The sequence below is a fragment of the Halobellus ordinarius genome, from assembly GCF_031823395.1.
Lineage (GTDB): Archaea > Halobacteriota > Halobacteria > Halobacteriales > Haloferacaceae > Haloquadratum > Haloquadratum ordinarius.
In genome coordinates, this window is sequence record NZ_JAVQKJ010000002.1 from 111883 (window position 1) to 166270 (window position 54388).

At 64.8% G+C, this 54388-nt stretch carries 61 protein-coding genes (1 of these 61 cut by a window edge); 29 read left to right on the forward strand and 32 right to left on the reverse strand.

Going from position 1 to position 54388, the window contains the following annotated elements; all coding sequences use genetic code 11:
- A protein-coding gene (locus RJT48_RS00835; protein WP_311170335.1) for an adenosylhomocysteinase crosses the window boundary here: on the reverse strand, positions 1 to 397 show its 5' portion. 887 nt of this gene lie to the left of the window's left edge; only the first 397 of its 1284 coding nucleotides appear in the window; the start codon lies at positions 395 to 397; the stop codon falls past the left edge of the window.
- A 486-nt stretch (positions 398 to 883) separates the two neighbouring features.
- Between RJT48_RS00835 and RJT48_RS00840 the strand changes: the two genes are divergently transcribed.
- Both RJT48_RS00840 and RJT48_RS00845 read left to right on the forward strand, forming a co-directional pair.
- Positions 884 to 2353 carry a PAS domain S-box protein gene (locus RJT48_RS00840; protein ID WP_311170336.1) on the forward strand — a complete coding sequence of 490 codons (1470 nt, stop codon included), beginning with the start codon at positions 884 to 886 and terminating at the stop codon, positions 2351 to 2353.
- A 364-nt stretch (positions 2354 to 2717) separates the two neighbouring features.
- A complete protein-coding gene (locus tag RJT48_RS00845; RefSeq protein WP_311170337.1) occupies positions 2718 to 3047 on the forward strand; it encodes a winged helix-turn-helix domain-containing protein in 330 nt (109 codons plus the stop codon).
- Positions 3048 to 3054: 7 nt separating this feature from the next.
- On the opposite strand, the gene RJT48_RS00850 is transcribed toward RJT48_RS00845, so the two are convergent.
- Positions 3055 to 4362 carry an amidohydrolase gene (locus tag RJT48_RS00850; RefSeq protein ID WP_311170338.1) on the reverse strand — a complete coding sequence of 436 codons (1308 nt, stop codon included), beginning with the start codon at positions 4360 to 4362 and terminating at the stop codon, positions 3055 to 3057.
- Positions 4363 to 4616: 254 nt separating this feature from the next.
- Here RJT48_RS00850 and eif1A point away from each other — a divergent pair, with 254 nt between their 5' ends.
- The 3 genes from eif1A (at position 4617) to RJT48_RS00865 (ending at position 6545) form a co-directional block, all read left to right on the forward strand.
- Complete coding sequence (gene eif1A, locus RJT48_RS00855; RefSeq protein WP_311170339.1) at positions 4617 to 4907, forward strand: translation initiation factor eIF-1A; 291 nt, start codon at positions 4617 to 4619, stop codon at positions 4905 to 4907.
- Between the two features lie 79 nt (positions 4908 to 4986).
- Positions 4987 to 5886 carry a serine/threonine-protein kinase Rio1 gene (rio1, locus tag RJT48_RS00860; protein WP_311170340.1) on the forward strand — a complete coding sequence of 300 codons (900 nt, stop codon included), beginning with the start codon at positions 4987 to 4989 and terminating at the stop codon, positions 5884 to 5886.
- Positions 5887 to 6002: 116 nt separating this feature from the next.
- Positions 6003 to 6545: a KH domain-containing protein gene (locus RJT48_RS00865; RefSeq protein ID WP_311170341.1), complete on the forward strand. Its 543-nt coding sequence runs from the start codon at positions 6003 to 6005 to the stop codon at positions 6543 to 6545.
- A 29-nt stretch (positions 6546 to 6574) separates the two neighbouring features.
- Here RJT48_RS00865 and RJT48_RS00870 read toward each other — a convergent pair whose 3' ends face one another.
- Positions 6575 to 7345, reverse strand: coding sequence for a DICT sensory domain-containing protein (locus RJT48_RS00870; RefSeq protein WP_311170342.1), 771 nt, complete (start codon positions 7343 to 7345; stop codon positions 6575 to 6577).
- A gap of 269 nt (positions 7346 to 7614) precedes the next feature.
- On the opposite strand from RJT48_RS00870, the gene thsA reads away from it, so the two are divergent.
- Positions 7615 to 9267 (forward strand): thermosome subunit alpha, encoded by a 1653-nt coding sequence (gene thsA, locus RJT48_RS00875; RefSeq protein WP_311170831.1) that lies wholly within the window; start codon positions 7615 to 7617, stop codon positions 9265 to 9267.
- Positions 9268 to 10646: 1379 nt separating this feature from the next.
- On the opposite strand, the gene RJT48_RS00880 is transcribed toward thsA, so the two are convergent.
- A complete protein-coding gene (locus RJT48_RS00880; protein ID WP_311170343.1) occupies positions 10647 to 10811 on the reverse strand; it encodes a DUF6757 family protein in 165 nt (54 codons plus the stop codon).
- A 67-nt stretch (positions 10812 to 10878) separates the two neighbouring features.
- Positions 10879 to 11706: a PHP domain-containing protein gene (locus RJT48_RS00885; protein ID WP_311170344.1), complete on the reverse strand. Its 828-nt coding sequence runs from the start codon at positions 11704 to 11706 to the stop codon at positions 10879 to 10881.
- Between the two features lie 155 nt (positions 11707 to 11861).
- Between RJT48_RS00885 and RJT48_RS00890 the strand changes: the two genes are divergently transcribed.
- Positions 11862 to 12146 carry a DUF5789 family protein gene (locus tag RJT48_RS00890; RefSeq protein ID WP_311170345.1) on the forward strand — a complete coding sequence of 95 codons (285 nt, stop codon included), beginning with the start codon at positions 11862 to 11864 and terminating at the stop codon, positions 12144 to 12146.
- A 171-nt stretch (positions 12147 to 12317) separates the two neighbouring features.
- On the opposite strand, the gene RJT48_RS00895 is transcribed toward RJT48_RS00890, so the two are convergent.
- Positions 12318 to 13307, reverse strand: coding sequence for a DUF5784 family protein (locus RJT48_RS00895; RefSeq protein WP_311170346.1), 990 nt, complete (start codon positions 13305 to 13307; stop codon positions 12318 to 12320).
- A gap of 282 nt (positions 13308 to 13589) precedes the next feature.
- Here RJT48_RS00895 and RJT48_RS00900 point away from each other — a divergent pair, with 282 nt between their 5' ends.
- Positions 13590 to 13760 (forward strand): DUF5786 family protein, encoded by a 171-nt coding sequence (locus RJT48_RS00900; RefSeq protein WP_311170832.1) that lies wholly within the window; start codon positions 13590 to 13592, stop codon positions 13758 to 13760.
- A 29-nt stretch (positions 13761 to 13789) separates the two neighbouring features.
- Here the strand turns inward: RJT48_RS00900 and RJT48_RS00905 are convergent, their stop codons facing one another.
- The 5 genes from RJT48_RS00905 to RJT48_RS00925 all read right to left on the reverse strand — a co-directional run bounded on the left by RJT48_RS00905 (position 13790) and on the right by RJT48_RS00925 (position 18834).
- On the reverse strand, positions 13790 to 14542 hold the full coding sequence (locus RJT48_RS00905; RefSeq protein ID WP_311170347.1) for a DUF7530 family protein: 753 nt from the start codon (positions 14540 to 14542) through the stop codon (positions 13790 to 13792).
- The gene (locus RJT48_RS00910; protein WP_311170348.1) at positions 14542 to 15435 is read right to left on the reverse strand and encodes an NAD(P)H-binding protein; all 894 of its coding nucleotides are present in this window, start codon (positions 15433 to 15435) and stop codon (positions 14542 to 14544) included. Before RJT48_RS00910 ends, RJT48_RS00905 begins: the two co-directional genes overlap by 1 nt.
- 93 nt (positions 15436 to 15528) lie before the next feature.
- Positions 15529 to 16410, reverse strand: coding sequence for a YkgJ family cysteine cluster protein (locus RJT48_RS00915; RefSeq protein ID WP_311170349.1), 882 nt, complete (start codon positions 16408 to 16410; stop codon positions 15529 to 15531).
- 30 nt (positions 16411 to 16440) lie between these two features.
- Entirely contained in the window at positions 16441 to 17394 is a 954-nt protein-coding gene (locus tag RJT48_RS00920) for a universal stress protein (RefSeq protein ID WP_311170350.1), read from the reverse strand.
- Positions 17395 to 18834 carry an APC family permease gene (locus RJT48_RS00925; protein ID WP_311170351.1) on the reverse strand — a complete coding sequence of 480 codons (1440 nt, stop codon included), beginning with the start codon at positions 18832 to 18834 and terminating at the stop codon, positions 17395 to 17397.
- 125 nt (positions 18835 to 18959) lie between these two features.
- Between RJT48_RS00925 and RJT48_RS00930 the strand changes: the two genes are divergently transcribed.
- On the forward strand, positions 18960 to 19163 hold the full coding sequence (locus tag RJT48_RS00930) for a DUF7561 family protein (protein WP_311170352.1): 204 nt from the start codon (positions 18960 to 18962) through the stop codon (positions 19161 to 19163).
- 83 nt (positions 19164 to 19246) lie between these two features.
- Here RJT48_RS00930 and RJT48_RS00935 read toward each other — a convergent pair whose 3' ends face one another.
- The gene (locus RJT48_RS00935) at positions 19247 to 19978 is read right to left on the reverse strand and encodes an SDR family oxidoreductase (protein ID WP_311170353.1); all 732 of its coding nucleotides are present in this window, start codon (positions 19976 to 19978) and stop codon (positions 19247 to 19249) included.
- A gap of 262 nt (positions 19979 to 20240) precedes the next feature.
- Between RJT48_RS00935 and RJT48_RS00940 the strand changes: the two genes are divergently transcribed.
- Both RJT48_RS00940 and RJT48_RS00945 read left to right on the forward strand, forming a co-directional pair.
- Entirely contained in the window at positions 20241 to 20549 is a 309-nt protein-coding gene (locus RJT48_RS00940) for a DUF433 domain-containing protein (RefSeq protein WP_311170354.1), read from the forward strand.
- Entirely contained in the window at positions 20549 to 20893 is a 345-nt protein-coding gene (locus RJT48_RS00945; RefSeq protein WP_311170355.1) for a DUF5615 family PIN-like protein, read from the forward strand. Before RJT48_RS00940 ends, RJT48_RS00945 begins: the two co-directional genes overlap by 1 nt.
- Positions 20894 to 21098: 205 nt before the next feature.
- On the opposite strand, the gene RJT48_RS00950 is transcribed toward RJT48_RS00945, so the two are convergent.
- Complete coding sequence (locus RJT48_RS00950; RefSeq protein WP_311170356.1) at positions 21099 to 21644, reverse strand: hypothetical protein; 546 nt, start codon at positions 21642 to 21644, stop codon at positions 21099 to 21101.
- 262 nt (positions 21645 to 21906) lie between these two features.
- Here RJT48_RS00950 and RJT48_RS00955 point away from each other — a divergent pair, with 262 nt between their 5' ends.
- Together RJT48_RS00955 and RJT48_RS00960 are read left to right on the forward strand one after the other, a co-directional pair.
- On the forward strand, positions 21907 to 22149 hold the full coding sequence (locus RJT48_RS00955; RefSeq protein ID WP_311170357.1) for a YgaP family membrane protein: 243 nt from the start codon (positions 21907 to 21909) through the stop codon (positions 22147 to 22149).
- A 110-nt stretch (positions 22150 to 22259) separates the two neighbouring features.
- Positions 22260 to 24128, forward strand: coding sequence for a helicase C-terminal domain-containing protein (locus tag RJT48_RS00960; RefSeq protein WP_311170358.1), 1869 nt, complete (start codon positions 22260 to 22262; stop codon positions 24126 to 24128).
- 190 nt (positions 24129 to 24318) lie between these two features.
- Here the strand turns inward: RJT48_RS00960 and RJT48_RS00965 are convergent, their stop codons facing one another.
- Entirely contained in the window at positions 24319 to 24642 is a 324-nt protein-coding gene (locus tag RJT48_RS00965; protein ID WP_311170359.1) for a PLDc N-terminal domain-containing protein, read from the reverse strand.
- Between the two features lie 65 nt (positions 24643 to 24707).
- Between RJT48_RS00965 and RJT48_RS00970 the strand changes: the two genes are divergently transcribed.
- Both RJT48_RS00970 and RJT48_RS00975 read left to right on the forward strand, forming a co-directional pair.
- Positions 24708 to 25541, forward strand: a complete 834-nt coding sequence (locus RJT48_RS00970; RefSeq protein WP_311170360.1) for an aldo/keto reductase — start codon at positions 24708 to 24710, stop codon at positions 25539 to 25541.
- A 213-nt stretch (positions 25542 to 25754) separates the two neighbouring features.
- Positions 25755 to 26750 (forward strand): tyrosine--tRNA ligase, encoded by a 996-nt coding sequence (locus RJT48_RS00975; RefSeq protein WP_311170361.1) that lies wholly within the window; start codon positions 25755 to 25757, stop codon positions 26748 to 26750.
- Positions 26751 to 27033: 283 nt separating this feature from the next.
- Here RJT48_RS00975 and RJT48_RS00980 read toward each other — a convergent pair whose 3' ends face one another.
- On the reverse strand, positions 27034 to 27669 hold the full coding sequence (locus tag RJT48_RS00980) for an OsmC family protein (RefSeq protein ID WP_311170362.1): 636 nt from the start codon (positions 27667 to 27669) through the stop codon (positions 27034 to 27036).
- Between the two features lie 366 nt (positions 27670 to 28035).
- On the opposite strand from RJT48_RS00980, the gene RJT48_RS00985 reads away from it, so the two are divergent.
- The gene (locus RJT48_RS00985) at positions 28036 to 28209 is read left to right on the forward strand and encodes a hypothetical protein (protein ID WP_311170363.1); all 174 of its coding nucleotides are present in this window, start codon (positions 28036 to 28038) and stop codon (positions 28207 to 28209) included.
- Positions 28210 to 28247: 38 nt separating this feature from the next.
- Here the strand turns inward: RJT48_RS00985 and hisA are convergent, their stop codons facing one another.
- Both hisA and RJT48_RS00995 read right to left on the reverse strand, forming a co-directional pair.
- Complete coding sequence (gene hisA, locus RJT48_RS00990) at positions 28248 to 28973, reverse strand: 1-(5-phosphoribosyl)-5-[(5-phosphoribosylamino)methylideneamino]imidazole-4-carboxamide isomerase (RefSeq protein WP_311170364.1); 726 nt, start codon at positions 28971 to 28973, stop codon at positions 28248 to 28250.
- A gap of 46 nt (positions 28974 to 29019) precedes the next feature.
- Positions 29020 to 29250: a DUF7860 family protein gene (locus RJT48_RS00995; protein WP_311170365.1), complete on the reverse strand. Its 231-nt coding sequence runs from the start codon at positions 29248 to 29250 to the stop codon at positions 29020 to 29022.
- A gap of 98 nt (positions 29251 to 29348) precedes the next feature.
- Between RJT48_RS00995 and RJT48_RS01000 the strand changes: the two genes are divergently transcribed.
- From RJT48_RS01000 to RJT48_RS01015, 4 genes are all read left to right on the forward strand, one after another.
- Entirely contained in the window at positions 29349 to 29606 is a 258-nt protein-coding gene (locus tag RJT48_RS01000; RefSeq protein ID WP_311170366.1) for a DUF8151 family protein, read from the forward strand.
- Positions 29607 to 29688: 82 nt separating this feature from the next.
- A complete protein-coding gene (gene glmM, locus RJT48_RS01005) occupies positions 29689 to 31056 on the forward strand; it encodes a phosphoglucosamine mutase (RefSeq protein ID WP_311170367.1) in 1368 nt (455 codons plus the stop codon).
- Between the two features lie 271 nt (positions 31057 to 31327).
- A complete protein-coding gene (locus RJT48_RS01010; protein ID WP_311170368.1) occupies positions 31328 to 31540 on the forward strand; it encodes a DUF1328 domain-containing protein in 213 nt (70 codons plus the stop codon).
- A 198-nt stretch (positions 31541 to 31738) separates the two neighbouring features.
- Positions 31739 to 32569, forward strand: coding sequence for a YihY/virulence factor BrkB family protein (locus RJT48_RS01015; protein WP_311170369.1), 831 nt, complete (start codon positions 31739 to 31741; stop codon positions 32567 to 32569).
- 107 nt (positions 32570 to 32676) lie between these two features.
- Here the strand turns inward: RJT48_RS01015 and RJT48_RS01020 are convergent, their stop codons facing one another.
- From RJT48_RS01020 to hisI, 3 genes are read right to left on the reverse strand one after another with little or no spacing between them, the layout of a single operon-like run.
- The gene (locus RJT48_RS01020; protein ID WP_311170370.1) at positions 32677 to 32937 is read right to left on the reverse strand and encodes a hypothetical protein; all 261 of its coding nucleotides are present in this window, start codon (positions 32935 to 32937) and stop codon (positions 32677 to 32679) included.
- Positions 32937 to 34115 (reverse strand): DUF7118 family protein, encoded by a 1179-nt coding sequence (locus RJT48_RS01025; protein ID WP_311170371.1) that lies wholly within the window; start codon positions 34113 to 34115, stop codon positions 32937 to 32939. Before RJT48_RS01025 ends, RJT48_RS01020 begins: the two co-directional genes overlap by 1 nt.
- Before the next feature lie 6 nt (positions 34116 to 34121).
- On the reverse strand, positions 34122 to 34490 hold the full coding sequence (gene hisI / locus RJT48_RS01030; protein WP_311170372.1) for a phosphoribosyl-AMP cyclohydrolase: 369 nt from the start codon (positions 34488 to 34490) through the stop codon (positions 34122 to 34124).
- Between the two features lie 213 nt (positions 34491 to 34703).
- Here hisI and RJT48_RS01035 point away from each other — a divergent pair, with 213 nt between their 5' ends.
- Positions 34704 to 35363, forward strand: coding sequence for a GAF domain-containing protein (locus RJT48_RS01035; protein ID WP_311170373.1), 660 nt, complete (start codon positions 34704 to 34706; stop codon positions 35361 to 35363).
- 93 nt (positions 35364 to 35456) lie between these two features.
- Here RJT48_RS01035 and RJT48_RS01040 read toward each other — a convergent pair whose 3' ends face one another.
- The 6 genes from RJT48_RS01040 to RJT48_RS01065 form a co-directional block, all read right to left on the reverse strand.
- A complete protein-coding gene (locus RJT48_RS01040) occupies positions 35457 to 36440 on the reverse strand; it encodes an A24 family peptidase (RefSeq protein ID WP_311170374.1) in 984 nt (327 codons plus the stop codon).
- Between the two features lie 107 nt (positions 36441 to 36547).
- Entirely contained in the window at positions 36548 to 36679 is a 132-nt protein-coding gene (locus RJT48_RS01045; protein WP_311170375.1) for a hypothetical protein, read from the reverse strand.
- 48 nt (positions 36680 to 36727) lie between these two features.
- Positions 36728 to 37603: a class I SAM-dependent methyltransferase gene (locus tag RJT48_RS01050; RefSeq protein WP_311170376.1), complete on the reverse strand. Its 876-nt coding sequence runs from the start codon at positions 37601 to 37603 to the stop codon at positions 36728 to 36730.
- Between the two features lie 5 nt (positions 37604 to 37608).
- Positions 37609 to 37980: a hypothetical protein gene (locus RJT48_RS01055; RefSeq protein ID WP_425604685.1), complete on the reverse strand. Its 372-nt coding sequence runs from the start codon at positions 37978 to 37980 to the stop codon at positions 37609 to 37611.
- A gap of 395 nt (positions 37981 to 38375) precedes the next feature.
- Positions 38376 to 40268 carry a PAS domain S-box protein gene (locus RJT48_RS01060; protein ID WP_311170377.1) on the reverse strand — a complete coding sequence of 631 codons (1893 nt, stop codon included), beginning with the start codon at positions 40266 to 40268 and terminating at the stop codon, positions 38376 to 38378.
- Complete coding sequence (locus RJT48_RS01065) at positions 40255 to 41727, reverse strand: ATPase domain-containing protein (RefSeq protein WP_311170378.1); 1473 nt, start codon at positions 41725 to 41727, stop codon at positions 40255 to 40257. Before RJT48_RS01065 ends, RJT48_RS01060 begins: the two co-directional genes overlap by 14 nt.
- Before the next feature lie 235 nt (positions 41728 to 41962).
- On the opposite strand from RJT48_RS01065, the gene RJT48_RS01070 reads away from it, so the two are divergent.
- The 3 genes from RJT48_RS01070 (at position 41963) to RJT48_RS01080 (ending at position 43589) form a co-directional block, all read left to right on the forward strand.
- Positions 41963 to 42580: a helix-turn-helix transcriptional regulator gene (locus tag RJT48_RS01070; protein ID WP_311170379.1), complete on the forward strand. Its 618-nt coding sequence runs from the start codon at positions 41963 to 41965 to the stop codon at positions 42578 to 42580.
- A gap of 171 nt (positions 42581 to 42751) precedes the next feature.
- Positions 42752 to 43186: a hypothetical protein gene (locus tag RJT48_RS01075; protein ID WP_311170380.1), complete on the forward strand. Its 435-nt coding sequence runs from the start codon at positions 42752 to 42754 to the stop codon at positions 43184 to 43186.
- A gap of 58 nt (positions 43187 to 43244) precedes the next feature.
- Positions 43245 to 43589, forward strand: a complete 345-nt coding sequence (locus RJT48_RS01080; protein ID WP_311170381.1) for an SHOCT domain-containing protein — start codon at positions 43245 to 43247, stop codon at positions 43587 to 43589.
- Between the two features lie 268 nt (positions 43590 to 43857).
- Here the strand turns inward: RJT48_RS01080 and RJT48_RS01085 are convergent, their stop codons facing one another.
- The 3 genes from RJT48_RS01085 to merA all read right to left on the reverse strand — a co-directional run bounded on the left by RJT48_RS01085 (position 43858) and on the right by merA (position 46497).
- Entirely contained in the window at positions 43858 to 44739 is an 882-nt protein-coding gene (locus RJT48_RS01085) for an alpha/beta fold hydrolase (RefSeq protein WP_311170382.1), read from the reverse strand.
- 4 nt (positions 44740 to 44743) lie between these two features.
- Positions 44744 to 44929 (reverse strand): hypothetical protein, encoded by a 186-nt coding sequence (locus tag RJT48_RS01090; protein ID WP_311170383.1) that lies wholly within the window; start codon positions 44927 to 44929, stop codon positions 44744 to 44746.
- Between the two features lie 110 nt (positions 44930 to 45039).
- The gene (merA, locus tag RJT48_RS01095) at positions 45040 to 46497 is read right to left on the reverse strand and encodes a mercury(II) reductase (protein WP_311170384.1); all 1458 of its coding nucleotides are present in this window, start codon (positions 46495 to 46497) and stop codon (positions 45040 to 45042) included.
- 77 nt (positions 46498 to 46574) lie between these two features.
- On the opposite strand from merA, the gene RJT48_RS01100 reads away from it, so the two are divergent.
- From RJT48_RS01100 to RJT48_RS01115, 4 genes are all read left to right on the forward strand, one after another.
- A complete protein-coding gene (locus RJT48_RS01100; protein ID WP_311170385.1) occupies positions 46575 to 46919 on the forward strand; it encodes a winged helix-turn-helix transcriptional regulator in 345 nt (114 codons plus the stop codon).
- Positions 46920 to 47534: 615 nt separating this feature from the next.
- A complete protein-coding gene (locus RJT48_RS01105) occupies positions 47535 to 48200 on the forward strand; it encodes a helix-turn-helix domain-containing protein (RefSeq protein WP_345784727.1) in 666 nt (221 codons plus the stop codon).
- Positions 48201 to 48211: 11 nt separating this feature from the next.
- Positions 48212 to 48898 carry a hypothetical protein gene (locus tag RJT48_RS01110; RefSeq protein WP_425604686.1) on the forward strand — a complete coding sequence of 229 codons (687 nt, stop codon included), beginning with the start codon at positions 48212 to 48214 and terminating at the stop codon, positions 48896 to 48898.
- A 377-nt stretch (positions 48899 to 49275) separates the two neighbouring features.
- Positions 49276 to 50049 (forward strand): SAM-dependent methyltransferase, encoded by a 774-nt coding sequence (locus tag RJT48_RS01115; RefSeq protein WP_311170388.1) that lies wholly within the window; start codon positions 49276 to 49278, stop codon positions 50047 to 50049.
- A gap of 55 nt (positions 50050 to 50104) precedes the next feature.
- Here RJT48_RS01115 and RJT48_RS01120 read toward each other — a convergent pair whose 3' ends face one another.
- Positions 50105 to 50818, reverse strand: coding sequence for a queuosine precursor transporter (locus RJT48_RS01120; RefSeq protein WP_311170389.1), 714 nt, complete (start codon positions 50816 to 50818; stop codon positions 50105 to 50107).
- Positions 50811 to 50984, reverse strand: a complete 174-nt coding sequence (locus RJT48_RS01125) for a ribbon-helix-helix domain-containing protein (RefSeq protein ID WP_311170390.1) — start codon at positions 50982 to 50984, stop codon at positions 50811 to 50813. The genes RJT48_RS01120 and RJT48_RS01125 overlap by 8 nt, the downstream gene beginning before the upstream one ends.
- Before the next feature lie 107 nt (positions 50985 to 51091).
- Between RJT48_RS01125 and RJT48_RS01130 the strand changes: the two genes are divergently transcribed.
- The gene (locus RJT48_RS01130) at positions 51092 to 51541 is read left to right on the forward strand and encodes a sulfite oxidase-like oxidoreductase (protein WP_311170391.1); all 450 of its coding nucleotides are present in this window, start codon (positions 51092 to 51094) and stop codon (positions 51539 to 51541) included.
- 27 nt (positions 51542 to 51568) lie between these two features.
- On the opposite strand, the gene tatC is transcribed toward RJT48_RS01130, so the two are convergent.
- Complete coding sequence (gene tatC, locus RJT48_RS01135) at positions 51569 to 53812, reverse strand: twin-arginine translocase subunit TatC (protein ID WP_311170392.1); 2244 nt, start codon at positions 53810 to 53812, stop codon at positions 51569 to 51571.
- Positions 53813 to 54388: the final 576 nt, after the last annotated feature.

The window sequence follows — 54388 nt, forward strand, 5'->3', positions numbered from 1 at the left end:
CGTCGTCGACGGTGATCGTCGGCTCGTGGGCGACGACCGCCTGGATCGCGGCGTAGTAGTCGTCCTCCCCCACGCCGCGTTTCGCGTAGGAGGTGATGTTCTCGTTGTCGTCGAGGGCGGCGCTCACGTCGTCGTGGGTCGACAGCGGGTTACAGCCGGTGATCGCGACCTCCGCGCCGCCGAGGGCGAGCAACTCGACGAGGTTCGCGGTCTTCGCTTCGACGTGCATCGCCATTCCGAGGGTGTGGCCTTCGAGCGGCCGTTCCTCGCTGAACTGCTCGCGGAGTTCCCGGAGGATCGGCATATGCTGCAGCGCCCAGTCCATCTTCCGCCGGCCCTCCGTGCGAGCGGACTCGATGTCGTCGAGTTGCTCGCCGATCGGTGGATACGCACTCATACCGTTCGGTAACGGGAGGCGGGGCAAAACGCTACCGAACCACCTTTTTGCTGCGTCGGGTGCGCCGCAGGCGCACCGCTCTCCACGGGCGACCCGCAGGTCGCCCGTGGGGAAGCGAGACGGCTCCGCTGTCTCGCCCTCCTTGCAAAAAGCTGTCTCGCTGAGCGGAGCGAAGCGAGGCTCGTGAGACCCTTGCGTCTCACGGTGGACCAAAAAATACCCGCTCGCTCGGCCTTCGGCCTCGCTCGCGGTGCGATTGCTGGAACGTATATCCTCTCCTTTTCACCCAATTCGTTGTTATTTGATCGACATTCTATCGAGTTCTTCGTTCGGTATCCTTCTGAATGCCTGCGGACGAATTGATCGAAATTCACCACGGAATACGTTCTCTGGCCTTTGAACTCTCCGAAAAATGGAAGTTCAAGCGTTTCAGTTTTGAATTCTCTCGGCCCCTACTATAAAATAATCTGTGGCCCACGAATGGGTATGGACGACCAGAACGGGGAGGATCGGACGTCGACCCTGAGCCCTGCTGGCGTTGTCAACGCTCTGCAGGCGGTCGACGAGCTATTCTATGTCTTTACGGCCGACGGGGAGTTTCAGTACTGGAACGACGCATTGTCAAGAGAGACGGGATATGCTGATGCAACGATTGCGGCGATGGATCCGGTCGATTTTTTCGTCGCCGAGGATCGAGAACTCATCACCGACGCCATCGACCGTGCCCTCGACGAAGCGTATGCTCGTGTCGAGGCAACGCTACAGACGAAGGACGGGGACCGTCTCTCCTATGAATTTTCGGCCGTTTCGTTCACCGACGATTCGACGGAGTTACTCGCCGGTGTCGGCCGAGACATCACCGAGCGCAAACAGCGTGAAGAGGAGTTGCTGATCAACGAATACACGATCGAGTCCGCGCTCAGTGGAATCGCCATCGCCAATCTCGATGGTGAGTTGATCTCGGTCAACCCGTCGTTTCTCGAACTGTGGGGCTACGAAACCGAAGACGAAGTTCTCGGGAAGTCTGTCACAGAATTCTGGAAGCGACCTGAAGAGGCAGCAAAGGTAGCAAGCAGTGTCGAAGAAACCGGCCAGTGGAACGGGGAACTACTGGCCGTCCGAAAGGACAACACCACTTTCCACGCACAGTGCTCTGCAAGCACCGTCACCGACAACGAGGGGGAACCACTCGCGTTGATGTCCTCGTTCGTGGATATCACGGCTCGCAAGAAACGCGAGCGCGAGCTTCAAAAACAGACCGAACAACTCGAAGAGTTCGCGAGCGTGGTCTCACACGACTTGCGCAACCCGCTCAACGTCGCGATGGGAAGACTCCGCTTGGCTCAGGACGAATACGATGGTGACCACCTGACACACGTCGAAACCGCATTAGAGCGAATGGAGGCCATCATCGAAGATACGCTCGTCCTGGCTCAGCAGGGTCAGAAGGTCGGTGAATCGGAACTCGTCCAGATTCAGCAAATCGCACATCGAAGCTGGGAGATGGTCGATACCAGTACAGCAACACTCGAAGTCAGTGATGGGTTCGGGATTTATGCTGATCAGGGCCGACTGATGCATCTGTTCGAGAATCTGTATCGGAACTCTATCGAACACGGCTCTTCGAATCCGCGTTCGGATACTCACGCGGACGATGTCGAACACGCTACTGATGGGGTAACGGTTCAGGTTGGACGGCTCGACGACGCTGGATTCTATGTCGAAGACGATGGGCCCGGGATCCCCGAGGAGGAACGCACGAAGGTGCTCGAAGCCGGCCACAGCCAATCCTCGGAGGGCACCGGATTCGGGCTTGCGATTGTCAATCGAATCGCCGATGCTCACGGCTGGACGTTGTCGATTACTGACTCGAAGGAAGGGGGCGCCCGATTCGAATTTGTAAATGTGGATCTCTGCGATCCGAATCGAACGGTAGACGAACCCTCTCAAAATTAACGAAAAATGCAGTGTCGGGACACGGATTACTTGCTGACCCGCTCCAGCTTCGAGTGCACACCGACGTAGATTTATGTACGATAGCGGGGCCAGGCGTCGTGTGACGTAGACACGGCCCCACGTCGGGCTGCGGGTGCTCGGCACGTCGGCGTGGGGAGCGGCTGTGCCGACTGTTCGCTACGATCCATACTGATTACTTCCGTCTCTTCCCCCCGAGCGCCACTCCCGTTGACAGCGCTCGGCGGTAGAAAGTGAGAGTAATCACTATCGGACGATAAGATCGCTGAGAGCGGAAACCTGTCGAATGCGTCCCACTCTCTGGCAAATGCTTTCACGGTTCGCTCCGATAGTACGGATGGCACAGATGTCCTCCTATGAGGGAGAACGCCGTAGCGAGGAGGCCGAGCAGGCGCTACCGCGGTCGGTAGCTCTGAAGCTTTTGGCCAGCGACACCGGGGTCGCGCTCCTCCGAGCGGCGGGGTCTCCGGCGACGGCCTGCGAACTCCGGGATCGCTCCGGTGTCCCGCTGTCGACGGTCTACCGGGAGACGAGCAAACTCGTCGAAGCCGGGTTGCTCGAAGAGACCGTCCGCGTCGACGTCGAGGACGGCCGCCACGCCAGCGTCTACGAGCGGGCCGTCGAGTCGCTACGGGTGTCGGTGACGGACGACGGCGTCGACGTCATCCCCGAGTAAACCTCTGTCATTCCGTACGAGAAGCGAGATCCGCGGCCCGCTCTCTTGCGGTCTCGACCACGCGCTCCTCGTCGAGCGTCAGGACCTCCCGGTCCCGCATCAGGACCTCGCCGTCGCAGACCGTATGGCGGACGTCTGAACCGCGGGCGGCGTACGCCAGGTGGCTCACGAGGTCGTGGGCCGGCGCGAGATGGGGCGCGTCGAGATCGACGACGGCGAGATCGGCGGCGGCGCCGACCTCTACGCGACCGCCCGGCAGCGACAGCGCCGCCGCACCGCCTTCGGTCGCCATCCGGACCGCCGCCGCGGCGGGGACGGCGGCGGCGTCGTCGGCACCGAGTTTGCCGAGCATCGCGGCGTCCCGGAGTTCGTCGAAGAGGTCGAGATCGTTGTTCGAGGCCGCGCCGTCGGTGCCGAGCGCGACCGTTACGCCCGCATCCAGGAGATCCTGCACGGGCGCGATTCCGGAGGCGAGCTTCATATTCGACGCCGGACAGTGGACGACCGCCGTCCCGCGATCCGCGAGCAGGTCGATCTCCACGTCGTCCACGTGGACACCGTGTGCCAGGAACTCCGCGTCGGAGAGCAGTCCGAGGTCGTCTGCGTACGCCAGCGGCCGCTCCCCGCGATCCTCGACGATCGGCTCGACTTCGTCGCGCGTCTCGTTGGCGTGGTAGTGCACCGGGATGCTCGCTTCGTGCGCCTCGGCGGCGATCTCCCGCAGCAGCGACTCCTCGACGGTCGTCAGCGAGTGGGGCATCACCGCCGTTCGAACCCGGCCGTCGGCGGCGCCGTCGTACTCGCGAGCGACGCTGAGGCTCTCTTCGACGTCCGCGCGGGCTGCCGCCTCGTCCTTGCCGACGGTGACGATTCCGTGGCCGACGCGGGCGCGCATCCCCGCTTCGTCGATTGCGGCGACGATCTCGGGGACGTGGAAGTACATATCCGCGAACGTCGTCGTTCCCGAACGGATCATCTCGACCATCCCGAGTTCCGCGCCCGCTCGAACGTCCGCGGGGGTGAGTTCCGCCTCCGCGGGCCAGATATCCTCGCGCAGCCACGTGTCGAGCGGCTTGTCGTCTGCGTATCCCCGGAGCAGTGTCATTGCCACGTGCGTGTGCGCGTTAACGAGTCCAGGTATCACGAGTCCGCCCGAGGCGTCGAGCCTCTCGTCGGCGTCGTGGTCGGCCGACAGCTCCGGACCGACCTCCGCGATCCGCCCGCTATCACGATCAACGAGGACGTCCGCGTTCGTGACGCTGGCGTCGGGCCGGAGCACCCGACCGCCCGCGAGAAGGAGTGTCTCGGAAGTCATAGGCCACGCTTCCGCCGGCGCCCGTATGAGCGTGTCGTCTGTCGGTTGGGCGGGGAAGGTCCGATTATCGATCGAGGGTCGGTTGGACGGGGAACGGTTCGATATCGATCGAGGGGTCAGCCGTCCGACTGTCGCCCGAGGGGTCTCCCTCCGTCAACTGCTCGGAAACCCGCCCTGGAGGACGGAATCGATCCGGAGCGTCTGTCACGGCGGGTCTCGCAGAACTTTTACCGGACCATACCGAACGCTCGCGTATGAGCGACGACGAGAACAGGGGGCGACGCGACCTCCGGATGCCGGACGACGACGAGGTGTTCGCCGTCGTCACGAATATGCTCGGAGCGAACCGCGTGAAGGTCCGCTGTGCCGACGGCGTCGAACGCACCGCACGGATCCCTGGCCGGATGCAGAAGCGCATCTGGATCCGCGAGGACGACGTGGTCCTCGTCGAACCGTGGGACTGGCAGGACGAGAAGGCCGACGTCGTCTGGCGGTACGAAAAGTCCGAGGCGGACCAACTCAGGGAAGAAGGACACATCCAGTGATAATGATTGTTGTCGTCTCTTACCGGTGCTCGCCCGTACCGGGGGTGGCGAGCACCGGTAAAACGGAACAACAATCAGTATGACTGACTCCGAGGAGTACGGCTTTTTGTCTCCCGACGAGGTCGATGCCCCCGGCGACGAGTGGGAGGAAATCGACGTCACAGACACCGAGGCCGACCGGATCGCCCGCCGTCGCGACCGGAAGTTCGACCAGTTCCGCAAGCGGCTGAAGGACGCCGACCAGTTCAAAGTCGAGCAGTCGGTGTTCGACGACGCCACGTTCGCCGCCATCTACAAACTCGTTCAGGACGGCCACGTCGACGCCTTCGGCGGCCCCATCTCGACCGGAAAGGAGGCCAACGTCTACGAGGCGCTCGGGAGCCTCGACGGTGCGGAGCGCGACGTCGCCGTAAAGGTCTACCGCATCAACGCCTCGAACTTCCAGCAGATGCGGGAGTACCTGGAGGGCGACCCGCGCTTCGAGGGGATCGGCAGCGACAAGAAAAAAGTCGTCCTCGCGTGGACACAAAAGGAGTACGCGAACCTCACCCGGGCCAGACAGGCGGGCGTCCGCGTCCCCGAACCGATCGCCGTCGAGCGGAACGTCCTCGTGATGGAACTGGTGGGGCTCGTCGAGGACCGCGCCCGACGACTGGCGGAGGTCGACGTCGAGAACCCCGAAACGGCCTACGAGGTCGTCCGTGAGTATATGCAGCGACTCCACGCCGCGGGACTCGTCCACGGCGACCTCTCGGAGTACAATATGATCATCCACGACGGCGAACTCGTTATCATCGATCTCGGACAGGCGGTGACGGTGCATCACCCCAACGCCGAGGATTTCCTCCGCCGGGACTGCCGCAACGTAGCCAGTTTCTTCCGGCGGCAGGGGCTCGACGTCACAGCCGACGACCTCTTTGCGTTCGTCACCGACGTCGACCCCGAACCCGGCGGGACGCCGGACGGGCCGGACGCCTGATTTCGGGCTCCCTTGCGGCTACGATGTCGAGTCCCGTGCGGTCCCGTAATGGGAGGGCGCATCCGCCGGAAACACCCAACAAAGTGCTTAAATCGCTCCGTCGGGTAGTCGACAGTATGAAACACGTGAAGGTTCCGCAGGACCGCATCGGCGTCCTCATCGGCGAGGGCGGTGAGACGATGCGCGAGATCGAACGCCGGGCGGAGGTTAGACTCGACATCGACTCCGAGACCGGTGCCGTCGCGATCGACGACGTCGGCGACCCGGTCTCCGGGATGCTCGCGCCGGACATCGTCAAGGCCATCGGCCGCGGATTCACCCCCGAGTCGGCGCTGTCGCTCCTCGATAACGACCTCCGGACGTTCGAGCTGGTCGACCTCGAAGCGCACACCAGGAACAAGAACGACCTCAAGCGGCAGAAAGGGCGGCTCATCGGCGAAGACGGGCGCACCCGCGAACTGATGGAGGAACTGACCGGCGCGGAGGTCGTCATCAAGGGGACCACGCTCGGCGTCATCGGCCAGCCCGAGGAGGTCGACGCCGTCCGCCGGGCGGTCGGGATGATTCTCGACGGCGCGCCGCACGGTGCGGTTTACTCCTTTCTCGAACGGAAGCACAACGAACTCACCCAGGGCTTCGACGTCCGGCAGTCCGGCTGAGCCGGCGCGTTTCGTGTTCGCGTGCTGGGTCACCCGCCGTAGGTGCCGTCGAGATAGGCCGCGACACGTCGTGCCGCGTCCGTATCGACAGTCCAGACACCCTCCCATTCGGTGTCGTCGTCGGTGACGGCGACCAGCACCGCGCCCGAGACGTCCTCGCCGGCAGGCGGGGCGAAGACGACGAACCAGCCGTTCCGGATCTCCGCGGCGTCGTCGGTGTGGACCGTCACCGACTGCGAGTCCAGCGGGCTGGCGTCGCCGACGCCGTAGACGTGGACGTCGAGGTCGGTGGCCGCCAGTTCTTCGTACGCGTGTCTGGTCCCCCGTTCGTCGGCGATCCGGGAGAGCCGCTGGAAGCCGGTGTGGAGTTCGCCGCGCTCGTGGCGGAGCGCCATCGCCTCGATGTAGCGGGAGATCTCGATGAGCAGGAGTTTCCCCTTCGAGCCCTCGGGATAGCCGCGGACGCGGAACCGCAGCCCCTGAAGGCTGCTGACGACGTCCGGCGTCTCGACGTCGGCGAGCGAGCGACTGCCGGTGACGTAGATGTCCGAGTTGACTGCGAGGATCGCATCACGGACGTCCTCGAAGTTGGATTCGGCGACAACGTCGCCGTTCCGTCGCAGTCGCACGACGTCTGCCTCCGAGAGTGCGCGGGAAACTTCTGAGACCCCGATCGACTGCCCGGTGAAGAGGCGATCGAGCATCCGGAAGACCGTCGGCGGCTGGCTGCTGTTGACCACCGACAGCGACGTCTCGTGGCCAGCCTCGGAGAACTCGTCGACGAACTCCCGCAACTTCATTACGAACTACAACACAACTCCTCCTAATAGGGTTTACCCGGCAGTAACGGAATAGAAACGTGATCCTGACCTACACCCCGGCGAATATCCGTCCGCTGGACGTCGAGACGGCTGCTCCGTTCGAGGCACATAAAAGCATCTATTGATAGTAGTTAACACGGATTTGGCCGGCCCTACTGTGCTTTCGGCGTTCCGTAGCGTTATATTTATATAGAATCACAAACAATCAAAGGTTGATTATGTCTCAGCGAATGCAGCAAGGGCAGCCGATGATCATTCTGGGCGAAGACTCCCAGCGCACACAGGGCAAAGACGCACAGTCGATGAACATTTCGGCGGGCAAAGCGGTCGCCGAGTCCGTTCGGACCACGCTCGGTCCGAAAGGGATGGACAAGATGCTCGTCGACTCCGGCGGATCGGTCGTCGTGACCAACGACGGCGTAACGATCCTCAAGGAGATGGACATCGACCACCCCGCGGCGAATATGATCGTCGAGGTCTCCGAGACCCAGGAGGACGAGGTCGCAGACGGGACCACGACGGCTGTCGTCGTCGCCGGTGAACTCCTCGACCAGGCCGAGGAGCTCATCGAGCAGGACGTCCACGCAACCACCATCGCCCAGGGCTACCGCCAGGCTGCAGAGAAGGCCAAGGAGATCCTCGAGGACAACGCGATCGAGGTCTCCGAGGACGACCACGACACGCTCGTCAAGATCGCCGAGACGGCGATGACGGGCAAGGGCGCCGAATCCTCGAAGGACCTGCTCGCGGAACTCGTCGTCGACGCCGTGCTCGCCGTCTCCGACGACGAGGGCATCGACACGGACAACGTCTCCGTCGAGAAGGTCGTCGGCGGCTCGATCGACAACTCCGAGCTCGTCGAAGGCGTCATCGTCGACAAGGAGCGCGTCAACGAGAATATGCCGTACGGTGTCGAGGACGCCAACGTCGCGCTGTTCGACGGCGCGCTGGAAGTCCGCGAGACCGAGATCGACGCGGAAGTCAACGTCACCGACCCAGACCAGCTCCAGCAGTTCCTCGACCAGGAAGAAAAGCAGCTCAAGGAGATGGTCGACCAGCTCGTCGACGTCGGCGCTGACGTGGTCTTCGTCGGCGACGGCATCGACGACATGGCCCAGCACTACCTCGCGAAGGAAGGTATCCTCGCGGTCCGTCGCGCGAAATCCTCCGATCTGGCCAGCCTCGCCCGCGCGACCGGCGGCAACGTCGTCGGTTCGCTCGACGACATCGAGGCCGACGACCTCGGCTTCGCCGGCTCCGTCGCCCAGAAGGACATCGGCGGCGACGAGCGCATCTTCGTCGAGGACGTCGAGGACGCAAAGTCCGTCACGCTCATCCTCCGCGGCGGCACCGAGCACGTCGTCGACGAGCTCGAACGCGCCATCGACGACTCCCTCGGCGTCGTGAAGACGACGCTGGAGGACGGTCGCGTCCTGCCCGGCGGCGGCGCAAGCGAGACCGAACTCTCGATGCGGCTCGGCGAGTTCGCCAGCTCCGTCGGCGGCCGCGAGCAGCTCGCCATCGAGGCGTTCACCGAGGCGCTGGACGTCATCCCGCGCACTCTCGCGGAGAACGCCGGCCTCGACCCCATCGAGTCGCTCGTCAACCTCCGCAAGGAGCACTCCGACGGCGACTTCGCCGCGGGTCTGGACGCCTACACGGGCGACATCGTCAATATGGAGGACGACGGCGTCGTCGAACCCCTCCGCGTCAAGACGCAGGCCATCGAGTCCGCCACCGAGGCGGCCGTGATGATTCTCCGCATCGACGACGTCATCGCCGCCGGCGACCTCAAGGGCGGCGGCAGCGACGACGGCGGCGACGAGGGCGGCGCGCCCGGCGGCGCCGGCGGAATGGGCGGCGGAATGGGCGGAATGGGCGGAATGGGCGGCGCAATGTAAACGTCGGCCGACACGCCACTACCCACTCCCGACAGTCCGCCAGCACCGTCCGCCGAACGCGAACCCGGATTTTCTTTCGAGACGCCATATCGAACAGTGGTGACGCCGACGAAGCGGGTTGGTGAACCAATCCCGAAACCCCGTCGTATTGGACGGTCCAGCCTTTTACCGCAGGATCCTGCCATAGTTCAAAAGAGGCCTCGGCAGAACAGGGTGGGGAGACGGCTCCTCTTCCTCAAAGTAAACAGGGTATGACCTCGGTTAAACGGTCTATTCTATAGTAGCGTTTGCAAGTCTTCGCTCACACGATCGCACGACAGCGTGCGATCAGTTGAGCAATCAGTTGCAAACGCTACTATAGTATCCATACACACGCTCTCACGGTGTGTATGCCAGGTGCATGCTACTTCTGTGGAGGTAAAGTGCGCAACGGACAGAACGGTGTCAAATGTGTTGGATGCCCCTCGTGGCTCCATACTGAATGCCTACACCAAAATGGTCTGTTGGAAGAGCGGGGTGGTGGATTGCTAATAGGGATTATCGTAACTGTTCATAGATTCTCGCCGCCCCGTCCGGCCAGAATTCTATGAGGACTTACGATAATCCCTATAAGTAGTAGTGAACTCTACGGCAAGTGTCCTAACTGTGGAAAAGAGGGAAGCCTGGAAGTAAACGTAAGGATGGGTGAACTCGGCTAGACTATGTCTTGAGTACCTATCCCGTTCTGTTGGGAAACCAACTGAACGTTGTCGAGAGGCCGTGAAAGAACTCCTACGACAGCGGTTTATCCTGCGAGTATCTCGGTGAATCGGTCGTAAGAACAAGTCTGCGAACGTATCGACAGCGGTTCTGTCGGGTTGTGTTGAGGTTCAATGCTTCGTGATGAACACAGAGCGCATATCTGAGTGAGTATAAATGGATTATAAGATTAAGCCACACATCCATGCAGCTACCCGCCCTTCATTGATATATGGCACAGAGAAACCACGTGGGCGATCAAGCAAGAGACACTGAATCAAAATTCTACCTTCCCGGTGTGCCCCGTCCTCAGGCGGTACCTGGCCGGGTTGAGCGGTACGTCCGGCGTCTGCTCCGCCGTCGGGGCACGTACCGGATCCGCATCAGCCGCAAAGGTCAGTAGCCGTTCTCGCTTTGGTGCTGACTACACGCTCTCTATTCAGCACCTCGTTCCTGACAGCTCTTGAGTAGTTGATTGCCCGATGTGATACACCGTTCGTCTGAACTGAGCGATTCCTGTTTAGGTGTGGAAAGACTTCTATAGCACCCCTAGAGCGCAGCGATTGATTGCACGTCGGATCGCACGACAGCCAGCGATCCCGTGAACGCTAACTACTGCCGGAAAATTGCGGTACTTCCCGTTACTCGGTTCGATCGATATCGATCTGCTCGCGGATCGCGGACAACTCCTCGGAGTCGGCCAGCGCTTCGACCTGCGTCCGGAAGTGCCGCTCACAGAGGCCGACCTTGATTCCATCCTTCTCGGCGGCGTAGGCGGCGTCCCGGTCGCAGTAGTGGCACTTCATACTACCACTAGAGGCTCCTCGGGATTTAAGCCTGTGCCACCGGCTATCTCCTCCGAGAACTGCGTAATCAGTCTGCGACGTCCGGCAGACGGGCGGCGAACGCCTCGAACGCCGACTGTGGTGGGCCGGTGAGGCCGAGCCGTCGGCCGTGGGCATCCGAGCCGCCGATCCGGAGCAACCCCGCTTCCTCCGCGACCGCGTCGACACGGGCGCGATCTTCCCTGTCAGCGTCGGCACCGTCGTACGGGTAGTACCGTTCGACAGCGTCGAGGCCGCGGGCGCGTTCGAGCGCTGCGCTCGGATCGGGGTAGCGGAACGGGTGGGCGAGTCCGACGACCGCGCAGGCGTCCCGCAGCGCGTCGACACCGGTCCCGAAGGTGGGGACGTCGCGTTGGACGTAACAGGGGCCGTCGTTCCCGATCAGATGGGCGAACGCATCGCCGTAGTCGTATGGGGCGTCGCTCTCCTCGATCGCGCGGGCGATATGCGGGCGGCCGAGTCCCTCACGGGGCTCGATATCGAGGTCGACGCCGAGTCGGTCCTCGACGCGGGCGACGATCTCCGCGCCGCGTTCTTTCCGATTCCGCTGAATTCGGCTCGTGACTCCCTCGATCGCGTCGGTCCGCTTGACGCCGTAGCCGAGGAGGTCGAGCCGCTGCGCCCCGGATTCGACGCGGAGTTCGATGCCGCGGATCACCGTCACGCCGTCGTGGACCGTCACCGGGGCGGCCAGTTCGGGATGGATCCGGTCGTGGTCCGTCACGGCGACTACGTCGACACTACCCCGGCGGGCGGCGTCCGCGAGTTCGGGTACCGTCAGCGTTCCGTCGGACGCGGTCGTGTGGACGTGGAGATCCGCCGCGATCTCGTCTCTCCTCTCTCCCTCGGCGGTCACAGCTGGCAGTCGGATCTCGGCTCCTAAATTCCTTGTGTTGATACGTAACAATACGAATGTCATATTATGTTGATTAAGGTTATATGATGGATTTAGCCTCTATAAAGATCATAACAGAAAACCATTAAGGTCTCCGGTGGTGAGGGTTGGGTGTAATGCGCTTGAAGCAAACCGGCGATCTCATTGACGCCCACGAGTTCCCGGCGACAACCGAGGAACTCATCGAGGCGTACGGCGATCAGACTATCGAACTCCCCAACGGGACCGCACGCCTCGGAACGGTACTCTCTCGGGCTGGCGCGGAGACCTACACCGACGCCGAAGACGCCCGCTCGGCTCTCCTCTGTGGACTCGGCCACGAGGCCATCGGCCGGCGGTACTACAGCGACCGCGACGCCTACGCGACGGGCGAAGAAGGTCCGCAGCAGGTGTCCTTCTGATACTGATTACTCTCACCTGTTACCGCCGAGCACTACCCCGGTGACGGCGCTCGGCGGGATGAGACGAGAGTAATCAGTACGAACGGTCGCTCAGGGTAGCGGTATCGGTTCTGTTTTCGGAGACGTTCGGGCTATCGACTCGGAGACGGCTATCTCGGCGTCGATCGCCCGCTAAATCGGCAGATCGAGCGGTACGTACCCCTTCGTGTACCCCTCGACGCGACCGGACGGTCTGAGCCGAAAGACCACGGCCGGCCGGTGGTGGACCTCGGGTTCTTCCGCCCGGATCGCCTGCCACTCGTCGTCGGGGAACGACGAGCAGTCGACGAAGAGCACGACGCCGCCGCCGTGTTCCTCGAGCTGCCCGTCCGATTTCGTCGCCGCCGTGTCCCGGACGGCCGCCACGGGCGTCCCGGCGCGGCGCTCCTCCGTCGGCGTCGGGCGGGTCACCTCCACGAGGACGGCGTCGCCGTCGGTCTCGGCACGGTAGTCGATTGCGTGTCCCGTCGACACCTCGATTTCGGGTTCGATCGTATACCCCGCTTCGACCAGCAGGTGGCCAGCGTTGAACTCGCCCATCGCGGCGGTCATCCGCGTGAGATCCATGTACTCGGAGGTCCCGAGTTTGCCAGCCATCACCTCCCGCCAGTCGTCGAGCGTCCGAGTCCGCAGGAACGACTCGTAAAATTCCAGGGCCTCATCGCGGGTCGCGTCGGGAAAGCCCGCGCTGTGCTCGTCGAAGAACGCCCGCGTCGTCTCGCGGCCGTCCTTCGAGAGGAAGACGGGAAGAAAGAACCACGAGAGATGGGGAAACGGTTCGAGCCAGGGGCTCTCCTCGTGGAGTTGTGCGGTGAGTTCCCTCGTCGCCCACCGCGAGACGCCGTCCGGCACGTCCGCGAAACTGTACTTCTCGGTCCGCCAGAGCGCCTCCGGCGTCTCGGTGTTCCCGAGCCAGTAGGCCTCGTCGTCGTTCCACAGAAACAGTGCGATGTCGCCGTTGTCCATCTCGAAGCGCTCGCCTGTATACCGCTCGGGGGGCTTGAACCACGGCGACAGCCGGGTCGCGCCGAGATTCCGGTCGAGGTCGCGGTAGATCTGACCGACCACCCGGTCCTCGGTCCAGCGACCGGGGGCGTGTCGAAAGCGGAGAGGGCGTGCCACACGTTCCAGTTGCGGGCCAGTGGGTTTATACTGTCGGACACGACGGGTTCGCGAGAGTCATTTCCCGGGGTGAGACGATTCGGTTCAGACTCCTCCCCCGACAGTATCCAGTGTTGCCACGGGCGTCGTGTTCGACCCCCAGATGATGTCGTGTTCGACCCCCGGATGATGTCGTGTTCGACCCCCAGATGATGTCGTATTCGACCCCCAGATGGTGTCGGCTTCAGCCCCGCGAGCGGCGACACATATTTGTGTGTACTACTATCACGGTAGTGTGTGCCAATGTCGATGGGAGCATACGACGACGACGAACACGAACGTCGTGAGCGGAAGAACGGGGCAGTCGACACGGACTTCGACGACGACCGGACGGTCTATCGCGGCTCGGTCGAGTACGAGGGCGACGAGTCGACGGAGGCGCTCCTCGACCAGTTCAAGCAGCTACAGGGGTGAGTAGCCGGCAGGTGTTCTCGACGGGGCTCTTACTTCGCAGGAGAGACGTCGCCGACGCGGAGTGTCGCAATCGCCCCCGCGGAGACGACTGTCACCGCGACGATGTGCCCGCCCACGGCGACGAGCAGCACCGGCCGGTCGAGCAGGAACGGCACCATCGCGAGCTGCGTCAGCCCGAACGCGACGTTGAGCGCGTCGAGCCGTCGGAGCCGTCGGGCAGTCTCCGAATCGAACGTGTAGCGGAGCGACCGCCAGAGCGCGACGACTGCCGCCCACCACGAGGTCCCGATCCGGTAACAGAGGTCCCAGAGGATGAGTAACGTGAGATAGACGACCGGAACTGGCGGCTCGGGACCGAACAGCCACGTCAGGAGGGGCGTGTCGGCGTACCGGGGATCGAAGACGAACAGATGCGTCACGAGGCCGACGAACGCCAGGATCCCGAGGACGACCTCGATCTTCGATCCGAACAGCAGTCGCCGGTACGGCTCAGGGAGGTCGAGGCGGCGTGTCCGCCGGCCGAACTGCCGCATCACGCCGCTGCCGACCGCGGCGACAGCGACGGCGGCCGTTCCCGGTAAGACTGCCGTCCAGAGGTCGTACGCCCACGCGAGCAGGAGCACGCCGGACTCGAACAGCACAAGCTGGAGCGTGATCGCCTGCAGGTCGGTGAGGTGGACACCGGGGATGGCACCGACGATGCTCTCGTAGACCCACGTCTCGCCGAACGGTCCGGGATCGGCACGCGCTTCCCGCTCGGATCCGGAACGTGACCGTCCCATCAGCGCTTCGCCGCCCTCGCTTCGAGCGCCCGGTCGATGGCGTCGTCGAACGATGTCAGGTCGACGTCGACGAGCGACTCGATCCGGTGGTCCTGTACGACGACCGGATTCTTCAGGCCCTCGATCAGCGGTCGCGCGACAGCCGCCGGGACGTCCGTGACGAGCCCGACCCACAGCGACGAGAGCTTCGGCGAGAGGACCGGCACCGGCACGACGATCGGGCGATGGCCGCTGCGGCTCCCGACGCGGGTCAGGATCTCCCGGTACGTGAGGACGTCCGGGCCGCCGATCTCGTAGGTATCTCCAGCTGTCTCCGGCACGTCGAGGACGCCGACGAGGTAGTCGATCGCGTCGCTGACGTAGATGGGCTGACACTTCGTTTCGACCCACCGCGGCGTCACCATCACCGGGAGTCGCGAGGACAACTGGACGATCATCTCGAAGCTCGCCGACCCCGCCCCGATCAGGATCGCGGCCCGCAACGTCGTGAGATCGTAATCGCCGTTCCCGAGGACCTGTTCGACCTCGCGACGCGACCGGAGATGCTCCGAGAGGCGGTCCCGTTCCTCGCCGAGGCCGCCCAGATAGATGACGCGGTCGATACTCGCCTCCGAGGCGGCGTCGGCGAAGTTCTCCGCGGCGCGCCTGTCGCGGTCCTCGAAGTCGGCGCCCGACCGCATCGAGTGGACCAGATAGTAGGCGGCCTCGACGTCGAGCGCCTCGGTGAAGCTACCGGGCTCCAGCAGATCGCCTTCGACCACCCGAACCGATTCGGGACCGTCGTAGCCCGCGGCGTCGCGGACCAGCACCGTCACGTCGTGCCCGGCCGCCAGCAAGGCGGGCACGAGCTGTCCACCGACGAATCCCGTCGCGCCGGTCACGAGAACTCTCATACTCGTATGTGATCCCGCGGCGGGATAACCGTTCTCGCCGCAGAGTCGGAGTGTACCTCCGACGACCCCGACAGCGGAGTGGTCTTGGGCAGCCTACTCCGCGTCGACGGCGTCCCAGCCGGGCGTCTCCGGGGCGCCGCGGGCCGTCTCGACGTCCTCGCCGCTCGGCGGATCCGCCGCTCGGGAACCAGCATCGGCGGCGACGGCCTCCCACTCCTCGATCGCCCGCCCGGCCCAGGAGTCGGCTTCGCGGGCCGCCGCCGTCGCCGCTGCGGCGCGCTCCTCGTCGACCGACAGCGATCCCGGGCGTGACCCGACTGCGACGCCGACGAACGCGGCCCGATCCGCGTCGGTCAGCGCGCCGCGCTCCATCCGGTCGACAACGCCCTCCAGTTCCGCTGGCTTCGGATACGCGAACACCTTCGCGCCGACCGCCTGGGGGCCGAACAGCAGTCCCTCGTGGCCCGCCGGTTCGTCGTCGAGGAGGCGGTCGCCGCCGTACTCGGCCTCGACGCGCTCGCACTCGGTCTGGACGCCGAGTTCGAGGTTGTACCCGGGATAGCTCGCGCACTCGTCCGGGTAGTGCTCCTCCCCGTGGATGCGACACTGGAGCGTCTCGGGATCCAGGAACGCACAGGTCGCGAGCCAGCGCCGGTCGGTTCCGAAGGGCGCCACCGGCTTCGGGACCGTCCGCAAGCCGACGAAGAATGCCGGGCGCCCGTCGAGTGCGGCCAGCCGGACACCGTCGACGACGACGCCCGGCCGCTCCTCGTCGACCCGCCAGAGCCGCGCGGTCAGCGCGTCGCCGAGCCCCCGGTCGACGAACTGAGCGACCTCGTCGCGCGTCAGCGACACGAAATTGTATCCGTCGTCGATCGGATATCCCGGCCCCCGCCGCTCGTGATCCGACGCCGTCTCGGCGATGGGCCGCCAGTCGAGACAGCAGCCGGCACAGCCTTCGCAGTTGACTTTCACGGTTCGATTCCCTCCGTGCTGATTCGCTCGTCAGGTGTCGCTTTCGGTGATCTCGTCGGGTTCGGTCTCCGATTCGGATTCCGTCTCCGCTTCCGCTTCCGTCTCCGGGTCCGGTGCCGCGTCCGGCTCGCGGTCGCGGACGACGAGCACCGGCGCGACCGCCCCCTCGGCGACCCGCTCGGCGTCGTCGCCGAACAGGATTCCGAGGGGCGACTCGCTGCCTTCGCCCATCACGACGACGTCGGCCTCGGCCGAGCGCTCGACGATGTCGATGATCGGCGTCGCGGTGGTCGCTGTCTCGGTCGTCAACTGCGCCGCCGTCACGCCGCGTGCCCGGAGACGCTCGGCTGCGTCCGCGACTGCTGCCTCGACATCGAAGTCCGACGCCTCGCCGGTTAGCCCCCAGAGCGTCACGCGCTCGTGCACTTCATCTGCCAGCGTCGCCACGAGATCGGCGAGCCGATCCTCGTCAAGGACGCCCCGGATGGGGACGAGGATCTCCGAAACCGCTCCGGTCGGGTTCGGCAACAGGATCGCTGTCGCGCCCAGTTCGTCGGCGACCCGCGAGATCGTCTGGTCGCGGTCGTGAGTGAACACCACGCGCGTCTCGGGATCCTCCCCGGCGTCGACGAACGACTGTGCGATGTCCTCGACGGCCGCCTGCGCGCGCTCATCGAACTGCATACTCGCCTGTTCGGCCGGCGTCTGTTCCGGCAGCACGTGGTAGCCGAGCAAGATCACGTCCGCGGGCGCCAGAAATTCCACGAGGGAATCGGGGATCGTCTCCCCCTCCAGCACCTCGACCGGAATGAGGATCACCGGCGGTTCGCGGATCGCCAGGCCACCGTCCGTGCGGAGGTCTGTCGTCGACGGCCATTCACGGGCCGCTGTCGACGCCCGGTCACGGGCTGCGCTGTCCCTGTGCGAGGGGCGTCGCGGGTCACCGATCGGTTCGCCGGCCTCGTCGTGGTCGCTGTGGCGCATCTACAGCACCCCCTTGAGTTGGACGTCGGCCGCGTAGTACTTGTACCACCCGGCGGACGCGAGCATAATCGCGATGCCGATGATCTGTGAGGCCGGCTGCATAAACAGGATCAGCCCGCCGCTGGCGAACGCTCCGAGCCCAGCGACGAGGCGGTAGGCCGGCACGCGGAAATCCGGATCGTACCACTCGGGTTCGTTCCGCCGCATCGCGATGAGCGCGACGCACATCAGCCCGTACATCACCAGATGGAGAAACGATGCCACTTCCGCGAGCACCTCCACCTGACCGAGCGCGACCAACACGAGCACGGGGCCGCCCGCCATCGACAGCGCGACGTGCGGCGTGCCGTACTTGAGGTTCATCCGCGCGGCCACGCTCGGCAGGATCGCGTCCTTGCTCACCGCGAACACCGCCCGCGAGGTCGAGAGGATCGACGCGTTCGCACTCGAGACGGTCGCAAGAAGGCCCGCGAGCAGGATCGCAATCGCCCCGGCTGTCCCGGTGAAGTCGCGGGCGACCTCGACGATGGCGGTTTCGCCGAATGAGGCGAGCGCCGCGCTGCCGAACGCGCTCGTGGCGACGAAGATGGTTGCGACGTACAGCACGCCGACGATCACGACCGAGGCGACCATCGCGAGCGGGAGGTTCCGCCCCGGTCGCTTGATATCACCCGCGACGGTCGCGATCTGCGCGAAGCCCAGATACGACGTGAACACGAGCGCGGCGGTCGTGAACACCGGCAGCGGTCCGAAGGGAGCGAACGTCTCCGGGGCGCTGGCGCGGCCGAAGACCCCGAGGGCGTCGAGGCCGCCGTAGCCCAGAAACAGCACCAGGATCGTCAAAAGCAGCCCAACGACGTAGTTCTGGAGCGCGGCGGCCCGTTCGGTTCCGAAGAGGTTCAACGCGGTCAGGAACGCGCCGAACAGCAGCCCCAGCGGGACGACGATCGGAATCCCACCGACGGCGACGCCAGCCTCCGCCAGGACCGCTGCGGCGTAGTTGCCGAAGCCGACGAGGTAGAAGGCGGTCGCGAAGACGAGGCCGAGCCAGATGCTGATCCCCACGATCGCACCCGGGAGCGCCCCGAGCGCCCGCGAGATGAAGTAATATCCGCCGCCGGAGCGGGGCATCGCCGTCGCTAACTCCGAGGCCGGCAGCGCGACCAGGAGTGCGATGATCGCGCCGATCCCGAACGACGCGGCGGCCGCCGGACCGGCGCGGCCCGCCGCCAGTCCCGGGAACACGAAGATCCCGGCGCCGATCATCGTCCCGACGCCGATCGAGATTCCGCCGGTCAGCCCGATGGTCCGTTCGAGTTCCGTCCCCGATTCGGTCGTGGTGACCTCAGTCTCGTCGGCGTCCGGCGTTGCGACGGTCGTCGGTGTCTCGCCGGCCCGGTTCTCGCCGTCGGCGGTCGGCCCCGGTTCGGACGTGCTCATTGTCGTTTGTTTCCACGGTCGCCGCAGTAGAAACTACGGATGCAACGGAATTATTACACTTTTCGTCTCCACCGGCGCGTCCCAGTCGCCGCAGGACGTTTGTCGTTCGGTCCCGTCGGTCCGGTATGACGAGTGAACCCTGCGACGGCTGCGGCCGCTCGGTGCGGATCGCGGGCGGCATCGGCGACTTCTGGTCGTTCGAGACCGAATCCTCCGGCGGGATGACGCTCGAACTCGACGACGGCGGCGAGTTCTTCCTGTGTCACGACTGCATCGCGCGACTCCCCGACGACCGCGTGGTGACGAGTGAGGACGTCGACGCGCTCTGAGCGTATCGGCACGGGAAGTCGCTGTCGTCGTGGCCGTGCGATTCACCAACCATCGCCGCTTGCGGCGGTCCGGTGCCCGCCTCTCACCACTCTGCGAACTTGTCGCGTCGGTACAGGTCGATCTCGTGAACCGTCGAGTTGTCCTGCGACGCGGCGAACGCGATGGCCTCGGCGATCTCCTCGGGTTCGGTCACCTCACCCGGCTCGAACCGCTCCTCGAACGTTTCGCCGCTTTCGCTGGCGAACTCCGTCCGGACCTCGGTGGGGTTGACGACACTGACGCCGATGCCGTCCGGGCCGATCTGGCCCTCGACGCTGTGGGCGAAGCCGCGAACCCACCACTTCGTCGCGGCGTAGATCGGGTTGGCGGGCCGGGGATACTGGCCCGCGAAACTCCCGACGAAGACGAGGTTGCCCTCTGTCTCCCGCAGGTGCGGGACGGCCGCCTGCGTCGCGAAGAAGACGCCGTCGACGTTCGTCTCCATCATCAGCCGGTACTCCTCGCTCGTCGTCTCCGCGACGTCGCCGCCGACACCGAGGCCCGCGTTGTTCACGAGGACGTCGAGTCGGCCGAACGTCTCGACCGTCGTCTCGACCATCGCTTCGACTTCCGCCTCGTCGCGGACGTCCGTCGGCACGACGAGCGTCTCGACGTCAGACGTCGCTTCGATGTCGTCGGCGATCTCCTCCAGTCGCTCCCGGCGCCGCGCCGCGAGGGCGACGTTCGCGCCCTCCCGTGCGAGCGCGCGGGCCGTCGCTTCGCCGATTCCCGCACTGGCCCCCGTGACGATGGCGACGTTGTCCTGTAAGCTCATACTCGGTGCCTCTTCGCGGAGAGACTTGATAGTGATTATCGGCTCTGTCGAAAAGCCTCGATCAGTGACAGGCTCGGCAGCTCTGCCGAAAACAGGGCGCACATCTCGCACGACCATTGACGTTGGGACCGATGATACGTTTGTCACTCTGCGCACGCACTGCGAGCGAAGCGAACGGATGTGAGTCATCTCCTACAAAACATCCGCGGCTGACTGCCTGTACCGGCAAAGACTGAAGGCCACTGCAATGGTATTCGACACTATGTCGAAGCAGATGAACACCGTCGTCTCGGGTGACGAGTCGGATATTCACGACGAGCCCCACATTCGGGGCCGGCGAATCACCGTGAGCCACATCCACGCGCTGGTCGAAGAGCGCGACCTTGACGCGCAGACGGTTGCGGACCGCTTTGACCTCACTGCTTCGGAAGTCTACCACGCACTGGCGTACTATCACGACCACCCCGAAGAGATGCGGGCGGTCGAAGAACGCCGTCGAGAGCTTCACGAAGCCGCAAAAGACGACCCGAGCATCATCTCCGGCCCCGATGATCTTCCGGAATCGTCGTGATGCAGGTATCGTTTCTGCTTGACGAGAACATCGCGGCTCCGCTGGCTGACAAACTCGACAAAGCAGGCCACGACGTAGAGCGTGTCGTCGACGTGAGCGAATTGGTGGACGGCGTCGACGACACCACGATTCGCCTGTACGCCGTCCAAGAGAGGCGTCTCATCGTCACCAGCGACGACGACTTTGTCCAGATGCCGGCAGACTCACACAGTGGGGTATTCTACATCCCCGACCAGTCGCTTCCTGCACACGAACTCTACCATATCATCCAGCGCGTTATCGAAGCGTTCCCCGACCGAGAGGCGATGGACACAGTGATCTACATTACTACCGACTGGCTGTGAATCACGAGTAAAGCGAGCGGTACGTGAGTTCCCTGTATTGACCGATCCCCGGCTTGGCTCCCCTGCCAAATCGCAACTCGGTCGCCTAGAGGCGCATATGTGAGTTGCTCGTCGGCAATACGACACTCTCCGGAGAAATATCGGTCTGCTAGAACGGAGGCTGCAGCCCGGACAATCCTCTCATTTTTCGTCGCTGCCGCGCGGTTCACCCTGTGGCGTTCAGCGGGTTCGGCAGCGGATAGAGGTCGCCAGTCGTGTCCTCGCGGGTCGCCCCGACGAGTTCGCGGCCGTTCATCGTCACGATCAACCGCTGATAGCTGGTGGGAAGCGAGGCGGCTATCGAGAACTCCGTGTGGACGCGCTCACACTCGAACGATCGGTCCGGTGTGACCGACTCCGTTCTGAGAGCGAGTTCGTATCCATTGCCGCTCCGAGGGATCACGTCCGCGCGAATCTCTGTCCCAGGCTCGTGGACGACGGTGGCATTGAGCGTCACCGCATACGAGTCGCCGACGGCGACCTCGTGTACCCATCCGGCGTTCGGGGTTACGTCGCCGTCGAAACAACTCGGACCGCCACTGGCTGTCGTGTATGGCGGATTCTGTGGATCCGGTCCCGACTCGACTGGGCCCCCCAGGAGTCCGGGCACGGCCGCCACCAGAACGGCGCCGGCGAGCACGCCAGCGAGGAACGCCATTCCGATCGAGAGGAGGCGAGCGGTCGACGTATCGAGTCCGCTATCGTTGGCCATCGGTGAGACACCCGTGTTCGGTCAATCTGACCGTAGTGAAGTCCGTCGTTCAGAAGTATGATTGTGATAACACATACGCGTACCGGTCACCGGGATCGACAGCGGACTGAAATGATGAACGGCCCTCGCTGTGTGGACCAACCGTTGCGGGTGCAGTCCGACATATCGAAACCGATCCCTGCGAGAAGTACAGAGGATCGTCCGTGACGAGTGAGCACCGTCTTGGGGATTTACGATTCCACGACACCGATACGCAAGTGGGATGGAGACAAACGTTGGCGGCTACGACAGAACTGGGCGGTTCATCGTCGGCGCGATACTCGTCGGAGTGGGTGTCGTCGGCTATGCGGGGCTTTTGCGCGTCGCCGTGGGTCCCGTTCCACAGGCACTGATGGCGCTGATACTCGTCCTGATCGGCGCCGTTCTGCTCGTGACTGGCCTCACCCAGAAATGTCCGACCAACAGCGTATTCGGGGTGAACACCTGCAAACCCCGCAGCCGCTGACTCGGCCCCGTTGCTCGGTGGACTGACTTCACGATCGATAATTCTGCAGGCCGTTTCTGACGGGTACTGTGTGTCTGAAGGTTTTTATCCGAGAGCGACCCAGGACGCCTGTGGACCCCGACCGGATCCCCCAGTCCTTCCCGGCCCCGGAGTTCCGCGGCGCACAGGAGCAGGCGCTCGCGGACATCCGCGACGCCTTCGCCGCCGGCAACGAAGTCGTCCTCGTGCGCGCGCCGACCGGCAGCGGCAAGTCGCTCCTGGCGCGGGCCATCGCGGGCGCGGCGGCGACGAAAGAGGAGACGGATCCCGCCGAGGCGACTGACGCCTACTACACGACGCCGCAGGTGTCCCAGCTCGACGACGTCGCGGCCGACCCCCTGCTGGACGACCTGAACGTGATCCGCGGGAAGTCGAACTACACCTGCATCCTCAACGGCGAGACCGACACACCGGTCGACCGCGCGCCCTGCGTCCGGCAGTCGGGCTTCGACTGCTCGGTCCGGCACCGCTGTCCGTACTTCTCGGACCGCGCGATCGCCTCCAACCGCCGGATCGCGGCGATGACGCTCGCGTACTTCATGCAGACGGCGGGGTCGGACGTCTTCCGGCAGCGCGACGTCGTCGTCATCGACGAGGCCCACGGCCTCGCGGAGTGGGCGGAGATGTACGCGACCGTCGAACTCTCCCCGCAAACGGTCCCGGTCTGGGACGACATCTCGGTGCCGGACGTCGCGGCCGACGGGGATCCGGTCGAGCGGACGGCCCGCTTCGCGGAGACGCTCGGGGGCGTCGCCGAGCGCGCGACCGACGAACTGCTCCGGAAGCCCGAACTGACGCCCGAGGAGGCCGCCCGCCGCGACCGCCTGCAGGAACTCCGCTCGGAACTCGCGTGGTTCGTGGAGGACTGCCGCGACCCCGAGAGCCCGACGACGTGGGTCGTCGACCAGCCGGACGGCGCGGGGAGTCCGATCACGATCAAGCCGCTGGACCCGGCCCGATATCTGCATCATACCGTCTGGGACCGCGGCAACCGGTTTGCGCTGCTCTCGGCGACGATCCTGAACAAGGAGGCGTTCTGTCGCGGCGTCGGCCTCGACCCCTCGGACGTCGCCTTAGTCGACGTTCCCCACACGTTCCCGGTCGAGAACCGCCCGCTGTACGACGTCACCTGCGGGAAGATGACCTACGACCGCCGCGATGAGACGCTCCCGAAGGTGGCGCGGACGCTCGTCCGGATTCTGGCCGCCCATCCCGACGAGAAGGGCCTCGTCCACTGTCACTCCTATGCGATCCAGTCGGAACTGCGGCGACGACTCGCGGAACTCGGGCTGGGCGGTCGCGTCCGGGCGCACGACCGCGAGGACCGCGACGCCGCCCTGGAATCCTGGCTTGCGACCGACGATCCGGACGTCTTCCTCTCGGTGAAGATGGAGGAGGCGCTGGATCTGGCGGGCGACCGCTGCCGCTTTCAGGTCGTCTGCAAGGCGCCGTATCTCAACACCAACGATTCCCGCGTCGCTCGTCGCCTCGAAGAGGGCCAGTGGGCGTGGTACCGACGCGCGGCGCTCCGGACGGTCATCCAGGCGTGTGGCCGCGTGGTCCGCGCCCCCGACGACTACGGCGCGACGTACCTCGCGGATTCGTCGCTGCTTGACCTCTTCGAGCGCACTCGGCACGATATGCCCTCGTGGTTCCGCGACCAGGTCGACCGGCTGTCGACGCCGGACCTGCCCGCGTTCGAGGCGGTCGCGACTGCGGACGGGTCGGCGTCGGGTCCAGGATCGATCGGGGGGACGAAAAGCGGCCGAGCGACGTCGAGCGGGAGTGGGCGGACGTCGTCGACACGAAACGGGGACAGGTCGTCGAGCGGCGGCCGATCCTCCAGCGGACGAACGCGCGGAACTGCCGACGGTGGCTCCGACGACTCGGCCGACGACCGGTCGGATCATCCGCTCTCGGACGTGTGGGGCGACGGCTGAGCGGGCGCGGTGAGCCGGCGGCGACCGTGGATGCGCCGGCCCGTCAGAAAATCAATGCCGCCCCGTACGCGATCGAGGAGCCGACCATCAGGACCACGAGGACGATGGCCAGCAACTGCTGTCGGTCCATACGTCCCGTAGCACGGCGACTGGTTCAGTTCTTTCGCTCGAAAGCGGCGTCGCGGGACCGTCACTCCCGCCGGACTCGTCGGTCAGCGCCGGCCTCGTAGGTCGCGTCCGGGCGCCCGAGGACGTAGTACGCGATGAACCCGACGACCGGCAGCAGAAAACTGAGGGCCGTCCACCCGACCGCCGAGTCGCTGCCGCGGCCGGTCGCGTCCAGGTAGACCCACCCGGGCAGCCCAACGTGTGCGATCAGGAAGTACAGCGCGAAGCCGGCGAAGTACGCGAACGTGCCGACGTCGGTGACGACGATCCACATCACGATCAGGGGAAGAAACGCCACGAGGAGCAACCCCCCGAGGACGACGATCGGCGAACGGGTCGTTGCCATCGGCGAGGTTTGGGACCGGACGGGTATGACACTTTTTACGGTCCGGCTGAAACCTCAGGACGGTTATGACCACGACACCCACCCGAACGCTCCCGAACGGCGACGAAATCCCCGCTGTCGGCTTCGGAACCTACGCCCTCTCCGACGAGGAAGTCACTGAGGCGGTTCCGGTAGCGATCGACGCCGGCTACACCCACATCGACACCGCCGAGGGCTACGAGAACGAGGCAGCACTGGGGGACGTACTCGCCGATTACGACCGCGAAGACCTCTTCGTGACCTCGAAGGTGCTGCCCCCGAACCTCCACTACGAGAGCCTGCTGGAGTCGCTGTCGGACTCCCTGGAGCGGCTCGGTACCGACTACCTCGATCTGTACCTCATCCACTGGCCGAATCCCGCGATCTCGCTGCGGGAGACGATCGGCGCCCTCGAACAGGCTCACGAGGAGGGACTGGTCCGAAACATCGGCGTGAGCAACTTCAGCACCTACCAGCTCCGGTTCGCCCGGAAGATCGCCGACGTTCCTATCGCGGTAAACCAAATCGAGTTCCACCCGTGGTACTTCCGGGAGGATCTACTCGACTACTGCCACGAGCACGACGTCGTCGTCGAGGCGGCGGCGCCGCTGGCCCGCGCCCAGTATCTCGATGATCCTCGCGTCGTCAAGGCGGCGGAGCAACACGACGTCGCTCCCGCACAGATCGTCCTCAAGTGGGCCATCGAGAAGGGCGTCGTCGTCCTGCCGAAGTCCACGAACCCCGAGCACGTGGCATCCAACATCGACCTCTTCGGGTGGGAACTCGACGACGAGACGATCGCTCGACTCGACGAAATCCAGCGGATGGAGAACGTCTACATGATCACGCCCGACCACGACACGTACGGGATTTCGCCGTAGGCGTCCCAAGAGCGCGGCGCTCCGGCGTTGGTCGACTCCAGAAGCGAGTCCACGGCGTTGGTCGACTCCAGAAGCGGCGCTCCGGTGTTAATCGACTCCAGAAGCGAGGCCACCGCGTTCCTCAGCGCCCGAATAGGGCCCGAGGCATTGGCCGGACCGTTCCGCGGACGACATCACAGAAGTCATATGCCGCAGTCCCGATCTCTCGCACGTATGGACGCCTACGAGCTTATCACCCGGAACGCCTCCGAGGTGGTCACGGAGGAGGAAGTGCGCGCGCTAGCCGAATCGCCGGACGGAAAGCGGGCGTATGTGGGCTATGAGCCGTCGGGCGTCCTCCACGTCGGGCATATGTTGACCGCCAACAAACTCATCGAACTCCAGGAGGCGGGTTTCGAGGTGGTCGTTCTCCTGGCCGACGTTCACGCGTACCTCAACGGCAAGGGCACGTTCGAGGAGATCCGCGAGACGGCGACGCGGATGAAAGAGCAGTTCGTCGCCTACGGCCTCGAAGCGTCCCAGACCGAGTTCGTTCTCGGCTCCGAGTACCAACTCGACGAGGAGTACATCCTCGATCTCCACGCCTTAGAACTGGAGACGTCGCTCTCGCGGGCCGAGCGGGCGATGTCGGAGATCGGCGGCGGCGACACCGTCACGGTCGCGCAGGCGGTCTACCCGCTGATGCAGGCGCTCGACATCGTCTACCTCGACGTCGACCTCGCGATCGGCGGGATGGAACAGCGGAAGGTCCACATGCTCGCCCGGGATACGCTGCCGAGCATCGACGCCGACGCGCCGACCTGTCTGCACACGCCGCTGATCGCGGATCTGACGACCGGCGTCGGCAAGATGTCGACGTCGACGGGGATCTCCATCTCGATGCAGGATTCCGAAGCCGAGATCGAGCGGAAGGTCGAGAAGGCCTACTGTCCGCCGACGGCGGACCCCGACCCGACCGACGACGGTGAGGAGCGGGAGAACCCGGTCCTGCAGCTCTTCGAGTATCACGTCTTCCCGCGGTTCGGCGAGGTCGTCGTCGAACGGCCCGAGAAGTACGGTGGCGACCTGAGCTACGAGGGATACGCCGACCTGGAAGCCGACCTGGAATCCGGTGAACTTCACCCCGCCGACGCGAAGGGCGCGCTCGCGACGTACCTGAACGAACTCATCGCGCCCGGGCGGGAGAAGATCCGGAAGCAGGAGGCGTGAAAATAGGGGGCTCATAGAACGCTTGTCACTGTGTTCATTTCACAGTCTCGCATTCGAACCAGGCCGTAGCGTGAGTGGGCGGATGCAGGACCGAGACGCTCTCGAAGACTGACATAGGCTATACTGTCGGACACAACTGTTTCAAGATATTCGCCGCCCGGGACGGCGATATTCTTCACAGACTTGTGTCCGACAGTATCGTTCGTTCAATCACTGCCAGCCCATCGGTGAGATTTCCATTAGTATCAGCGTATAAGATGGGGTAGAGTCGCGGATTGACTGCTTAGCTCGACTGATCGGGCTTCATAGACACTTTCGGGGAAGCCTCGTGTCCGAGTGTCATCAGATTGTAAACGGGCGAGCGACTGGCCCATCCCCGAATCTGGTTGAGGGTCTCGTCGTCGATGTCCTCCCCGCTGACTCGGATGTCTATCTGAAGATCTCCGTACATATCACTCGGAGTTCCGTCGGCCTCGTTGACTTCCTCCAGCCCGAGGAACACCGACGGATCAAAGTCGACCGTAACGGTCGTCTCGAGCTCGTCGATGTCGACACCGGACTGTACCGCACTCAGCGAAATCGAGCCGTTGATGCACCCGGTCAGGGCAGCGAGGGCGACTTCGATAGCCTCTTCTCTGTCGGTCGGGTCGACGAATCCGACAGCGTCCTCGACTTCTCTGTGCCCGCCGAAGTGCTGGGTGTTCTCACGGCCGACGCGGTTGATCTCCTGACCGCCGAGCGAGTACGACTGCGTCTTCGAGCGGGTATGGAGCACGCGACCCTCGTCGGTGCCAACCGCGCTCAGTACGAATTGAACGGCTTCCGGGTTCTCCCTGGCGAACGCGAGGAACTCTTCGTGAGCAGCCATGTCGATGCCGTGGACTGGTTGCTGCTCTTTCGATTGTGTTTTTGTTGACATTATATGCTCAGTGTATTCTCAGGAAATGGTCGCCCAGGCCTCGGACGTGGCTCAAACGGCCGGTTCGAGGAGAATCACATTTATGTAGGGCCTGAGACTATATAACCATTGTTATCACATTTGTACCACTTGTATACGGCCGTTCGTGAGCAATATGTTCCGACATCGTATTTCAGTCGATGCCGAAAGAGACGAAGCAATGCCTGCGTATTTCTCTTCTGTACTGAGCGATTCCTGATCGGTGAGGGAAGTCTCCGATGACACCCTCGTGAACAGGGGACCTCCCCGACAGCACCGTTATTCCCACACCGACGTCCGACGACCGTCTTGCGCGGATTGATACTCCCCCGGCCACCACGCCGAACTATGTGGGGAATCAAAGGGGTTGTCCTCGTGGCCTACGCCCTGGCTTTCGGGGGATTCCTGCTGTTTTCCGACTCCGGGGTGACGGCCGCGCTCGGCCTCACGCTCATCACGATCGCGAGCGCCGCCGTCGTCACCCGGTTCGGACTCGGGCGTCGGTCGCAGCCGCGGAAATGAGAGCCGGGCGTCCATCGCGGCCGCGAGAGTAATCAGTATCAAACGTCCATCGCGGCCGAGAGCGTGAACGTCCCCTCGTAGAGCGCGGTGCCGACGACGACGGCCGCCGCGCCCGCCTCCCGGAGCGCCCGGACGTCGTCCAGCGAGGCGACGCCGCCGGAGGCGACCACGGGGATGTCGACGGCGTCGACGACCCGGCGGGTCACGTCGGTCTGGACGCCGCCGAGTTGGCCCTCGACGTCGACGTCTGTGAAGAGGATCGCGCCCGCGCCCAGCTCCTCGTAGCGCGCCGCGGCCTCGGCGGGGTCGAGGCCGGTGCTTTCAGTCCACCCGGCGACCAGGACTTCGCCGTCTTTGGCGTCGAGGCTCACCATCACGCGCCCGGGGTACTCGTCGCTGATCTCGGCGACCAGTTCGGGCTCCTCGACGGCAGCGGTCCCGAGGATCACGCGGGCCACGCCGCGGTCCAGCAGGTCGGCCGCGTCCGCGGCAGTCCGGATCCCGCCGCCCAGTTGCACCGGGACGTCGACGGCGTCGACGACAGCCTCGACAGCCGCCGCATTTTCGCGCTCGCCCTCGAAGGCGCCGTCGAGATCCACGAGATGCAGCGTCTCGGCGCCCGCTTCGACCCAGCGTTCCGCGGCCGCGACCGGATCGCCGTAGCGCTTCTCGGTTCCGCGCTCGCCCTGAACGAGCTGGACCACCTCGCCGTCCTGCATATCGACGGCGGGCACGACCTCGAAGGTGGGAAACGGGTCAGTCATACTCGGGGGTCCGGCGGGGAGCGGCCTAAAGTCTCCGGACCGGACCTTACTCCGTCAACGGCAGCACGATCCCGAACACGAACGGCGAAAGCAGGGCGAGCAACACGCCGATCCACTCCGCGTCGACGAGGAGCCTGTGTTCCCACGCGGGGACGGCGATGCCGGTAGCGCCGATCGCGAGTTCGCCGATCGCACCCAGCGCGAACAGTCCGAGGCCGAGGAAAAAGCCGCCCCTGGTGAGCCGCGCGTAGTTCAGGTCGCGGTGACGTCCTGTCATCTCTACCGGAGCGGTGGCCGCCCCCGCCCGACTACTTTTCGATCCGCGCCCGGCCGGCAACCGAAAGAGCCTCAACAGCGACCCCGGAACCGGGCAGTATGACGTGGGCTCTGCTCGAACTGTTGCCGGCCGTGCTGGAACTGTCGCTTTTCGGCGTCGCGTCGGTCGGGCTCTCGCTGCTCGGCGCTTACATCGAACGGTTCGCCGTCTCGACGGCACAACATGGCGACCTGCTCTTGGCGCTGTGGATGGCGGTGATGGGCGCCGTGGCGCTGTACTTCGGCTACCTCGTCGCTGTCGACAAGTTCCTCCCGACGCTGACCGAGTTCGTGGAGAGTCCGCCCGCCAACGAGTGAGGCGGTCGGCCGTGGGGCTCTCTGGAGACTGTTGCGCACCGGGTCGCAACCACTTTTACCGCGCACCGTGGAGTACCCCGCAATGAAACTGTTCGGTTCGAGCGGAACCCGGGGGGTCGTCGGCGACGGCCTGACACCCGAGTTCGTCCTCCGTATCGCCAAGGGGGCCGGGACGGTGTGGGATGCCGACCGGATCGCCGTGGCGCGGGACACCCGGACCTCGGGCGAGATGCTCTCGAATGCGGCCGCAAGCGGCCTCGCGAGTGTCGGCGTCGACGTCGACCGACTGGGTCCGGCGCCGACCCCGAGTGCGGTCCGCTACGCCGGCGAGACCGAGCAGCCGGCGCTCGTGATCACGGCCTCGCACAACCCCGCGGAGTACAATGGGGTGAAACTCGTCGGCGCCGACGGGATCGAACTCGGGATCGACGACCTCGAAACGATCGAGAACCACGTGCTCGAAGAGCGCTTTGCGACCGCCGCGTGGGACGGGGTCGGCGACGTCCGCGAGGTCGGCTCTGCGAACCGCGAGTACGTCGCGGATCTGCTCGACTCGGTCGACCGCGAGGCCATCGCCGACGCGGACCTCACCGTCGCGCTGGATCCGGGCGGCGGGGCCGGCGCGCTGACGAGCCCCCAGTTCTTCCGGAAACTCGGCTGCGACGTCGTCACGGTCAACGCCACGCCCGACGGCCACTTCCCCGGCCGGCAGCCCGAACCCACCGAGGAGCACCTCGACGACCTCCGCGCACTGGTGACGGCCGCCGCCGCGGACGTCGGCATCGCCCACGACGGCGACGCCGACCGGGCGGTGTTCGTCGACGAGACCGGCGCGTTCGTGCCTGGCGAGTCCTCACTCGCGGCACTCGCTGCCGCCGAACTCGACGCGGGCGACACTGCAGTCGCCGCTGTCAACGTCTCCCAGCGCCTGGTCGACGTCTGTACGGAGGCAGGCGCGACGCTGGAGTTGACGCCGATCGGATCGACCAACATCATCACGCGCATCCGACAGCTCCGCGCGGAGGGCACACACGTCCCGATCGCCGGCGAGGGCAACGGCGGGATCTTCTACCCTGGGTACCGACTCGTCCGCGACGGCGCGTTCGTCGGCGCGAAGTTCCTCGAACTCGTCGCCGAGCGACCGGTCTCGGAGCTCGTCGCCCCCTACTCTGCGTACGAGAACGTCCGTATCAACCTCCCTTACGAGACCGACGCCGAACTCGACGCGATGTTGGACACCGCCGCGGAGTACGCCGCATCCGCGGACGCAGAGCCGGATACGACCGACGGCTATCGGCTCGACTACGGTGACGCGTGGGTGCTGGTCCGTCCCTCCGGCACCGAGCCGAAGGTGCGCGTCTACGCGGAGGCACGTGACGCCGACCGCGCACGGACGCTCGCGGAGGAAGTGGCCGAACCGCTCCGGGAGGCGGCGGCAGCGGTCGAGTGACGGCCCAGGGACGATCGGGGTTTCCCTTCACAGCGAGGGCGGTACAGAAGTTGAGACACCGGAGAGCGGGGCGTGACAGATAGTCCACGAGCGCTACAGCCGCACAGAATCACCCTCCTTCGGAGAGCTATCCCCACACGTCGGTGCGGTACCGTTGACGTGATTCGTGGTCTCTCGTTCTTGGGGGAAAAATCTTGTAACTCGATTGATCAAAAATGCAGACACGGTAAAAAAGTCGGAATGTCATACGTATGCACACTCAACTAAAGATATGAAGAACAGTGTTTTGGATGTGTCGGCGCCAGCACAGTTAGCCCCACTGCAGTTTGGCGGGGGATTCATCGAACTCGCAATCCTGTTCCTGATACTCGCGGTCGTCGCGGGGATTCTCGGTGCGAGGGGGATTGCGGGGCTCAGTATGGAGATAGCCAAATGGCTTGTTATCATATTCATCGCTCTGGCTATCATCTCCTTCGTCCTCTAAGCTGGCGGTGTTTCGAGGAGATGATTGAGACAGCGCTGACGACTTTGCTCATCGGCCTATCTATCGGATTCATCCGGCTTCCAAGAGGCGTAACGACGGGAGTCGCTCCGATAAAGAAGGTAGCTGAAGCAGATCGCGCTGACGAATGGCCTGCGTTCCCAACCGCCGGCAGCGGCGGGTGTCTCTAGAGGGAAAACGATGAGCTTCGATACCCAGATCGGCCGATACGTCCTCGCCCCTCTGGAGGGCACTGCCTCGACCATCCGAGCTGTGGTTGCCCTCGCGATGGACCGCAATCTCACGTATCTGGCGGCTGGTATCGCCTACTACGCCTTCGTCTCGATCATCCCGCTGATACTGCTCACTGTGGCGGTTGCGTCGTTCGCCGGCGGCGAAGCACTGGCGGATCGCGTTACAGGTATGCTCAGCCAACAGCTCTCGTCAGCGGGTCAGGACAGTGTGACCCGGACGCTCACGAACACCACCGGTCGAGGGGCTGCGTCCCTCGTCGGGTTCGTCGGGCTGGCCTGGAGCGCCCTGAAACTCTTTCGCGGCCTCGACCAGGCGTTCGACGAGTTGTACCTCGACGGCGTGGACACATCGCTGCTCGGACAGGTCCGGAACGGGCTCGTCGTGGTGGTCGGAATCGCGTTCGCCATCGGACTGGTCGTCGCCGTCGGCGTCGCACTCTCGTTCCTGCCGCTCGAACTTCCCTTTATCAACGTGTCCGGGTCGCTACTGCTGACCGCCGTTCTTGCACTCGCGTTTCTGCCGATCTACTACGTGCTCCCGCCGGTCGAGGTGTCGATCGCGGAGGTGCTTCCGGGAGCAGCCGTCACCGCTGGCGGGTGGGTGCTTCTACAGATCGGGTTCCGGCTCTACGCGGCAAACGCCTCCCGCTTCGGGGCCTACGGGATGATCGGCGCCATCCTCCTGTTTGTCACGTGGCTGTACTACGCCAGTATCGTCGTCCTGCTCGGCGGCGCGGTCAACGCCGTCCTCCGCGAGGCCAGGCTCGAAATCGGGTAGCTTCCCCGGTAGCGTTCCGGCGTATACGGGTCTTTAGGATGGATACAGTCTCTGTCTCTTCGGCAGATGTTCAAAAGCGGTGTGTCAAATTTTCTGTGCCGTCCTCCTCACAGCGCCAGGATCCCGAACAGCAGACAGAGCAATCCCAGCGCGAGCAGGACGACTCCGCGCTCGAACGAGCGGTCTCTCGTGGTCGGAGCCGCGTCTTCAGTCTTCGTTTCGCCGGCGTCGAGCCAGTCGGTCGGGTGGCCGACCAGGCCGCTGTCGCCCCGGAGTCGCCGGATCGCACGCCTCGTTTTGAGCGCTCGCAGCCCGTAATAGATCGAGAGCGTGCCCACGGCGAACGCGACCGCCGTGACGATCTCCATCAGTCGCCGTCGAGGGCGGCACTGAGTCGATCCCGGGCGTCGCGGAGCCGATCCAGTTCCGCCGCTGCCGCACCCGAGCGGACGTGCTCGCGCTCTTCGGCGTCGAGTTCCTCGTGGGCGCGGGCGGCGAATCTGAGCTCCTCGTAGTCGTCCCGCCGGGTCAGGTCCCGCACTGTTCTGAGCCTCGTGATCGTCGACTCCGCGGCGAATCGCCGCAAGAGCGACGAGGCTTCGCGCACCCACCAGCGGAGCGCCGCCGCGGACGGCGGCGGCAGCGACACCGTCAGCGGCTCGGCCGAGAGGCGTTCGAGGAACGTCCGGTGGACGGCCACCGTGGTCTGGAGCAGCCCGGGGTCCTCGGCGTAGTGATCCAGTTTCGAGCCGGTGTAATCGGCGTAATCCAGGAGTGTCGGAATCGGCTCGTCGGCGTCGGGACTCTCGCGGGCGAACTCCCGGAGGTCGCGCGGTGGCGGCCGGAACTCCACGAGCGGGAACGACTCGGTACGCTCGAGGAACTCCACGACTTCCGTGGCGGGCGCCGACTCGTAGAACGACGCGAAATCGGCTGTCACAGCGTCGTTGTACGCTTCGATCGGGTCCTGAATCTCCTCGACCGGCGCGTCTAGGTCGACGTCGGCGAAGGCGAGCATCTCCTCTCGTCGCTCGATCTCACTGTCGAGGTCTCTGAGAGCGAGCCTCGCGTTCCGACGGGCGGTCGAAAGGCCTTCCTTCGTATCCTCGCGACGCTCCAGGAGGTCGACGTACTCCGCGGCGGGTTCGAGATCCGTTCGGGCGCCCTCGAAGTGCTCCTCGCTCAGCCGGCGGCGGTCCATCCGCTCGGCGGCGTCTTCGAAGGCGTCGTGGGCCGGGACGTCCTCGTCGAGGTCCTCGACGAGACCGAGAAAGCGATCCTGGAACTCGACGTACGCCTGGAAGTCGCCCGTGCCGGTCGCCGAATCCTCGTATCGGTCCAAGAGCCGGACCGCCTTCCGGTAGGTGTCGGCGGCGTCGACGACCGCCTCCTCGCCGACGCGTTCGATGCGGGATTCCACCTCCTCGCGACGCTCGCGGGCGTCCCGGAGGTCGTGGATGCGGGCCTCGGCCTCGTCGATGTACGACTGGACCGCTTCGTCCCCGTCGGCGCCGTCACCCCCGGTTCGCTGTCCTGAGCCGACCATCAGTACTCACTCGTAGACCGCGTCCGGGTCGAACACCTGTTCGCCGACGTGTTCCCCGTCGACCGTGCGGTAGAAACACGACCGGTGTCCGGTGTGGCACGCGCCGCCGGTCTGTTCGACGAGATACAGCAACGTGTCGGCGTCGCAGTCGACGCGGATCTCCCGAACTGACTGGGTGTGGCCGCTGGTCGCGCCCTTCTCCCAGAGTTCCTCGCGGCTGCGCGAGTAGTAGTGGGCACGCCCCGTCTCCCGCGTCCGTTCGAGCGCCTCCGGCGAGACGTACGCCAGCATCAACACCTCCCCGGTGTCTGCATCCTGTGCGACGGCGGGGACGAGTCCGTCCGCGCCGAAATCGACGTCGACGTCGTCAGTCATCGTTTCGACCGAAGCGTGTCCGGCCGATAGGTCTTTTGCCACCACTGGTCCCCGGTCGCCCCTCGCAGAGCGACGACTCCGTTCGGAAGAACGGGACTCCGTCGCCGTCTGACTGTTTCCTGCCGGCACACTGCGCCTGTACGCGTCAATCACAAATGTTATTGCACACACTGGTTCATTCGCTGATACGACTGTTAGTCGGTACACCTCACCATGTCAAGCACTTCCCCGGGGGCAGGGACTGTAGACACGAATCATTTGCTGGATGTGTGGGAAGACCTGTGTGACCCCTCACTGACGTCCGACGACAAACTGTCGCGGCTGTTCGAGCACGAAACCGAGGTCCTGGAACTCCCATATGGGTTCCTGACTCGGATCGACGAGACGGCGGACACACAGTTGATCGAATCTGCACACGGGGGCCACGACCTGCTGCAGGCCGGCGAAACGGCGCCGCTCTCGGAGACGTACTGCCGGGAGACGGTCCGGGCGCCAGACGGCGTCTTCCACGTCGACAACGCCGCCGAAGAGGGCTGGACCGACGACCCAGCCTACGACCGATTCGGGCTCGGGACGTATCTCGGTGCGACAGTCGGGAGCACGGAGTCCGTCTACGGAACGCTCTGTTTTGCGAGCACGGAGCCCCGTGAGACGGCCATCAGCGACTCGGAGCGCCGGTTCGCGAAGCTGCTGGCCGAGTGTGTCAACGACGTACTGCGGAACCGGCTCACGTGTTCCTGTGGGACGGTGCTCGCCGTTGCCTCCGATCCGACCACGGACGGCGAAGTGACGTCAATCGTCGAGTGTGAAAACTGCGGCAGCGAGTACGCCGTGACTACCTCGCGGCTCGACGAGCTGCCGATCGGCCTGTAGCGCTGGCTCGTCGGGTTCGGGGATGTTGCCGTACGTCGTGAGTCAGTAGCTTCCGGATCTCTCCTGTCTCGATCCGTGCTTTTGTGATCAGTATCAGACGACGCCGACCGCACCCAGCGCACCGAAGACGAGATCCCCGTAGGTGAACGCCAGAAGCGTTCCCACGAACATCGGGACGATAAACGGAATCCCCGGGGAGATCCACACTTCCTCGCGGTCGACGACGATCTCCAGGCCGCCGCGTAGCTTCTCCGGCGACGTTCCGTAGGCCGTCCCCTCGATGTCGTCGAGGAACGCTTCAGCACCCCACGGATCGTCGAAGTCGCTTTCCCCGGTGTCCGACTCATACTCGGGCGTGCCCCCGTCGGTCGCGACGCCCACTGCGCCGTCGGTGGGATCGTGCGTCTCGCCGATGCTCGCGGGGTCGCGGAAGCGCCCCGGTTCAGCCCGGAGTTCCGCGAGCGTCGTCCCGCGCCACCGGAGGTACATCCGCAGCGCGTCGATGTCGAGCCCGTTTCGCGAGAACCCATCGGGGGTCTCGAACAGGCGGCCGTGTGCGTCGGGGAGTGCGTTGATATCCACGCGGCGGCCGAGGAACGACACCGGAAACTGCAGGTCACCGTCGAGAAGGTTCCGCCCGGCCAACGCGAGCGGATACGCGGCCGCGAGGACGACGGTGTTCGTCAGGACCGTCATCGAGAAGACGCCGAGCGTGGTCCGAACGTCCGGGAGCGTAAACCCCGCGAAGTAGTAGGTCGGAAATGTCGGCAGCAGAATCGCGACCGTGATGAGGGCCTTCGCGTCGGCGCCGCCGAACCCACCGAGCCGCCAGAATATGTAGGCGATCGGCGCGACGAGAAAGAGGCTGATCGCGACACGGACGAAAAACAGGACGTCGGCGGCGGCCGCAAACGAGAGATGGCCGAGAGCGTCCCACACGAGCAGGAGGACACCGAGGCCGACCAGCGGGTACCAGGTCCGGCTCGGTACCCGTCTGGTCTCGATGTCCCGCCACGCCGCCCACCCGAGTACCGGGAGGATCGCCAACCGGAGGAGATCAGACACGCCAGCGAACATACAGGGGAAGCGAACCCGGGGGAGTTGTACTTTGCGTCTGCGCCGGAGACGCGACTCCGGGGGAGGATCGAATCACCGAAAATACAGGTGACGCAGTCGGGGAACGATCAGTTCGAGCCGACGGCCAACTCGACGTCCGCGGAGTCGCAGTTCGGACAGCGCACGTCGCCGTCGGCGCTGCCAGCCGCGTCGGCGTTCGTGAAGTTGTTGCTACAGTCCCCGCAAACGCACAGGCCCACGGACCCGGGGATCGTCCCCGAACAGGCCCTCGAGTGTGCTGATGTGGCTCATTTCGGAACGGCCGTGATAATCCCGTGTCTGAGATACGGCAGGGCGGCGTGGGCGCGCCGCACCTGCGTCGTAATCCGCTCGGGATCGAGGCCGGCGGCACGGAGCAGCCGATAGAGCAGCGGTCCCAGCGGGCTCCGCGAGAGCGCGAGAAACGCCGTCGTCCACGTCCGGAACCGCCCGACGCTGTTGGCCGTGATATCCTCGAACGGCTCCACCGCGAAGCCCGCGGCTTCGAGCGCCCGTCGATAGCCGGTGAACGTCCCGGGCGGCTGCATATCCCACGCTGTCGCGAAAGACTCCACGTGCCCGCGTTCTCGCCCGTCGAGTCCCGACCGGGTCAAGAGGTCCGAGACGACGAGAACGCCGTCCGAATCGAGGACGTCTGCGAGTGCCGAGAAGACAGCCGCCCGGTCGGGCACGTACACGAGGGAATCGACTGCCGCACACGCGGCGAAGGACCCTGGCGCGAACGGTAACTGCGTCGCATCGCCGACGACGAACTCGGCGTCGACTGCACGGTCCCGGGCGTTCTCGCGTGCGCGCCGGATGTTGTACGGTACCAGATCGATCCCAGAGACGTCGAATCCGAATCGCTCCGCGAGCGTGATCGCCGGTCCCCCGCGGCCGCAGCCGACGTCGAGCAACCGGGTTCCCGTCGTGGTCGGCAGCCGCGCGGCGAGTCGTTGGCCGACCTGGTCGGCGAGCCGTCGCTGGGGGGACCCGAGGAGGTGCGGCCGGTACCGCTCGGAGAAGCCGAGGTTGAGAAACGCGTCGGTGTCGAGGATGAGATCGAACGCGCGCCAGACGTCGGCGCGCTCGCCCCGGTAGGAGAACTGCTCTGCGATGCGCCGACGGATGGGTAGCGGATCCATTCGCCCTACTCCATCTCGGAGACTTCCGAGTAGCAGTGCTCCGACGCCGTACAGTAGTCGAAGTCATTACAACTCCGTGGTCGCTGATAGTCGATTCCCTTGTGTCGCCGCAGGTACGTCACGTACCCGTCGTCGACCCGGTCGAGGACGTCGTGACAGAGCCACCGTGCCCCGAACCACGTGGCGCCGAGGTTCCGGTACGGACACAGGAACACCGTCCGCTCGGTCGCGTCGACGCGGGGCGTCTCGACGATACGGACGCCGACGATTCGGTAGGCGATGCGGAGCCGTCTGACGACCGCCTCGGGGGTGTGGGCACCGAGAAAGAGAACGTGCGCAATCGCGTACCCGAGGTCGTGCAGGATCCGTCTGAGCATTGTTGGGTCTCTGGTTGCCCACCGGCAAGAATCTTGAGCAGCGTAGCTCCCACGAGGGGCGGTCGTTCGCCGACCGAACTCCGCAGCGGCCGCCTCTCCGCCGGATGCGTCTTCGCCGGATGCGTTTCCGCCGGCCGCCTCTCCGCCGGATGCGTTTCCGCCGGATGCGTCTTCGCCGGGGTGCGTCTTCACTGGATGCGTCTTCGCCGGGGTGCGTCTTCACTGGATGCGTCTTCGCCGGGGTGCGTCTTCACTGGATGCGTCTTCGCCGGGGTGCGTCTTCACTGGATGCGTCTCCGCCGGGGTGCGTCAACGATTGCTACCGGGAGCCCGTTGCCGTCGGCCGGTGGATCCACGGGGACGTCGCAGGGCAAAATCGATGCCGTCAGGGAGGGTCACTGCGGGAGGACGATTTCGACGACGTTCCCGCCGGCCCCGTTGGGTTCGTGGGAGATCGACCCGCCCGTCCGGCTGACGATCAGGTTGACGAGCCACAGCCCCAGGCCGCTTCCGTGGAAGGTCGCCGTCTGTCCCTCGTCGCCCAGTAACACGGCCCGCTCCATCTCCGGGATCGTGGAGCCGTCGTCTCTGACTGTGAGACGGACGTTGTCGGCTTCACGACGGGCACTCACCCCGACCTCGGTCGTCTCGTGGTCGTTGTGGACGACGGCGTTTTCGACCAGTTCCTCGAGCGCCGTTCCGAAGTGGTCCGACGCGGAGACGGTTAACTCGCCCTGACAGTCGGTTTCGATCGAGACGCCCGAGAACCGACCGCTGATGTCGTCCACGACGCGTTCGATCAGTTTCTCGAGGTCGATATCGACCGGCCGTGGCGGCTCCGACAGCACCTCGGTGATCGCCCGTTCCTTCTCGGCCAACGCCATCAGTTCCCCGCTCTTGTCGATGATCCGCTGGGCCTCGTCGGCAATCGACTCCTCGCAGCGAGCCTGGATCGACTCGGCCCGTCCCTGGATCACGTTGATGTCGTTCCGGAGGTTGTGCCGGAGGATCCGCCCGAGGATGCGCAACTGGGCTTCGCGTTGCTTGCGGTCGGTCACGTCCTGCTGGAAGCCGACGTAGTTGAGCACCTCCCCCTCGTCGTCCCTGACGGGGGCGATGTTCAGGTGGTTCCAGAACTCCGTGCCGTCTTTCCGGTAGTTGCGAATGTCGATGGCGATTGGTTCCTCCGCTTCGATCGCCTCGCGGATCCGCGCGACCCGCTCGGAGTCGGTGTTTTCGCCCTGGGGGAACCGACAGTTGCGACCGACGGCCTCCTCACGGGAGTACCCCATCAGCTCCTCGAAGGCCTCGTTCACGTAGATCAGCGGGTTGTCTGGCTCTTTGGGATTGGAGATACTGACGCCGATGGGCGCTCGTTCGATGGCCTGGGTGCGCCGTTCGAGCGTCTCCTCGCGCTGCTTTCGCTCGGTAATGTCCCGCTGGACGGCGACGAACGCGACGAATCGCCCCTCGCCGTCGGTGACGGGCGCGATCGTCTGGTCGGCGTAGTACAGTTCCCCGTCCTTTCGTCGGTCGATGACCTCAGCGCTCCAGACGTCGCCGGCGAGGACGGTCTCCCAGAGCTCCTCGAAGTAGCTGTCCGGCATCTCCCCGGAGTTCAGGAGCTGGGGCGTCTGGCCGACCGCCTCCGACGCGCTGTAGCCGGTGATATCCTCGAACGCCGGATTGACGTACTTGATCGTGCCGTCCCGGTCGGTGATGTACACGGCGTGCCCCGAGTCCTCGACGGCCCGCCGGAACAGTTCCAGTTTGCTCGTCCGCGCCTGAAGCTGGAGCGACTGGGAGCGAAGCCGGAGCAGCGCCCGGATCCGCCACGCCAGTTCCGTCTGCCGGATCGGCAGGGAGACGATCTCGTCGATCGTCGTCGCGAACACGTTGTCGGCGATCTCGCCGTCGTCGATCCCGATCACGTCGGTTCGCTGCTCGGGGAGCAAAAGCAACACTGGGAGCAGCACTGGTCGGGCGTTGGCTTTGAGCCGCTTGAGTTCGCTGCCGAACTCCCGGAGCGCGCCCTCGTCGGTGATGCAGAGGTCGAACTCGGCGTCCGCAATCGGCGTGTCGACGTCGGCGGCGCGGTAGGTATCGTGGCCGTCGAGCCATTCGGCGAGCACCCGCTGGTTGCCGCTGTCGGCCAAAAGCGGGTAGATCGTCGGCGGCCCCTCGATCTCCGGTGACACGGCCCGTCCCTCGAGGAGGTCGTCCAGCGGGTCACCGTCCGTATCGGTGGCCGCTTCCGTGGGTTCCGCCGAGTGCTCAGTCGGTGGCATCGTCCCACTCCGGCGTCCCTGTCAGGATCCCGCGGAGGTCGGTCAGCGGTTCGCCGACGTGCAGCCCCTTCTCGGTGATTTCGAGTTCGCGGAGTCGCGGCTCGTAGTCGCTCGTTCGCATCTTCAACACACCGATCACCTTCCGGAGTTTCCCCTTGTACTCGACGTGTCGGAGGATGACGATGCTGTCGGCGAGGTGACTGATCCGCTGTTCGGTCGCCTGGAACGATCCCGTGATCTGGTGGACCTCGTTCGTGATCAGTCCGGTCACGTTCGCGTTCCGGAGGTACTGCCCGATGTCGACGAGGTGTTCCATCGGCGCCCCATCGAAGCCGACGAGCGACTGCTCGAACCCGGTCGTCCCGTCGATCGCGATCACCTCGGCGTCGCGCTCTTCGACCTCCGTCCGGACGCGTGAAGTGAACTCGTCGACAGTGAGCCCCTCGGTCCCGAGTTCCTCGACTCGGAGCGTCCCCCGCTCGATCAGCTCCGCGACGGGGATGTTGACTGCTTCCGCCCGATCGAGCAGCGTCCGGGTGTTCTCCTCGAAACTGTACAGGACCGACCGCTGGCCGCGGTCGGCGGCTTCCTGCAGGAACTGCAGCGCCGTCGTCGTCTTCCCCACGCCCGTGGGGCCGCTGAAGAGCGTGACCGTCCCCGTCGTGAGGCCCCCGGACAGCAGCTGGTCGAGTTCGGGGATCCCCGACGAGAGGGTCGTTCGTGGCCCGTCGACCCGGAATCGCCCCGGATCGAGTCGCGGCCAGACGGACATCCCCTCCTCGGTGATCGCGAGCGTGTGTTGGCCCGTGCGGGCGGCCGAGCCCCGGAACTTCGAGACGGAGACCGTCCGCCGGTCGGCCCCTTCCGCGACGTTGAGGACGGCGTCGACCAGAAACTGGAGTTCGTCGTCGGGCATCGACTGGGCGGCCTGAGAGGTCAAAAGGACTGTCGCGCCCTCGGCTTTGAGGAAGTCCAACAGGCTCAGAATCTGCGTCCGGAACTGGTGTTCGTCGGTCGTGAGATATCGGAACTCTGTCGCGGGATCGACGACGACGCGGTCGGGATCGATCGCCTCGACCTCCTCGCGGATCTCGTCGACGAGCGACGGGCCCTCGACCTCCGCCGAACTGAAGAGATCGTACGTCGTCTCCGTCTGGAACTCCTCGCCGGACGGCGACAGCGTGAGGAATTCCACGGGATCGATGTCGAGGCCGAACGCCCGCGCCGTATCGCGGATGTACGCACTCGGTTCGCCGAGATTGACGTACAGTCCCGTTTCACCGGCCTCGACGCCGCTGGCGAGGAAGTGGAGGCCGAGGATCGTCTTGCCTGACCCGGGTGCACCCCGAACGAGTGTCGCCGACCGGGGTCGCAGCCCACCGTTGAGAACTTCGTCCAACCCCCCAACGCCCGTCGTCAGACGCTCTGAGGCCGGGTGTTCACTCCCGTTCGTACCCATTGTCCGAAAGCAGGCGCGACGTGGACATAACTGTTGTCGCCAGTTTTCAGGGGTGATTCTCCGCCACTAATCCGGATCGATCGAAGTATATCTTGTGGTCTCTCGGTCGCACTATCGGTCGACTGGACCGATTCGAGCGGCGAAGTCCGCGGTCGTATCGAACCGCAACTGGTTCGCCCATCCCGGACGAAGAGGAACCTATGAACTTCGAGCACCTCCAGGCGGGGTGTGCCGTATGAACCGGCACCGAGCGGACGTCGTCGCCGCAGCGCTCGTCGGACTCGTACTCCTGATCGGGAGCGTCCTCAGTTGGCAGGCGTTCCGACAGCGTCGCGCCCTCGACGCTTCGATGGGATCGATGATGGACGGCTCGATGACATCGATGCACGGGCCGAACCCGCTGTGGTACGTCCTCGGCACGCTCGTCCTCGCGGCCGTCGTCGCCGGGCTATACCTCGCGATCCGTTCGGGAATCCCGACCGAGGACGACAGCGCACGTGGTGAGTCGTCGTCTGCCGCCAGCGCCGGAGGTGAGTCGCCGGCGGCGACACCCGAGCCGTCCCCCGGCGAGCAGGAGCCTCCCGAGTCGGGGACCGCCGCAATCAACCCCGAGGCCCAGCCACAGGCGCGCGTCCTCGATCTGCTGCCGGACGACGAGCGTCGGATCCTCGAACCCGTGCTCTCCTCGCCGGGGATCACGCAGATCGAACTGCGCGACCGGTCCGGGTTCTCGAAAAGCAAAGTGAGTCAAACGGTGAGCGGTCTGGAGTCCCGCGGGTTGTTGTACCGGGAGCGACAGGGGCGAACCTACCGAATCTATCCGAGCGAGGACCTCCAGGACGCCGACCACTGACGGCGAATCGACGGCGGCGGTGCTTCCGTCCGAATTCGGGCTCGATGAACGATTCTCACGATGACGAACGGTTAGATCACGCGATAAACGCTCTAAGACGATCTCCTGGCCGAGTTCACGCCCACGGAGCTAACCCGGGAGACCCCGTAGACGGAGATGAGGCGAACGAAAATGAACACCAGAACATTCGGACGCACGCTGTTCGTGGCGCTTGCGGTACTCGGTCTCGCACTCGCCGCCCCCGCAGTGGGTGCACACGGCGACGCCCCGGCGACTGACGAGGCACCGACGGCTGACACGAACGCGACGGACCGGAGCGGGTGGATGCTCGGGGAGATGACCGAGCGCCTGGGGCCGGGCGCTGCCGAACGGATGGCGTCGCACGCCGGAATGTCCGGTGACTGGATGAACTCCTCGGCACACGCCGCCCACGACAACCACGCTCACGGGGACCACCACAGCGACACGACGCACAGCGACCACCACAGCGACACGACGCACAGCGACCACCACAGCGACACGACGCACAGCGACCACCACAGCGACACGACGCACAGCGACCACCACAGCAGCACTGGCACGCATCAGCAGGGCCACGGACGCTAGTCCGTCCCCGTGCAATGCACCCGAACAACCACACCAAACACACGAACCCACTGACACGATGACCCGAACGACCGACACCATCGGACGGATCGCTCGACGAACGACGGCGCTCGCGCTCCCGCTGCTCGTCGCAGCGACCGGCACGGCCGCTGCTCACACCGGCAGCGGCAGCGGGATGATGGGCGGCTGGGGCCTCTTCGGCGGGACGATGGGCTTCGTCGGACTGCTCTGGATGGGCCTGCTCCTAGGCGTGCCGCTGTTTCTCGTCTACGCGTATTTCGACCGACGCTCGGACGAACGCGACGAACGGCCGCTGGCCGTCCTCCGGGAGCGGTACGCCCGCGGCGAACTCTCGGACGACGAGTTCGAACGGCGGCGGGAGGAACTGCAGCGCACGCGATGACCGCGGGGCGGCGAGCCAGCGGTCATTTTTCCGGTAACGCCGTGCGATCGCGTTTCCGGCTACGTCCCGAGTTCCGGTCTGAGTACGCGCCACGAGCCTCTCGACCATACTGCTGCCGTAGACGGCAGCGTGGGCGCCGACGGTCGAGATACGGTCCCCGTCGTACGGCGGAATCTTCGCCAAGGCCATCGTTTGCTTCCCCCGTCTGCGTCCGCGGGGCTCATCCGGGTTGCGTTCGCGCGGCTCATCGGGTGTGCGTTCGCGGGACTCATCGGAGATGCTCGATGATGTGGCCGGTCACGTCCTCGGGGTACTCGTGGTGGACCCAGTGTGTTCCCTTCGGAACGCGTTCGAGCCGCCCGTCGTCGCAGTAGTCGACGCTCCGTTCGGCCATCTCCGCGAGCAGATACTCGTCGCGCTCGCCCCAGACCACGAGCGTCGGGGGCCCCACGCGCGCTCTCGGTGGATCTTCGCGGTAGCGAAACAGCGCGCGGTACCAGTTTATCATCCCGGTGAGTCCCCGGTCCCACGCCGCCCGGTACCGCTCGATGTCTTCCTCGGTGAAGGTCCCCGGCTTCGCGTCCCGCAGGCTGTCGGCAAACGGCCGATAGTTCATCTGCCGCTGGGCCCACTCGGGGAACCGCGGGACCTGGAAGAAGAACATATACCAGCTCTTCGCCAGTTGTCGCGGGTTCGACGTCAGCGTCTTCTGGAAGGCCCTCGGATGCGGCACGTTGACGATGCCGAGCCGGTCGACGGATCCGGGATGGCGCAGCGCGAGGTCCCACGCGACGCCCGCACCCCAGTCGTGCCCCACGACGTGGGCCGACTCCCGGCCTTCTGATTCGATCAGTTCGACGATATCGCGCGACAGTTCGGTGATCCGGTAGGGGTAAACGCCCTCCGGCTTTTCGCTGTGGTTGTAGCCGCGCTGGTCGGGCACCAGTACGCGATACCCGGCGTCGACGAGCGGAGCGGTCGAGCGGTGCCAGCTATACCAGAACTCCGGAAAGCCGTGCAGCAGGACGACGAGGGGGTCGTCCTCGTCGCCGGCCGTGACGACGTGCAACCGGACGTCGTTTACCTCCCGATACTCGGAGGTGACTTCGGGATCCGCCAGTATCGACGCGTCGGTCGCCGGTCGAGCCATCCGCTCAGGCTACCTCCGTGACGGCGGCGGCCGTCGCTGGGGAACACCCGGGTATCCGGGTGGCGGTCGTCGTGGACGTCGGCCCATCGAGTTCGCGCTCGGAGCGGGATCGTGCGATCGACAGGCCGCGAACCGTCACCCCCTTTTCCGACCGGACAGGGAGTTCGATTTCGGCGTGGTCGTCGATCATACCGCCATTTCGAGTCATACGATCAAATATGTGCGGCTGGGGTGGCCGGAGACCGCTCAGATTCGAGCTGAAACCACCGAGGAAGGACCGTTCCGAGATTCCAATCGGGACTACTCGACGCAACAGCTCATCTTCGACGTGTCGCGGCGGAACGCCTGACAGGCGTGCTTGAACGCCTCCGAGAACGTCGGGAACGGGTGGATCGTGTCGATGATGTCGTCGACGGTCAGCCCGAACTTGACGGCCAGGGTCGCCTCGGAGATCATATCCGCGGCCCGCGGCCCGACCATATGGACGCCGACGATCTCGTCGGTCTCGTGGTGCTTGAGGACCTGGACGAGTCCGTCCGTGTTCTTGACGGCTTTCGCTCGCGGCACGTCGTCCATCTGGACAGTCCGGCACGAACAGGTGCCATACTCGGCGGTGTATTCGAGTTCGGTCGTCCCGACCGAGGCGACTTCCGGACTCGTGAACACGACTGCTGGGACCGCATCGTAGTCGATGCTGACGCCTTCCCCGCCGAACGCGTTCTTGACGGCGTGGTTGCCCTCCTTTGCGGCGACCGTCTCCAGTTCGGGCTCGCCGATCACGTCGCCGGCGGCGTACACGTCCGGGTTCGTCGTCCGGAAGTGCTCGTCGACGCGGATCGTCCCGTCGTCGTTCGTTTCGATCCCCGCAGTCTCCAGGCCGATTCCTCCGCTGTTGGGTCGGACGCCGGTCGCGACGAACAGCGCGTCCGCGGTGACCGTGCGCTCGGTGCCGTCGACGGCTGTTTCGACGGCGACGCCCGACTGTGTCGCCTCGCTTCCACCGTCGGTTGCCGGTGCGCACACGCGCTGGACGTCGTTGCCGGTGACCACGTCGATCCCTTCCGCCTCGAAGGCACGCTGCAGCTTGCGGCCGAGCTGGCCTTCCATCGCCGAGAGGACGCGCTCGGAGCGCTGGAGGATGGTCACGCCGACGCCGACACGGTGGAGGATCTGCCCCCACTCCAGTGCGACGTAGCCGCCCCCGACGATGACGATACTCTCCGGGAGGTCCCGCTCTTCGAGGATGGTCTCGCTCGTGTAGTAGTCGATCTCGTCGAGGCCGTCGATCGGCGGGGCCCACGGTGAGCTGCCGGTGGCAACGATGGCTTTCTCACCCGTGATTCGCACGCCCTCGTCGGGGCCGTCGACGACTTCGATAGCCGTCTCGTCGGTTAGCTGGCCGTAGCCCTCGTAGATGTCGGTCTCGAAGTGCTCGGCGACGTCGACGTAGTTCGACTCCCGGAACTGGTCGACGAGTCGGTCGGTGCCGTCCAGTGCGACCGCCCAGTCGACTGTCGGTTCGCCGTCGCTGTACCGGACCGCCTCGAACGGATTCTCCCCCGGTACGGCCGCCTTTTCCCCCAGCGCGAGGAGGTGCTTGCTGGGGATACAGCCGACGTTCACGCAGGTGCCGCCAAGCGGCAGGCCCGTGTTCACCATCGCGGTCGAGAGCCCACGGCCACTCGCTTCGGTGACGGCAGCGAACGACGCTGCACCGCCGCCGAGAATCACGAGATCATACGAATGTGGTTCTTCCATCGTGTCTTTAATTCACAATACGAAGTTATTATACTATGAAGTCCGAAGCTATAGAGTAGGTTGGAGGCTACAAAGTAATGGCAGATACGACGTCATCACCCCCTGTATGTGACGTCGACGGGACGTGTTACTGTCCGCTGACGGGCGTGATCGACACGCTCAGCCGGAAGTACGCGATGCAGTTGGTGAGCATCATCGGCGCCCACGACTCGCTTCGATTCGGAGAGATCGAAGCGCACCTCGCGAGCGCCAGCACCTCGACGATCTCCAGGCGACTGGACGAGTTCGCGGAGGCCGGACTGGTCTCGCGGACGCAGTACGACGAGATCCCGCCCCGCGTGGAGTACACGCTGACCGACGACGGCTACGAGGTCCGCGAACGGCTCGATCCGCTTCTGGAATGGGCGGAACAGCGGTCGTGAGGGTTTGCCCCGTCCGCTGAACTATCGTAGCGTTTGCAAGTCTTCACTCACACGATCGCACGCAGTCGTGCGATCGGATGTGCAATCAGTTGCAAACGCTACGATACGTTTCCGGATGGTTTTCAGACACTGTCGAGTAACGGCTGCGACGCCAGGAGCTACCGATGTGCCTTTCGGGTTCGACGGCGTCTCTCCCGGTATGAACGCAGATTCGACCGTGACTGCCGCGCGAAACGCACCCCCGAATCCGGTCGAGCGACGTCTGACGCGCAAAGACGAGTTCTACCACTACTCGGCCCGATCTGTTGTGACTACTAACTGAGCGTCAGCACGTCGCTTCTCGCCCGTGCATATTGCGGTGGCGATACTCCGGTTCTCTACAGGCGGAACAGGCCGAGTGCCTCGGGGCTTGACCCCGAGGCGGTTCACGAGGTTCTCAAACTACGATTCGACTCCCCCCAAGACTCGTCCAGCGCCTCGAGTAACCTGTGTCTCGGAGACGATACCGCTCACCGGTGGTGAATCGTTTCTTTCCCTATTCAGGATTCGCCGATGGATTCATTAGTTATCATCTCGTTCGAGATAACAAGATAGACGATGACGACGGCCGACTTTATGGATCCCACCGCTGCGAAGATCGTCTTGGCGGCACATCGAGGGGACTCTATCAACCGTATATCGAATAAGATTGGTACGTCGTATTCGTGGGTTTACGACTGGATCACTCGATTGGACGACAAAGAAATTATCTCAAATACAGATAACGGAGTTCGAGTCCGTGACTACGAGATGCGACGGCGCTACGAGGAGATGATGGGGACGCTGTACAGCCGCGACGAGGTTTCGCAGGAAGACGCGTACGTGATCCCCCACTTCGCCGGAATGGAGTTCGCCTACACTGAGATTGACGCCGCCTACGTCTGGACGCACGGCGGATTCCAGATCGCCAGAGGCCACGACGACTATCCCGTGTTTATCGAGGTTCACGAGCGCGACGTCGATCGGTGGATCGAGTTCTTCGAGCGGTTCGGGGTCGATACGACCGTGGGTGAACGCCCGGACGCAACCGATATCGACGGGAGCGTCCACTACGTCTTGTTCCCACAGAAAGCAGAGATCGACATTGAGTGGGTCGACGGCAACCCCGTGATTCCGCTGGACGACGCGGTCAGTCAGCTGATGGAGACTCGGCCGGCGTACGATCCGGCGTTGGAGATAATCGCCGACGAGTACGACGTGGATATCGACCCGGGTCACCGTGACCAGATGACTGCCGACTGAACGAGTCACCAATGAGTCTCCAGGAGCGTCAAGCCGAACTCATAGACACACACCGAGCCGTACAGGACGATGACCTACCGTACGTACTCGTCGGAGGATGGGCGATCTCGGCGTTTCAGACCCGTTTCACTACTGACGTCGATATGGTGATCCCTGAAACAGAACTCGACGCGTACGACACCCTCCTCACCGAGTTGGGATACAGCAAAGCGTTCGATAACGACGTGGCAAACGTATACGAGGGACGAATCGTCCGGTACGAAAAATCAGTTGGCGACAACGCGGTCGAATTTGACGCACTCGTCGGCGCACTTCGCTGTCGGCAGACCGACGCAGAATGGTCGTACCGCTATCTCCACGAACACAGCATCGTCGAGTCGCTCGAAGTAGCAGAGGGTCTGACAGCCCGGATTCCCGAGCCGGCGCTGCTGTTCGCGCTCAAGCTCCACAGCGGTCGGCTCGCGGATGCGCGGGATCTGGTGATCGTCGGCTCCGAGGTAGATCTCGACAGCATCGAACAGCACATCCATCGCGGAAATCTGAACCAGTTGGCCGAGCAAATCGAACGCGTGCTGGCGGAACTCGAGCGCGACGAGTTCGCGGACTCGTTCAAGGGTGTGTTCCAGCAGAAGGAACTCCCGGAGGACAACATCGACGAACTAATCCAGTTCTTGGGAACCCGGCTCGACAGACGCTGATAGAACGACGGAACGCACTTCACTCACATACCTGTCGACGGGCGAGATCGATGCGAGCGTGTGTCACATCACGGATTTCGACGGACTTCGGTATGCCGTCCACAGGCAGGGTGCAGTCATCTCGTGGTTCGTTGACTAGGCGCGCACCGAGGTGTTTGCTGCTATCGTAGCGTTTGCAAGTCTTCGCTCACACGATCGCACGACAGCGTGCGATCGGATGAGTAATCAGTTGCAAACGCTACTATAGGGCTGGCGAGGTCGGCGCCGTCGACACCATCCGATGTGCCTTTCCGGTTCGACGGCGTCTCTTCCGGTATGAACGCAGATTCGCCCGCGACTGCCGCGCGGAACGCACCCCGGAGTCCGGTGAGCGACGTATGACGCGCAAAGACGAATACTACAACAGGGCCAAACAGGAGGGCTACCGCTCCCGTTCGGCGTACAAACTCAAGCAACTCGACGAGGCAGCTGGGCTGTTCGGGCCCGGAAACACCGTCGTCGATCTCGGCGCGGCGCCCGGGGGCTGGCTGCAAGTCGCCGCGGAGGCCGTCGGTCCCGAGGGCACCGTCATCGGCGTCGACTTCCAGCGCATCCGCGATCTCGACGCCAAGAACGTCGAGACGATCCGCGGCGATATGACCGACGAGGAGACGAAGGCGAAACTCCGCGAGCGGATCGGCGAGAAGGGAGCAGACGTCGTCATCTCCGACATGGCGCCGAATATGACCGGCGAGTACTCCGTCGATCACGCCCGCTCGGTGCATCTGGCCCGGCAGGCGTTCGAGGTCGCCTGCGATCTGCTACCCGCCGGCGGCGACTTCGCCGCGAAGGTGTTCGACGGCCGCGACCTCGACGCGCTCCGCGAGGAGATCGACGCCGAGTTCGAGTACGTCCGGTCGATCCACCCCGAGGCGTCCCGGGACTCCTCTTCGGAACTGTATCTGGTCGGGAAGGGGCGCCTGACCGCGCCGGTATCGGAGGGCGAGGAACGCGACGTCGTCGTCGACGACGTCGGCAGCGAGGGCGACGGCGTGGTCAAGATCGACGGCTACACCCTGTTCGTTCCGAACACGGAGACCGGCGACTCGGTCCGGGTGCGCGTCACCGACGTGAAACCGAACTTCGGGTTCGCCGAAGTCGTCGACGGCTGATTCGTCGACGCCTCGGCGGTCAGACGGTTCGGATAGCGAGTCACGTCCGACTCGCTCAGTCGGCCACCCACGGGTCGCGGTCGGGGTCGATCCCCGACCCGCCGAAGGCGGCGACGACGGCGTAGACGAACGGCGTGTCCACCAGCGCGATCAGGAGCTTCAGCAGGTACTGGCCGACGATCAAGGAGAGAATCACCGGAACCTCGAACGGATCGCCGAACCCGAGTACCCGCGGGGCGAGGTAGAACGCGACCGTGACGAAGAGCACCGTATCGATGGCCTGGCTCGTCGCCGTCGAGGCGATGTTCCGGAGCCAGAGCATCGACGGGCCGGTGACCTCGCGGATGCGGTGGAAGACGAGCACGTCCCAGTTCTGACTCACCAGGTACGCGAGCAGGCTCCCGAGGACGATGTTCGTCCCGGGCGCGAGCACCGCACGATACTGGCCGGCCGCCTCGGGGTTCGCCGCGGGCGCCAGGATCGTACTCCAGACCAGCAAAAGGAGGACGAAGTTCATCGCGAACCCGACGTTGACCATCACCTGCGCCGCTCGCTGACCGTACAGCTCCGAGTAGCAGTCCGACGCGAAGAACGTCAACGCGTACGCCAGGGCTGCGCCCGGCAGGATGATACTCGCTCCCGTCACCGGCAACTCGGTGGGGAGGCCGAACATCAGGAGCTTCGACGCGGTCAACTGCGCCGTCGTCAGCGCCGTCACGAAAAGCGCCACCAGCGCGATCTGGCCCGCCTGGACGCGCCCCTCACTCATCGTCGAGCCTCCCGTGGCGGGAATCGATCTCGTCGAGGATGTCGAGCGTCTTGCGGATCGACGCGCGGACCGCGTCGCTGCGGTTGACGAATTTCCCCCCGTCGCCGACGTGGTCGTCGAGATCCTCCAGCAACTCCGCCGGGATCTCGACGCTTATCTTGGGCATACCTGGGGATTCCCCCGAGAATATTTAGGTGTTCGCTCTCGTCGCCACCGCAATCGGGGAATCGGGGCAGACACTATATCCACGGCCGACGGAGGAGCAATCGACCGATGACCACGACGCCAGCGGCGTACGTCACCATAGCCGGTGAGAGTTCCGTTCGGATTCCCGTCCCGCTTCCGGCGGACCACGGGTACGAGACGACGACCGTCGAGGGAGCGTTCCAGTGTTCGTCGGGTGAACTCGTGGCCGAGGGGTGGACCGGCCTCGCCGTCGGCGCACTGCTTTTCGCCGCCGACACGCCGGACGACACCACGCACGTTCAGGTGGAGGGCGCGGACGGCTTCACCGTCTGTGTCCCGGTCGGGACCGCCCTCGACGGCGTGCTCGCCTTCGGGGAGGGAGCGCGCGCCGTCGAGTCCAGACCGCGGTTCGCGGGGCCCGGCATCTCCGGCACGCGCACGGTGAAAGGAGTCCGGCGCATCTGCCCGATCACGCTCGATCCGGGTGAACACCCCGAAGCGTGGGAGGACCTCAAACTCCCCGCCGCCGACGAGTAGGGCCGAACGAGACGAGAACAATCAGTATCAGACGTCGACGCTTCGGGGCGGAGCCAGATCCCGCCGCCCGCCGAGCGTGAGTACGAACAGGACCCCGAGTCCGATCCCGTAGGCGGCCATAAGCGGGATGGTCACGAGGAACATCGTGAGCACGTCGGCAGGGGTGAAAAGCGCCGCGACGGCGAGAATCCCGACGGTCACCTCCCGCCAGCGGCCGCGCATCGTGCGGTAGCCGATCCCGGCGCTGTTGAGCAGGATCATCAGGATCGGCACGTCCGCGAGGATGCCGATGCCCGCCGTGGTGAAGAAGATGAGCCAGAAGAAGTTGGTGATGCGGTAGGCGATCACCATATTCGCCTGGACGGCGTCGTTGACCAGCCACGAGATGACTCCCGGCGCGATGGTCGTGTAGCCGAGGACGAATCCGCCGAGGAGGCCGGCGGCCAGGGCACCCGTCCACACGAACACCGCCCGGCGGCGCTGGTTGATGAGGTTCCGCTCTCTGAGCGCCGGCCACGCGTAGTACGCGATCAGCGGGGCCGTCACGATTCCCGCGATGATCGTCGAGAACTTCACCTCGAACACCAGCGCCTCCATCGGATGGAGGGCAACGACGTTGAGCACGTCCTCCGGGGTCACCTGTGCGGGCAGGCGGCTGAGGAAGTCCTCGTAGACGCGCTTGATCCCGCCCGTGTACAGCCAGCCGAACGTACCGGCGAGGACGAGCATAAACACCCCGACGACGCGGAAGGCGTTCGAGGTGACCGAATCGAGAATAAAGGTGAGGTCGGTGTAGTAGCCGCCGATGTCGTCCTCGTCGTCGTCCTCACCCGCGGCTGCTGCCTCGCCGTCGACAGTTCCAGCAGTCTCGGCTTCCTCGTCGTCGGAGAACGCCTCGAAGAACGCGTTGCTCGCGCGGGAGGCCCGATCGCCGATCGATCCCGTCGCGCTCTGTTTTTCGGACACCGTCTCACCGGATGCCTGCTCGCCCTCCGCCGCCGAATCCGCCTCACCGTCGTCGGCCTCGTCGAAGCGGTCGACGATGGCCTGCGCTTTCGCTTTCTCGCCCGCATCGAGCGCGTCGCCGGCGGCGTCCATCGCCTCGGCCTCGTCCATCGCCGCGAAGACCTCCGGGGGTGCAGCGCGGACGCCGTCGGCGTCGAGGTCGGCGACGTCGATCTTCGTTGGATCGCCCACGCCGGCCTCGACGATCGCGAGATCGTCGAGATCCTGATACACGAAGTAACCGATCGCGACGGCCGCTGCAGCGAGCGCGGCGAGGAGCACGTACACGCCGAGCACGACCGACGACGACGGCGCGTAGACGCCGTACTCGCTCCCAATCGCGTCGAGCCCCTGATTGACGTAGCCGACGCCGCCGCGCTCGAAGAAGGCGTAGACCACCACGCCGCCGAGGACGGCCGTTCCGGCGATGGCGTTCCAGTGGCGCTTGACCGTCCCGGGCACGTCCATCTGTTCGCTCCCGCGGCGGGCGGTGGTGACGACCTTCGCGAGATAGAGACTGACGCCGTAGAGCGCCAGCACGGGAATCGCCCACATAACCTGGGTGAACGGGTCCGGCGGCGTGAACAGCGCTCCGACGGCGAAGACGCCGACGACGGCGTACCGCCACTTGTCGCGGAACGTCTCGTAGGGGACGATCTCCGCGTAGGAGAGGGCGGTCATCGCGAGCGGTAACTGGCTCGCGAGACCGAACGAGGCTGTCAAAAGGAAGATGAACTGCGCCCACTTGACGATCGAGTAGGTCGGCGAGAAGCCCGCGGCGATCGCGTTGCTGGCGAGGAAAGAGAACGTAAAGGGGAAAAAGACGTAGTAGCCGTAGGCGACGCCGGCAACGAAGAGCGCCACCATCCCCAGCAGGATGAGCGATAGCTGCCAGACCGGGACCGGAGACGAGGGCCACAGGTCACGCTCTTTCAGCGCGTCACGGGAGAAATAGACGAACGAGGGGATCGCGAGCACGACGCCGACGACAAGCCCGATCTTCGCCTGCAGGAGGATGACGTCGAACGGCGTCTGGGCGATTATCGAGACCTGGCCGCTTATCGCCGCCGACATCTGCGCTCGTGTGACCGACTTCAGGAAGTCCCAGACGTAGAGACGGAGCGCGTAGAACGTGCCGAGAAACCCGACCAGGAAGAAAATAAACACCTTCTGGAGGTCCTTCTGCGCGGCTCGAAGCATCGCGCCAGCGGTCTCTCGACCGGCGTCGAGCGTCTCCCTGGTATCGTCGTCGAGCGCGCTGGACATAGATGAACTCAACCTGTTCGCGGTTATCAATCTTTTCGACCACGCGTCGCGTGATGTTGTCCCCGCGAGTGCCGCTGTGCGGACGATCGACCCCCGAAGCAGCGACCCACCGTTCTCCGGGGCACTGGGGGGACTACAAGCGAACCGATGCGGAAAGGCCTATAAGAACCGGGCGGCGATTCTCGGGTGAATGGCCGACGATCCGGAGCAGGGGGACGAGGCGCCCGACAGCGACGCCGAAGCCGGTCTCTCCCCTGCGGACGACTCCGAGACCGACGCGGCCGACCCCGTCGAAGACGACGCTCCCGAACCTGACGCCGACACCGACAGCGCGGACACCGACGATGCGGACTCCGAGACGGACCCATCCGCGGAGGAGTCGGACGCGTCGACTGTCGAGGAACTGCGAGCGGACGCGGGGGCGGACGATTCGATCGAAACCGCTGACGGTACGGCGGGCGGTTCGGACGACGATAGCGACAGTTCAGACGGCTCCGCCAGCGGTAGCGGCGAGGATACCGAGTCCGTTGGGGGCGATTCCACCGAAGAGACGGACGAGGATTCGACCGGCGAGTC

Excerpts from the sequence above, each read along its gene's own strand:
- RJT48_RS00930 (WP_311170352.1), top strand. The coding sequence starts at position 18,960 with ATGACGAGTGAACCCTGCGACGGCTGCGGCCGCTCGGTGCGGATCGCG.
- RJT48_RS01105 (WP_345784727.1), top strand. The coding sequence starts at position 47,535 with ATGGATCCCACCGCTGCGAAGATCGTCTTGGCGGCACATCGAGGGGAC.
- RJT48_RS00970 (WP_311170360.1), top strand. The coding sequence starts at position 24,708 with ATGACCACGACACCCACCCGAACGCTCCCGAACGGCGACGAAATCCCC.
- RJT48_RS00925 (WP_311170351.1), bottom strand. The coding sequence starts at position 18,834 with ATGAGCACGTCCGAACCGGGGCCGACCGCCGACGGCGAGAACCGGGCC.
- RJT48_RS01055 (WP_425604685.1), bottom strand. The coding sequence starts at position 37,980 with ATGCTCAGACGGATCCTGCACGACCTCGGGTACGCGATTGCGCACGTT.
- RJT48_RS00845 (WP_311170337.1), top strand. The coding sequence starts at position 2,718 with ATGTCCTCCTATGAGGGAGAACGCCGTAGCGAGGAGGCCGAGCAGGCG.
- RJT48_RS00935 (WP_311170353.1), bottom strand. The coding sequence starts at position 19,978 with ATGAGCTTACAGGACAACGTCGCCATCGTCACGGGGGCCAGTGCGGGA.
- RJT48_RS01010 (WP_311170368.1), top strand. The coding sequence starts at position 31,328 with ATGAAGAACAGTGTTTTGGATGTGTCGGCGCCAGCACAGTTAGCCCCA.
- rio1 (WP_311170340.1), top strand. The coding sequence starts at position 4,987 with ATGACTGACTCCGAGGAGTACGGCTTTTTGTCTCCCGACGAGGTCGAT.
- RJT48_RS00920 (WP_311170350.1), bottom strand. The coding sequence starts at position 17,394 with ATGCGCCACAGCGACCACGACGAGGCCGGCGAACCGATCGGTGACCCG.
- thsA (WP_311170831.1), top strand. The coding sequence starts at position 7,615 with ATGATCATTCTGGGCGAAGACTCCCAGCGCACACAGGGCAAAGACGCA.
- hisA (WP_311170364.1), bottom strand. The coding sequence starts at position 28,973 with ATGACTGACCCGTTTCCCACCTTCGAGGTCGTGCCCGCCGTCGATATG.
- RJT48_RS01020 (WP_311170370.1), bottom strand. The coding sequence starts at position 32,937 with ATGGAGATCGTCACGGCGGTCGCGTTCGCCGTGGGCACGCTCTCGATC.
- RJT48_RS01060 (WP_311170377.1), bottom strand. The coding sequence starts at position 40,268 with ATGCCACCGACTGAGCACTCGGCGGAACCCACGGAAGCGGCCACCGAT.
- RJT48_RS00850 (WP_311170338.1), bottom strand. The coding sequence starts at position 4,362 with ATGACTTCCGAGACACTCCTTCTCGCGGGCGGTCGGGTGCTCCGGCCC.
- RJT48_RS01025 (WP_311170371.1), bottom strand. The coding sequence starts at position 34,115 with ATGGTCGGCTCAGGACAGCGAACCGGGGGTGACGGCGCCGACGGGGAC.
- RJT48_RS01115 (WP_311170388.1), top strand. The coding sequence starts at position 49,276 with ATGACGCGCAAAGACGAATACTACAACAGGGCCAAACAGGAGGGCTAC.
- RJT48_RS01085 (WP_311170382.1), bottom strand. The coding sequence starts at position 44,739 with ATGGCTCGACCGGCGACCGACGCGTCGATACTGGCGGATCCCGAAGTC.
- RJT48_RS01035 (WP_311170373.1), top strand. The coding sequence starts at position 34,704 with ATGTCAAGCACTTCCCCGGGGGCAGGGACTGTAGACACGAATCATTTG.
- hisI (WP_311170372.1), bottom strand. The coding sequence starts at position 34,490 with ATGACTGACGACGTCGACGTCGATTTCGGCGCGGACGGACTCGTCCCC.
- RJT48_RS01125 (WP_311170390.1), bottom strand. The coding sequence starts at position 50,984 with ATGCCCAAGATAAGCGTCGAGATCCCGGCGGAGTTGCTGGAGGATCTC.
- RJT48_RS00955 (WP_311170357.1), top strand. The coding sequence starts at position 21,907 with ATGGAGACAAACGTTGGCGGCTACGACAGAACTGGGCGGTTCATCGTC.
- RJT48_RS00890 (WP_311170345.1), top strand. The coding sequence starts at position 11,862 with ATGCGCTTGAAGCAAACCGGCGATCTCATTGACGCCCACGAGTTCCCG.
- glmM (WP_311170367.1), top strand. The coding sequence starts at position 29,689 with ATGAAACTGTTCGGTTCGAGCGGAACCCGGGGGGTCGTCGGCGACGGC.
- RJT48_RS01070 (WP_311170379.1), top strand. The coding sequence starts at position 41,963 with ATGAACCGGCACCGAGCGGACGTCGTCGCCGCAGCGCTCGTCGGACTC.
- RJT48_RS01090 (WP_311170383.1), bottom strand. The coding sequence starts at position 44,929 with ATGATCGACGACCACGCCGAAATCGAACTCCCTGTCCGGTCGGAAAAG.
- RJT48_RS00900 (WP_311170832.1), top strand. The coding sequence starts at position 13,590 with ATGTCGATGGGAGCATACGACGACGACGAACACGAACGTCGTGAGCGG.
- merA (WP_311170384.1), bottom strand. The coding sequence starts at position 46,497 with ATGGAAGAACCACATTCGTATGATCTCGTGATTCTCGGCGGCGGTGCA.
- RJT48_RS01100 (WP_311170385.1), top strand. The coding sequence starts at position 46,575 with ATGGCAGATACGACGTCATCACCCCCTGTATGTGACGTCGACGGGACG.
- RJT48_RS01130 (WP_311170391.1), top strand. The coding sequence starts at position 51,092 with ATGACCACGACGCCAGCGGCGTACGTCACCATAGCCGGTGAGAGTTCC.
- RJT48_RS00865 (WP_311170341.1), top strand. The coding sequence starts at position 6,003 with ATGAAACACGTGAAGGTTCCGCAGGACCGCATCGGCGTCCTCATCGGC.
- RJT48_RS00945 (WP_311170355.1), top strand. The coding sequence starts at position 20,549 with ATGCAGGTATCGTTTCTGCTTGACGAGAACATCGCGGCTCCGCTGGCT.
- RJT48_RS00870 (WP_311170342.1), bottom strand. The coding sequence starts at position 7,345 with ATGAAGTTGCGGGAGTTCGTCGACGAGTTCTCCGAGGCTGGCCACGAG.
- RJT48_RS01015 (WP_311170369.1), top strand. The coding sequence starts at position 31,739 with ATGAGCTTCGATACCCAGATCGGCCGATACGTCCTCGCCCCTCTGGAG.
- RJT48_RS01075 (WP_311170380.1), top strand. The coding sequence starts at position 42,752 with ATGAACACCAGAACATTCGGACGCACGCTGTTCGTGGCGCTTGCGGTA.
- RJT48_RS01120 (WP_311170389.1), bottom strand. The coding sequence starts at position 50,818 with ATGAGTGAGGGGCGCGTCCAGGCGGGCCAGATCGCGCTGGTGGCGCTT.
- RJT48_RS01065 (WP_311170378.1), bottom strand. The coding sequence starts at position 41,727 with ATGGGTACGAACGGGAGTGAACACCCGGCCTCAGAGCGTCTGACGACG.
- RJT48_RS00840 (WP_311170336.1), top strand. The coding sequence starts at position 884 with ATGGACGACCAGAACGGGGAGGATCGGACGTCGACCCTGAGCCCTGCT.
- RJT48_RS00975 (WP_311170361.1), top strand. The coding sequence starts at position 25,755 with ATGGACGCCTACGAGCTTATCACCCGGAACGCCTCCGAGGTGGTCACG.
- tatC (WP_311170392.1), bottom strand. The coding sequence starts at position 53,812 with ATGTCCAGCGCGCTCGACGACGATACCAGGGAGACGCTCGACGCCGGT.
- RJT48_RS00910 (WP_311170348.1), bottom strand. The coding sequence starts at position 15,435 with ATGAGAGTTCTCGTGACCGGCGCGACGGGATTCGTCGGTGGACAGCTC.
- RJT48_RS01040 (WP_311170374.1), bottom strand. The coding sequence starts at position 36,440 with ATGTTCGCTGGCGTGTCTGATCTCCTCCGGTTGGCGATCCTCCCGGTA.
- RJT48_RS01000 (WP_311170366.1), top strand. The coding sequence starts at position 29,349 with ATGACGTGGGCTCTGCTCGAACTGTTGCCGGCCGTGCTGGAACTGTCG.
- RJT48_RS00995 (WP_311170365.1), bottom strand. The coding sequence starts at position 29,250 with ATGACAGGACGTCACCGCGACCTGAACTACGCGCGGCTCACCAGGGGC.
- RJT48_RS00905 (WP_311170347.1), bottom strand. The coding sequence starts at position 14,542 with ATGGGACGGTCACGTTCCGGATCCGAGCGGGAAGCGCGTGCCGATCCC.
- RJT48_RS01110 (WP_425604686.1), top strand. The coding sequence starts at position 48,212 with ATGAGTCTCCAGGAGCGTCAAGCCGAACTCATAGACACACACCGAGCC.
- RJT48_RS01080 (WP_311170381.1), top strand. The coding sequence starts at position 43,245 with ATGACCCGAACGACCGACACCATCGGACGGATCGCTCGACGAACGACG.
- RJT48_RS00940 (WP_311170354.1), top strand. The coding sequence starts at position 20,241 with ATGTCGAAGCAGATGAACACCGTCGTCTCGGGTGACGAGTCGGATATT.
- RJT48_RS01050 (WP_311170376.1), bottom strand. The coding sequence starts at position 37,603 with ATGGATCCGCTACCCATCCGTCGGCGCATCGCAGAGCAGTTCTCCTAC.
- eif1A (WP_311170339.1), top strand. The coding sequence starts at position 4,617 with ATGAGCGACGACGAGAACAGGGGGCGACGCGACCTCCGGATGCCGGAC.
- RJT48_RS00985 (WP_311170363.1), top strand. The coding sequence starts at position 28,036 with ATGTGGGGAATCAAAGGGGTTGTCCTCGTGGCCTACGCCCTGGCTTTC.
- RJT48_RS00880 (WP_311170343.1), bottom strand. The coding sequence starts at position 10,811 with ATGAAGTGCCACTACTGCGACCGGGACGCCGCCTACGCCGCCGAGAAG.
- RJT48_RS00965 (WP_311170359.1), bottom strand. The coding sequence starts at position 24,642 with ATGGCAACGACCCGTTCGCCGATCGTCGTCCTCGGGGGGTTGCTCCTC.
- RJT48_RS00980 (WP_311170362.1), bottom strand. The coding sequence starts at position 27,669 with ATGTCAACAAAAACACAATCGAAAGAGCAGCAACCAGTCCACGGCATC.
- RJT48_RS00950 (WP_311170356.1), bottom strand. The coding sequence starts at position 21,644 with ATGGCCAACGATAGCGGACTCGATACGTCGACCGCTCGCCTCCTCTCG.